Raw genomic sequence first — 52,915 nt, 5'->3', positions numbered from 1 at the left:
ACAGGTCGCAGCCCGTGTCCGCGTACTCGGTCCAGGCGGCGTCCGCACCCGGGCCCATCGCCCACAGCAGCGCCCCGGCGGCCACCACCACCAGCCCCAGCCAGAACAGCAGCGCCGATTGGTGCAGCCGGAGCATGGCCAGGACCAGGCCGCGCGACGGCGAGGTGCGCCGGGGGACGGCTGGTGTCGTCAGGGTGTCGAGGGCGGTCATACGGCGGCCTCCCGTGCGTCGAGCAGCAGCGGCGGGGCATCGGGGGCGCGCAGGTGGGCGAGGACGACCTCCTCCAGGGACGGGCGGTCGCCGTGGAGTCCGTCGCCGAGGGGGCCCGCGGGCCGGACCAGGGCGGTCAGCTGGCGGCCGGTGGTGCGGGACTCGACGACCGTGTGCGGGTCGAGGGCGTCGCCCGCCCGGCCCGTGACCAGGGTGTGCGCGGCGAGCAGTTCGTCCAGGGGCCCGGCGAGCCGGACGCGGCCCGAGCCGAGCAGCAGCAGGTGGTCGCAGGAGCCCTCCAGCTCTGCGACGACGTGCGAGGACATGACAACCGTGGTGCCGTGGTCGGCGGCGTCGGCCATGAGCGTGGCCGTCAGCTGGTGCCGGGCGAGCGGGTCGAGATCGGCCATCGGCTCGTCCAGGAGCAGCAGTTCGGGGCGCTTGCCGAGGGCCAGGGCGAGGGCGACGCGGGTGCGCTGGCCGCCGGAGAGCGCCCGGATCTTCGTGCCGGGGTCGAGGTCGCCCTCCTCGACGATCCGCTCGGCGGTGCGGGCGTCCCAGCGGCGGGGGTTGAGGTCGCGGCCCAGCCGCAGGGTCCCGGCGATGGTGAGCTGGGGGTACAGGGGCTTGTTCTGGGCGACGTAGGCGAGGCGCTCGCGGGCCGCGGCCGGGGTCGTGCCGAGCACGGTGACGGTGCCCTCGGTGGGGCGCAGCAGCCCGGCCGCCAGGGCGAGCAGGGTGGACTTGCCGGCGCCGTTGGGGCCGGTGAGGGCGCAGACGCGGCCCGTGGGGAGCCGGAAGGCGCAGCCGTCCAGGGCCGGTGCGCGGCGTCGCCCGAACCTCCTGCCCAGGCCGGCCGCCTCGATGGCGGTGTCGGTCATGCGTCCCCCTTGAAGTCTGCGAAGTGCGCGTCGAGTACGGAAGTGAAGAGGGCGGCCACGTCCTCGCGCTCCAGACCGGCCTCGCGGGCCCGGGCCGCCCAGGCGTCCAGGTCGGCGCGGAGCGGGGAGTCGGCGGGGGCGGTGCTCAGGGACTTGCGGACGAACGTGCCCAGTCCGCGGCGGGCCTCGACGAGGCCTTCGCGTTCCAGTTCCCGGTAGGCCTTGAGGACCGTGTTCGGGTTGATGGCGGTGGCCTCCACGACCTCACGGGCCGTCGGGAGCTTGTCCCCCGGCTCCAACAGGCCGAGCCGCAGGGCCTGCTTGGTCTGCTGGACGATCTGGACGTAGGTGGCCACGCCGCTGCGCCGGTCGATGCGGTACTCGACCACTGCCGCACCACCCTTTCACTAATTGAGTAGTGAAAGGGTGGTGGAAGGGGGTCCGGAAAGTCAAGCGTGCTTTCGTGAACCGTTCGGTCCGGGTCGTCCGATGAGGAGACGTGAGCGATACGAGAAGCGACGGGGAGCTGCTGCGGGCCATGGCCGCGGACGCCGACCGGGGTGCCTTCGAGGAGCTGTACCGGCGCTACGCGCCGTGGCTCCGGGCCCGGTTGCGGGGTCGGTGCGCCGATCTCGGGGTCGTCGACGACGTGGTGCAGGAGACCTTCCTCGCGGTGTGGCGGGGCGCATCCCGTTACCGGCAGGAGGACCCCTCCGCGGACGCGGCCGGGTGGCTGTGGCGCATCGGGTCGCGGCGGCTGGTGGACGCGCTGCGGGGCGACGGGGCGCGAGGGCGGCTGCGGCAGGCCCTGGCACGGCTGCGGCACCGGGACGAGGCCTCGGCGGAGGAACGCGTGCTCGCGGGGGTGGAACACGGGGACCTCGCCGGGGCCCTGGTCCGGCTGTCGCCCGAGCTGCGGGCGGTGCTGCAGGCGACCGTCATCGACGGGCTGACCACCCGTGAGGCGGCCGTGCTGCTCGGGATACCGCCCGGGACGGTCAAGACACGGGCGATGCGGGCCCGGAAGCAGTTGCGGGAGGCGTTGGCATGAGCTGGCACGTGTCCGAAGAGGATCTGCGCGCCTACGCGCGAGGGGAGTTGGACGCGCCCGCGCTCTGGTCCGCCGACGCGCATCTGACCTCCTGCGCCCGGTGCCGCGCGGGACTGGCCGGGGTCAGTGATCCGGTCGCCCTCGACGCCGGGTGGGAACGGCTCGACGCCGCGCTGGACGCGCCCCGCACCGGGGTTCTGGAGCGGCTGCTCCTGCGGCTCGGGGTGGCCGGGCACACCGCGCGGCTGCTCGCGGCGACGCCGGTGCTGCGGCGGTCCTGGCTGGGGGCCGTCGTCGCCGTGCTGCTGCTGAGCGTGGCGGCCGCGCATTCCGTGCACGGAGGGGAGTTCCCCACGCTGTTCCTGGCCCTCGCGCCGCTGCTGCCGCTGGCCGGGGTGGGGTTGTCGTACGGGCCCGCGCTGGATCCGACGTACGAGATGGCCGTCGTCGCGCCGATGCACGGGTTCCGGCTGTTGATGGTCCGGACGGTGGCCGTACTGGCGGTCGTGCTCGGACTGAACGGGCTGGCCACCCTCGCGCTGCCCGCCTACGGGCTGCGGGCGCTGGCCTGGCTGCTGCCGGGGCTGGCGCTGACCGCGACCGGACTCGCGCTGACGCCCCGTCTCGGCCCCGTGCTCGCGCCGTCCCTGGTGGGCGGGGCGTGGGTCGGGCTGCTGCTGACCGCCGACGCACTGCGGACGGGGGCGGACGGGCCGCTCGCGCCGTTCACCGTGGCCGGGCAGTGCGTGGCGGCGGCGGTCGCCGCGCTCGCCGCCGGGCTGCTCTACCTGCACCGTGACCGATTCGACCTCTTCCAAGGACGTGCCGCATGACCCCGACCGTGTCCGCCTCCGGGCTGAGCCTGCGCTACGGCGGTACCCGGGCCCTCGACGACGTGTCGCTGCGGCTGACCGCCGGCGTCACCGGGCTGCTCGGGCCCAACGGCGCCGGCAAGACCACGCTGCTGCGGGTCCTCGCCACCGCCCTGCCCGCCGACCGGGGGGCCTTCACCGTGCTCGGGCACGATCCCGGCACCGCCCGCGGCCGGCAGGAAGTGCGGCGCAGGCTGGGCTATCTGCCCCAGACCCCGGGCTTCCACCCGGACTTCACCGCCTTCGAGTTCGTCGACTACGTGGCGATCCTCAAGGAGATGACCGACCGGGCCGCCCGGCACCGCGAGGTACGGCGGGTCCTCGACGAGGTCGGCCTGACGGAGGTGCGGGGCAAGCGGATCCGCAAGCTGTCCGGGGGCATGCGGCAGCGCGTGGCTCTGGGAGCAGCCCTCGTCGGAGACCCCGGGTTCCTGGTGCTCGACGAGCCGACCGTGGGGCTCGACCCCGAACAGCGCATGCGTTTCCGGGAGTTGATCGCCGAAGCCGGGCAGGGGCGGACGGTGCTGCTGTCCACCCACCAGACCGAGGACGTGGCGATGCTCTGCCACCGCGTGCTCGTCATGGCCGCAGGCCGGGTGCGCTTCGAGGGCACCCCGGCCGAGCTGACCGCACGGGCCGCCGGACGCGTGTGGAGCAGCACCGAGCGGCACCCCGGGGCGAAGGCGGGGTGGCGCACCGGGACCGGGACCTTCCGCAACGTGGGGGACCCGCCGCCCGGCGCCGAGCTGCTCGAACCCACCCTGGAGGACGGCTACCTCCTCACGCTCGACGGTGCCGGAGCGGAGGTGGCGGCATGACCGCGCTGACGACCGAGCCGGCCGTGTCCGCAACGCGTCAGGAGCCGGGCGGGCCCTGGAAGGCCGTGTTCGCCCTGGCCCTTTTCGAGTCCCGCCGGCTGCTCACCCGGGTTCCGGTGCTGATGGCCTTCGCCGTGTACATCGGCTGGACCGTGTGGCGCGGCGGCAAGGAGGGGGACGGCTTCCCGGCCCTCCAGGACGTCGACCGGGCCACCCAGGGCGCTCCCATGCTCATCGGCCTCGCGGTCCTGCTGTCCGTCAACCACGCCGCGGTCCGCTCCCAGCGGCACGGCACGGAACAGCTCCTCACGGTGCTGGTCCTCCCGCTCTGGCGCCGTACGGTCGCGCACGCCCTGTCGGTCGTGGCCGCGGCCCTGCTCACCGCCGTCTGCGTGGCCGCGCAGTTCGGCCGGGAGGCGCTGCGGCCCGGCGCGGTCGGGCACGGCTCGGTGGGCGAACTGCTCGTCGGCCCGCTGACCGTGCTGCTGTTCGGGCTGTTCGGGCTGCTCGTGGCAGGGCTGGTGCGGTCCGCTCTCGTCGCGCCGCTGCTGGTGGTGCTCCTGCTGTTCCTGTTCGTCTTCTTCTCGGGCTTGGGCTACGAAGCGAGGTGGCTGCTGCCGGCGGTCGAGGACGCCACCCCCAACACCCTGCCGTCGGACCTGCTGGGCCGGCCCGCCGCCTGGCACGCCCTGTACCTGACCGGGCTGGCGCTGACCCTCGGCCTGCTCGCCGTGCTCCTGGCCGGCGGCCGCAGGCCGGCCGTGTTCGCCGGCGTCGCCGGGGCGCTGGCCATGACACTGACCGGCGGGGTGGCCCAGTCGGCGGGCGACTCCCCCGAGCTGCTCCGGGCGCGCGAACGCGCCACCGTCCACCCGGAACAGGTGCAGTCCTGCGTCCGGCGGGACGGCTCCACGTACTGCGCGTTCCCCGAGTGGGGCCCGCGGGTGGCGGACTGGGCCGAAGTGGTGAACCGCGTCCGGTCACTGGCCGGGGGCGACGCCCACGAGCAGGACATCGTCGTACGCCAGCGGATCGAGGCGCGCTACGGCCTCGACGGCGACTCCGCGCTGACGCCGCTGGAGCGTCCGCACCAGGTGACGGTGGGCACCCGGTGGGGCGGCAACCGCGTCCCCGAGTTCTCGGCCGCCGTGGCCGGAGTGCTGATCGCCGGCGACGAGAAGGCCGCGACCTCGATCTGCGACGGCCGCATCATCCCCCTCATGTGGCTGGCCGTGGGCTGGGAGTCCGACCCACTCGACGCGCTGCGCCGCGTCCGCCTCAACGACACCCTCACCGGCTCCGACTCCGTGCTCCAGCCCACCGACGGGCTGTACATGACCGAGGCCCACACCGAGGTGCTGCGCGCGCTGCTCGACCTGCCCCGGGGTGAGGCCGGCGCCCGCGTGAAGGACCGGTGGGACGAGCTGACGGCACCGAAGGTCACCGCGGCCCGGGCCGCCGGGCTGCTCGGTCTGCCCGCACCCGAGGGGGACGACAAGTGCTCCTGATCCGGCACCTGGTGCTCCCCGTCCACCGGACGGTGCCATGGGGCCAGGTCGGCGCGGCCGGGGCCGTGGGACTGCTGCTCGCCGCGCTGACCCGGACCGGCGAGTCGGCGGAACGGCTCTCCCTGTACCTGCTGCGGGCCGCGATCCTCGTCTTCGCGCTGGGCCTGGCCTTCCTCCTGGACGACCCGGCCCGGCACACCACGGCCACCGTGCCGACCCGGCGCCCCGTCCGTCTCGCCCTGCGCGTCGCCCTGGCCGTCCCGGCCGCGGCGGCCTGGTGGTTGGTGGCACTGCTGCTCGTGCCGCCGGACGTACGGCCCCCGGTCGCGGACCTCACACTGGAGGCCGGGGCGGCCTTCGTCCTGGCGGTCGCGGGCGGGGCGGCCGTGGTGCGCTTCAGCGAACTGACCCGGCCGGGCCGGTCGGTGGCGGCAGGGCTGCTGACGACGTCGGTGCTCGCCATGCTGTTCTGGCCCGGCCGCTGGGCCCTGTTCGTGCCGGTGGAGGACGAGCGCTGGGGGGCGGCGCACGACCGGTGGGCCGTGCTGCTGGCCGTGGCGGTGATTCTGGGCGCGCTGTGCACCGTCGAACCTCTGCGGCGGCGGGTCCGGCCCTAGGTGTGCTGTCCGGGGACGTTGGTGACGCGGCAGGCAGGCACACCGCACGGTGGGGCAGAGGACCGCATCCGGCCGAACCGGCCGACGGCACCGGCCCGACCGACAACCGCAGGTTGTACGGCTACCCTGCCCGTCGTGGACCTCAAAGCGGTACGGGCCTTCGTCGCGATCGCCGACTCCGGGCAGTTCCAGCGGGCGGCCGTGGATCTGGGCCTCACCCAGCAGGCCGTCTCCAAGCGGATCGCCGCGCTGGAGAAGGACCTCGGGGTGCGGCTCCTGGTCCGTACGCCGCGCGGGGCGGAACCCACCATCGACGGGCAGGCCTTGCTGCCACACGCCCGCGCCCTGCTCGGGGCCGAGGAGCGGGCGGTGGCCGCCGTACGGCCCGGGGGGCGGGCCCTGCGGGTCGACGTCGTCGGCCGCCGGGCCGCCCCCGGCGGGCTGGTGCAGGACTTCCACCGGGCCCACCCGGAGATCCCGCTGGACGTCGTCACCCTCTTCGACGTGGACACGGCCGTGACCGCCCTGCGCGACGGGGCCGTCGACGCCACCTTCCGTGCCGTCACCATGCCCGGACACCCGCTCCCCGACGGCATCGCCGCCCTGCCGGTCCTCGACGAGCCGATGCACCTGTGCGTCGGCCCCGGCCACGCCTTCGCCCGGGCCCCCTGGGTGACGCCGGATCAGCTCGCCGGGCACCGCATCTGGATGCCGGGCAACGCGCCCGGCACCGAGTGGCACGCCTACTACGAGGCGCTCGCCGCCGAGTTCGGACCGGCCGTCGACACCATCGGCCCCCACTTCGGTCTCGAAGCGCTCCTCGACACCATCGCCGGATCCCCGGCCCTGGCGACCTTCCTCAGCGAACGGACCCCGCACGTCTGGCCCGTGGGCCACGACCTGCGGCTCGTCCCCCTGCGCGACCCCACCCCGGTCTACCCGCACTCCCTGCTCTGGCGCGCCGACAACCCGCACCCCGGTCTGACGGCACTGCGCGACCACCTGACGGCGACGCGCCCCCGACCGCCCGAGGGCGAGCTCTGGCGGCCGTCCTGGGCGGACCCGGCGCCTACCCGAGCCGCTTCTCCAGCAGGGTGAAGGACTTGGGCGGGCCGCCCGGCTGCGGCTTGCCCTCCTTGCGGCCCACGACCCGGTAACCGGCGTCGACGTAATAGGCGTTGAGCGGTGCGTTGCCCGCCAGGCAGTCCAGCCGCACCCGGGTCCGCCCCGCCTCGGCCACACGCCGTTCCGCGGCCGACAGCAGCAGCCGGCCCGTGCCGGGCGCGGCGGCGGCCCGGTCCACCATCAGCCGGTGCACATACCCGGCGACGGGCGGCTGCGCACCCCAGGCGTCCTCGTCCTCCCACCACAACTCCCAGGCCCCGACCGGACGCCCTCCGGCCTCCGCCAGCCAGACCTCGCCCCGCGTCATGATCCGGCGGAAGTGGTCCTCGTCCAGCTCCCCCGGCCGCCACTGCCCGGTGATGCCCCGGGACAGCATCCAGCGGGCGGCGTCGTCGCGGAGGCGGACCAGGGCGGCGAGGTCGGACTCGGCGGCGGGCCGGACCCGCGGCCCGGTCGTCGACGGCACGGCTCAGGTCTCCGTCCGGTACATCAGGTCCACCTCGTGCGTGGTGAACCCCAGCCGCTCGTACACCGACACCGCCGCCTTGTTGTCGGCGTCGACGTACAGCATCGCCGTCGGCAGCCCCTGCCCCGCGAGGTGCCGCAGTCCGATCGTGGTCAGGGACTTGCCGAGCCCGCCGCCCTGCGCGCCGGGACCGACGCCGAGGACGTACACCTCGCCCAGGCCCTCCTCGGCGTGCACCTTCGTCCAGTGGAAGCCGACGAGTTCGTCGCCGCGGAAGGCCAGGAAGAAGCCCGCCGGGTCGAACCACGGCTCGGCCTTGCGGTCGTCGAGGTCGCGCTGGGTGAGGGAGCCCTGCTCGGGATGGTGGGCGAAGGCGGCGGCGTTCACCGCGAGCCAGGCCGCGTCGTCCTGGCCGGGGACGAAGGTGCGGACCGTCACGCCCTCGGGGAGCACCGGCTCGGGCGCGTCGAAGCCGGTCAACGGCCGTCGCATCTGACGCAGTTCGCGGAACAGCGTCAGCCCGAGGACCTGCGCGAGATGCCGGGCGGCGGAGTGCCCGCCGTGCGCCCACACCCGCAGCCGCTTCCCCGACGCGGCCAGCAGCGCCGAGCCGAGGGCCCGCCCGTGCCCGTGCCCGCGGTGCCCCGGGTGCACCACCAGCTCGGCGGCCGGCGGCTCCACCAGGTCCGTGTCCTCCAGCTGCGCGTAGCCGACGAGTTCCCCGCCGGCCGTGAGCAGCAGATGCGACACGCCCTCCCGCTCCCCGCCGCGCAGTTGCAACCGGCCCTGTTCGGACACCGCCTGCTGCCCGTCGGTCCGGGCCGCCTCGTCGAGCAGCCCGAGTACGGCCTCGGTCTGCTCCGCGGAGAGCGCGGCAAGGGTCTCGATCGAGCGGGGGCGGCCTGGCCTTACGGTGTCGTCGCTGGTCATGCGTACGAGGGTACGGGGCACCACCGGCAAATCGGCGGCAAAGAAGCAACCCAGATGTAACCATGAAACACCTGTCGCGCTACGCGCGTTGACTCTAGGCTGCGCCGGACGACATCACTGTCCCAGCAGACCCACAGGGGGGCGTATGCCAGCCACTTCACCGGCGCACTCGGAGCGCCGCAGACGTCGTACGAACCGTTTCGTCGCTCTCGCCGCCGGTGTCGTCACCGTCGGCGCGCTGGCCGCCGCGGGGTTGCCCGGGTCGGCGACCGCCGGGGAGGAGCACCGCGGAGGCGGGTACTGGCCCGGCCGCTACCAGGACGTCCAGCTGCTGTCCTTCAACGACCTGCACGGCAACCTGGAGCCGCCGGCCGGCTCCTCCGGCCGGGTCACCGAGACGCAGCCCGACGGGACGACGAAGACCATCGACGCGGGTGGCGCCGAGTACCTCGCCACGCACCTGCGGCAGGCCCGCAAGGGCCAGAAGTACTCCATCACCGCGGCCGGCGGCGACATGGTCGGCGCCTCCCCGCTGATCTCCGGGCTCTTCCACGACGAGCCCACCATCGAGGCGCTGAACAAGCTCGACCTCGACGTCACGTCCGTCGGCAACCACGAGTTCGACGAGGGCGCCAAGGAGCTGGCCCGCCTGCAGAACGGCGGTTGCCACCCGAAGGACGGCTGTTACACGGACGCGCAGTTCCAGGGCGCCGACTTCCCCTACCTCGCGGCCAACGTCCTCGACGAGAAGACCGAGAAGCCGATCCTCAAGCCCTACTGGGTGTGGAAGAAGAACGGCGTCAAGGTCGGCTTCATCGGCGTGACTTTGGAGGGCACCCCGAACATCGTCTCCGCCGAGGGCGTCAAGGGCCTGTCCTTCAAGGACGAGGTCGAGACGATCAACAAGTACGCCAAGGTGCTCCAGAAGCAGGGCGTGAAGTCGATCGTCGCGCTCATCCACGAGGGTGGCTTCCCGGCGTCGACGTCGTACAACTACGACTGTGACGCCCCGGGTGCGGGCGACGGCATCTCCGGCCCGATCGTCGACATCGCCAAGAACGTCACGCCGCAGGTGGACGCGCTGGTCACCGGCCACACCCACAACGCGTACGTGTGCAGCATCGCCGACCCGGCGGGCAAGCCCCGCATGGTCACCTCGGCCGCGTCCTTCGGCCGCCTCTACACGGACACCACGCTGACGTACGACCGGAAGACCGGCGACATCGCCCGTACGGCGGTGAAGTCCGCGAACCGCGTGGTCACCCGGGACGTCCCCAAGGCGCCCGACATGACCGAGCTGATCGGCAAGTGGAACACGCTGGCCGCGCCCATCGGCAACAAGCCGATCGGTTGGATCTCCGGCGACATCGGCAACACCGGCACCGAGTCCCCGCTCGGCGACCTCATCGCCGACGCGCAGCTCGCCCACGGCAAGCAGCTCGACCCGGAGACCGACCTGGCGCTGATGAACCCGGGCGGGATCCGCGCGCCGCTGACCTACGCGGCCAAGGCCGGTGAGGGCGACGGCGTCGTCACCTACGCCGAGGGCTTCACGGTCCAGCCGTTCGCCAACACAGTGAACCTGCAGAACTTCACGGGCGCGCAGCTGATCCAGGCGCTCAAGGAGCAGGTGTCCGGCCCGAACGCGGCCGCGCCGAAGATCCTCCAGGTCTCGTCCGGTCTGACGTACACGCTGGACCTCACCAAGTCCGGTGCCGACCGGGTGGTCACGGACAGCATCAAGCTGAACGGTGCGGCCATCGACCCGGCGGCCACCTACCGCGTCGCGACGAACAGCTTCCTCGCGGGCGGCGGCGACGGCTTCCCGACCCTCGGGCAGGGCACGAACGACGTGGTCGGCAGCGACGACCTGACGGCCCTGGAGCAGTACCTGACGGCCAACTCCTCGGCGTCGAACCCGATCGCGCCGCCGAAGGCGGACCGGATCACGATCGTGAAGTAAGTCGCATACCCGGGATTCGAGTTGCGGGTGGGGGAGGTGCGCATGGTCGGATGGATCGATGCGTACCCCCCACCACCTAGATGCGCATCCCCGTCCGAACCCGTACGAGGAGCTCGCCGCCCTCGATGACGGGCCTCTGGAGGAGACCCCTCTGGAGGAGTTCCTCCCCGAGGAACGCGATGCGGGCGCCGAGGACGCCTGGGCCCCGCCGGACCATCGCCGCGGCGGCAAGCGGCGTCGGAAGAATCGTTTCGCTGGCTTGCCGCTCGCAGTGAAGGCGGTCGTCGGCCTGGTCGCCCTCGCCGCGTTCGCCGCCCTCGGCGACCGCTGGGCGGTGCTCTACGCCGAGCACCGCGCCGCGGACACCCTCAAGGACCGCCTCGACCTGGCCGCCGCGCCCGAGGTGGAGATCGGCGGCTTCCCCTTCCTCACCCAACTCGCCGACAAGCGGCTCGAGTCGGTGAAGGTGACCGTCCCGGATGTCGCCGCCGACCGCGTCTCGCTGGCGAAGGTGTCGGCCACGGCCCATGACGTGACGCTCGACGCGGACGGCCTGACGTCCGTGCGCGGCGCCGACGTCCCCCGCTTCGACGGGGACGTCCTGCTGTCCTTCGGGGACCTCAACCGCGAACTCGGCGCCTCCCAGGTGACGTTCACCGGCGAGGGCCGCGACCGGGTGCGGGCGCGCGGCACCCTGCCGGTCGCTGGGCACGACCTGAAGCTGCGAGCCGAGGCCCGGATCCGGCGGCAGGGGCAGCGGGGCATCGCCACGGAGATCGGCGGCATGCGCCTGGACATCGGGGACCTGGCGACCTACCGCCCCGGCAAGCGTGCCTCGGAAGGACTGCATTTGACGCCCAAGGCCTCCGCCGGCCTGGCCCGGGAGACCCGCAAGGCCAAGGCGTTGCTGTCGGTCCCGGCCATCGTGCAGCGCATGGGCGTGCCCGAGGCGACCGTACGGCAGGCCCTCGCCGACGACGGCGAGCTCGCCGAGCTGACCGGCTCCCCGCGCTTCGTCCGTCAGGCCGAGCGCCTGAACCTCATCGACCTCGCCCTGGACAACCCGCAGGTGCTCAGGAGCCTGGGCCTCGACCCCGATCTGCTGGGGGAGTTGTCGGGCCTGACCCGTCCGGTCCTGGCCGACCGGCTCGCCCTGGCCTTCGAACTGCCGAAGCCGGAGCAGGGGAGCGTGCAGCTGGAGGACGTCCGGGTGGAGGAGGACGGCATCCGGGTACGGCTGTCGGGCTCGGGGCTGAGGGTGGGCGGTTGAGACCTCCCCGGGTGACACTTTGTGTGCATTCTGTCGTCATGGGTCGGTGCGTGACTGCGACTGCGCCCGGGCTTGGGCTTGGGCTTGGGCCTGAGACTGACTGCGACTGAGGGCGATGCGCAGCACGTCGCCCAGGGACTCCACGGCCCGGGTCAACGCGAAACGCACGGCGCGTTCACCGGCCTTGGGGTCGCGCAGGACGGCCGTGGCGCCCGCGAGGACGGTTTCGGCGGATGCGAGCTGGGCGGCCTCGACGTCGTCGGCGAGCCGGGACAGCAGGCTGTCGGGGTCGTCGGTGGACAGGTAACAGGCTTTGCCGTCGGCACCGGTCCAGGGGAGGAGCCTCATGCGTGGATCTCCAGGGCGTGGAGGTAGGGGCGGACGAGGGGGGTGTCCATGTGGAGGGGCTCTACGGGCAGGGCTCGGGGGACGTGTACCGGCGGTGGCGACGCCCGCAGGGCCGGCCCGACCGCTCGATGACGCCCTCGGGCGGGGAGGAGGAGTCGTACGAGGGTGAGCAGGAGGGATTCGCAGAGTTGGGCGAGGCGTAGGCGCACGGAAGCGTCCCTTCTCAGGGCAGGGGGAGGCTGGGTGGGGAGCGGTGATCACCGTTCGTGCCCACATCGTCACTGCATCGCCGTACTCTGCGGAAGAGGCCAGGTGTTGCCTGGAGGCTCAGGCAACGGTGAGGGGTGACGTGGGCGAAGTGGTTGACGGGGGGCGGGTGGTCCTCGGGCGGACGCTGCGGTTCCTGCGGGAGCAGGCGGGAAAGTCGCTCGGGCAGTTGGCCGACGACACGGGGTACGACAAGAGCTACCTGAGCCGTCTGGAGTCCGGGGAGCGGTTGTCCAAGCTGGCGGTCATGGAGGACTTGGACAGCTACTACGGGTGCGGTGACCTGCTGGTTCGCGAGTGGCGGGACGCGCGCAGGGAGGTCATCAAGGACAAGTACAAGGCGTTCATGGACCTTGAGGCGACGGCGCAGATCATGTGGATGTTCCAGCTGCGCGTGCCGGGTCTGCTGCAAACCGAGGACTACGCCCGAGCGGTGTTGTCAGGGTTGTCTGGCGCCCAGACAACGGCAGGCAACAGTGAGGACGTCGAGGAACAGGTGGCTGCGCGGATGGGGCGGCAGGAGCTGCTTTACCGTGAGTCGGCGCCGGACGTACGCGTCATCCTGGATGAGGTGGCTCTTCGGCGGACCGTTCCTGAAGCGAAGGTTTGGGCCGAGCAGTTGTCGCACCTCCTGGACGCGGCCGAGCTGCCGAACGTCGCAATCCAGGTCTTGCCCTTCGCGGCTGGAGTGCACGACCTGATGGACAGCCATCTCTGGCTGTTCTGGCAGCGTGCCGGTGATCCACTCGCCTGGACAGAGGGCAACGGATTCGGCGAGTTGATCACGGAGGCGCACAAGGTCCTGCGCTTCCGTTTGTCCTACGATCGCGTCAGGGACGCGGCGCTGACTCCCGTGGAGTCGACGGCGTTCATCAAGCGCCTTCTAGAGGAGTGCAGAGAATGAACCGAGCCCCTGACCTCAGCACCGCCGTGTGGCGCAAGTCGTCCTACAGCGACGGGGGCGGCACCAACTGCCTCGAGATCGCCGACAACTGCCCCGGCATCGTCCCGGTCCGTGACAGTAAACAGTCCGGCGGTCCGATACTCGTGTTCGGCGGCAGTCCCTGGGCGTCGTTCCTCACGTACGTCAAGAAGTAGCTGTCGGGGCCGCCCGCTTCCGGGCAGGGTCGCTCGCCGCCGGGATCAGGGCGAGGTGGGAGGGGTCTCCGGGGGAGGCGTCGAGGCTCCCGGGAGGCGTACCGTCGCCACCGTGCCGCCGCCCTCTGCCGGGGAGAGCGACACCTCGCCGCCCGCCTGCTGCACCGTGCGGGCCACGATCGACAGGCCCAGGCCCGAACCCGGGAGGGCTCGGGCGCTCGGGGAGCGCCAGAAGCGGTCGAAGACGTGGGGGAGTTCGTCGGCGGGGATGCCCGGGCCGTGGTCGCGGACCGTGAGGGTGCCCGAGGTGAGGCGTACGTCGATCGTGCCGCCCTCCGGGCTGAACTTCACCGCGTTGTCCAGGATGTTGACCACCGCCCGTTCCAGGGCGGAGGGTTCCGCGCGGACGAACCAGGGCTCGATGTGTGCGGTGATGGTCAGCTCCGGGCCGCGTAGCCGGGCCCGCCGCAGTGCCGACTCGACCGTGTTCTGCCAGGCGACGATCTGGGTCCGGCCCCCGTGCTGGCCCGTGTCGGGGCGGGACAGTTCCTGGAGGTCGCCGATGAGCGCGGCCAGTTCCGTCATCTGTGCCTTCACCGAAGCGAGCAGCGCCTTGCGGTCCGCCTCGGGGAGGGGCCGGCCCGTCTCCTCGCTGCGGGTGAGGAGTTCGATGTTGGTGCGCAGGGACGTGAGGGGCGTGCGTAGTTCGTGGCCCGCGTCCGCGATGAGCTGCTGTTGCAGTTCCTGGGAGCTGGCCAGTGCCGACGTCATCGAGTTGAAGGACCGGGACAGACGGGCGATCTCGTCCTCGCTGTCGTCCTCCACGGGGATGCGGATGTTCAGGTCCTCCGTGCGGGCCACGTGCTCGACGGCCTCGGTGAGCTTGTCGACGGGGCGCAGCCCGGCCCGGGCGACGGCCAGGCCGGCGGCTCCGGCGCCGATGACCCCCACGCCGGAGACCAGCAGGAGGATCAGAGCCAGCTCGTTGAGCGTGGACTGGGTTCCCTTCAGCGGCAGCGCGATGACGAGGGAGTAGTCGGCGGCGACACCCTGCGTCAGGGGCCCGTCCTTGACGACGACCGCCGTGGTCAGCACCCGCAGCTTGTTGCCGTCGTCGTCCGTGCCGTCGCGGATGTGGGCCTTGTTGGGGTCGGGGTTCCTGGCCACGGCCTTGTCGTCGCCGCCGACCTGGACCTGGGCGGTGGAGCTCGGGAAGAGGCACACCTTGCCGTCGACCCGGACCAGCTGCCCATAGCTCTTGGGCCGCGACCCCATGCCCAGGGAGTCGGACGGCGTCTGGCGGCAGCTGTCCGTCAGGCCCTGGACCTCCTCCGAACGCAGCGGCCCGACCGACGACTTCAGGTCCTCGTCGATCTCGTCGTACAGCTTCCCCTGCACGATGAACCAGCAGGTCACCGAGACCGCCGCCACGGCGAACGCCACCGCCGCCGCCACGAGCAGCGCCAGCCGGGAGCGGATCGGCAGGGAGCGGAACCGCCGTACGACCGTCCGGGGACTCACTCCGCGCCGCCCTGCCGCAACACGTAACCGACGCCCCGGACCGTGTGGACCAGGCGCGGCTCGCCGCCCGCCTCGGTCTTGCGGCGCAGGTACATCACGTAGACGTCGAGGGAGTTCGACGACGGTTCGAAGTCGAAGCCCCAGACCGCCTTGAGGATCTGCTCCCGGGTGAGGACCTGGCGCGGGTGCGCCAGGAACATCTCCAGGAGCGTGAACTCCGTCCGGGTCAGCTCCACCTGGCGCCCGCCCCGGGTGACCTCCCGCGTGGAGAGGTCCATGCGCAGGTCGGCGAAGGTGAGCGCGTCCTCGTCGGCCGGGCCGGCCGCGCCCACGGCGGCCGCGTAGGAGCTGCGGCGCAGCAGGGCGCGGATGCGGGCGAAGAGTTCGTCCAGCTCGAAGGGCTTGACCAGGTAGTCGTCGGCGCCCGCGTCGAGGCCGGTGACCCGGTCGCCGACCGTGTCGCGGGCCGTGAGCATGAGGATCGGCGTGGTGTCGCCGGTGGCCCGGATGCGGCGCGCCGCCGTCAGGCCGTCCATGCGCGGCATCTGGATGTCGAGGACCACGAGGTCGGGCCGGTAGGCCGCCGCCTTGTCCAGGGCGTCCGCGCCGTCGACGGCGACCTCGGTCCCGTACCCCTCGAACGCGAGGCTGCGCTGGAGCGCTTCGCGTACGGCCGGCTCGTCGTCGACGATCAGGATGCGCTGCGGGTCACGGTCGCCGTCTGCGGGGCTCATGGGTCGGGGTCCTCGGGGGTGAAGGGGGACGGGGGTGCTGCTGCTCTGACGCTCTCAGCGTCGCACGCCGACGGGCGGGGGCGGGTGGAATGGAACGCCGGCCCGGTGGCGGGCTCTGCCGGGAGGACGGCCTCAGTCGGTCGCCCCCGCGCGCAGCTTCGCGAGATCGGCCTTGACGGTGTTGATCGGGATCGCGAAGCCCAGGCCGACGCTGCCCGCGTCGGAGGACGAGGAGGCCTGGCTCGTCGGCGAGTACATCGCGGAGTTGATGCCGATGATGTTGCCGTTCATGTCGATGAGCGCGCCGCCGGAGTTGCCCGGGTTGAGGGACGCGTCGGTCTGCAGCGCCTTGTACGTCGTCGTGTCCGAGCCGGTGTCGCCGTTGAACTGGCGTCCGCCGAACTCGAACGGCCACTGGCCGCCCTGCCCCTGGCCCTGCCCCCACTGCTGCCGGCCCTGGTCCTGGCCCCCCTCGGTCGGGACGGTGACGTCCCGGTCGAGGGCCGAGACGATGCCGCTGGTGACCGTGCCGGACAGCCCCTCGGGGGAGCCGATCGCCACGACCTGGTCGCCGACCTGGAGCCCGGCCGAGTCGCCGAGCGTGGCCGCCTTCAGACCGGAGGCGCTCTCCAGCTTGATCAGCGCCAGGTCCTTCTTGCTGTCGGTGCCGACGACCTTCGCGGTGTACGACTTGCCGTCGCTGGTGGTCGCCTTGATCTGCGAGGCGCCGGCGATGACGTGGTTGTTGGTGACGATCTCGCCGCCGCTGGTGATGATCACGCCGGAGCCGGTGGAGGACCCGGCGTTGGAGTCGGCGCTGATCTCCACGATGCTCGGGCTGACCGCCTTGGCGACCCCGGCGACCGTGCCCTTCTGGCTGGAGGGGACCACGTTGGTGCTGGTGGAGCTGGAGGCGACGGTGTCGTTGCCGGTCAGTTCCTGGATGCCGTAGGCGGTGCCGCCGCCTATCGCCGCCGCGACGATCGCCACGGCGGCGATCAGGGCGACGGGGCCGCGGTTGCGCTTGGTCTGATGCGGAGCATGCGCCGGGGCGTACGCCGGCGGGGGCGGCCACTCGGGGTTCACCGGGGCCTGCTGCTGACCCTCGTAAGGGTTCTCGTACTCGCCACTGCGGTGGAAGCTCTCGGTCATGGGACCGAGCTTGTCGCCCGACCATGAGAGGTTCCTGAGTGCTCCCTGAGAAGCCCGACAGAACCTCGTATGCCCGATATAAGGACGCCCCGCCGCCCTGACGGCAGAGGTGCCCGCCGGGAGTTACGCGCAGCCGCAGGACTGCCGGGTGACCAGCCGCGACGGGAACACCTTCAGCCGCTCCCGCCGGGCCCCGGCGACCCGGAGCCCGTCGTCGAGGACGAGGTCGACCGCCGCCCGGGCCATCGCGGAACGGTCGGACGCGACCGTGGTCAGGGGCGGGTCCGCGAGGGCCGCCTCCTTGATGTCGTCGAAGCCGGCCACCGCCAGCTCGCCGGGGACGTCGATCCGCAGTTCGCGCGCCGCGCGCAGCAGGCCGATCGCCTGGTCGTCGGTGGAGCAGAAGATCGCCGGCGGGCGCTCGGGGCCGGAGAGGATCTTCAGGGCGGCCTGGTAGGCGTCGTAGCGGTTGTAGAGGGCCTCGAAGAGGCGGCCCTCCGTGGAGATCCCGGCGTCGTCCATCGCGCGGCGCCAGCCCTCGACGTGGTCGGAGACCGGGTCGCCGACCGCTGGCGTCTCGGCTATGCCGCCCATACAGGCGACGTACTCGTAGCCGTGCTCCAGCAGGTGCCGGACGGCGAGCTCGGCGCCGCCCAGGTCGTCGGTGGTGACGGCGACGTCGTCGATGGCCTCGGGCCGTTCGTGCAGCAGTACGACGCGGGCGTCCCAGGCCTCGATCTCGGCGGCGGCCAGGTCGTTGAGCGCGTGGCTGACGAGGATCAGGCCGGAGACCCGCATGCCCAGGAAGGCCCGCAGGTAGTGGACCTCGCGCTCGCCCACGTAGTCGGTGTTGCCGACGAGGACCATCTTCCCGCGCTCGGAGGCGGCCTGCTCGACCGCGTGCGCCATCTCCCCGAAGAAGGGCTGGCGGGCGTCCGGGATGATCAGGCCTATGAGGTCCGTGCGCCGGGAGGCCATCGCCTGGGCCACCCGGTCGGGCCGGTACCCCAGTTCCTTGATCGCGGCGAGGACACGCTCGCGCGTGGCCGGGGCGACCGGCCGGGGTCCGTTGTTGATGACATAGCTGACCACGGCAGTGGAAGTCCCTGCCAGCCGCGCCACGTCATCCCGAGTCACCTTGGCCACGCGCGGAGTCTACGCGGATATACCGGCTGTGGGCAGGGCGTAAAGGAGCTTCCGTACGATATCCCGACCGCCGTCCGGGGCACCCTGTGCGGGGAGCGATGCCCAGGTCGGCGGCGCAATACGGCTCTTTACGCCTTGGCGTGGGCGTCGGCGGCGTCCGGGGCGGTCGACTTGTCCGCGGTGTCCTGCTTTGCCTTGGCCGCCTTGGCCTTCGCCTCCTCGGCGACGCGCTCCGGCTTCTCCGGCGTAACAAATCGATAACCGACGTTCCGGACGGTGCCGATCAGCGACTCGTGCTCCGGGCCGAGCTTGGCGCGCAGCCGCCGTACGTGCACGTCGACCGTGCGCGTACCGCCGAAGTAGTCGTAGCCCCAGACCTCCTGGAGCAGCTGGGCGCGGGTGAAGACCCGCCCGGGGTGTTGCGCGAGGTACTTCAGGAGCTCGAACTCCTTGAAGGTGAGGTCGAGGACACGGCCCTTGAGTTTCGCCGAGTACGTCGCCTCGTCCACGGACAGGTCGCCGTTGCGGATCTCCATGGGGGAGTCGTCGCTGACGATCTGCTGCCGTCCCATGGCCAGCCGCAGCCGGGCCTCGACCTCGGCCGGGCCCGCGGTGTCCAGCAGGACGTCGTCGATGCCCCAGTCGGCGGTGACGGCGGCGAGGCCGCCCTCGGTGACGACCAGGACGAGGGGGCAGCCCGGTCCGGTGGAGCGCAGCAGCTGACAGAGGCTGCGGACCTGGGGCAGGTCACGGCGGCCGTCGACGAGGATGACGTCGGCGCCGGGGGTGTCGACGAGGGCGGGGCCCTCCGCGGGTGCTACACGCACGTTGTGCAGGAGCAGGCCGAGGGCGGGGAGCACCTCCGTCGACGGCTGGAGGGCGTTGGTCAGGAGCAGCAGAGAACTCATACGTCTGGTTCCTCCTCGGTCCCTGCGAGGACGTTTGTTGGCACAGCACCGCTCTGCGATCCCGAAGGCCCGTACACCTGCGGTTTCCCGCGTCGTATACAACGCTTCCGAAAGCACAAAAGGACCCGGGGGCTACGTTGCCCGAGTCCTCTGCCCAGCAGAATAGCCCACATGAGCTCTGGTCCGGCAGGTCATGTGGCGCGTTCCACCGATCGTCCGCATGCCGAGACGAGCGGGGGGAAGCCCGTGCGGGTGCCTTCGCGGGTGTTTCTGCGGACGTCGGACGGGGTGGCGATCGACGCCCTGTACGAGCCGGGAGCGGCCGTGCACGCCACCCCGGGGACATCTTCCGCTCATCCCGTGTTCGTCGTCGCCCACGGATTCACCGGTGCGGTGGACCGCCCGCACGTACGTCGGATCGCGCGGGTGTTCGCCCGCTACGGGGGTGTGGTCACCTTCTCCTTCCGCGGGCACGGGACGTCCGGCGGGCACTCCACGGTCGGCGACCGGGAGGTGCTCGACCTGGCGGCGGCGGTGGCCTGGGCGCGCGACCGCGGGCACGGGCCAGTGGTGACCGTGGGCTTCTCGATGGGCGGCTCGGTGGTGCTCCGGCACGCGGCGCTCCACCCGGGGCAGACCGACGCGGTGGTGTCCGTCAGCTCGCCGGCCCGCTGGTACTACCGGGGGACCGCGCCCATGCGGCGGCTGCACTGGCTGGTGACCCGGCCCGCGGGGCGGATCGTGGGCCGGTACGGCTTCCGTACGCGCATCCACCACCGGGACTGGAACCCGGTTCCCCTCTCGCCGGTGGAGGCGGTACGGAGGATCGCCCCGACCCCGCTGCTGATCGTGCACGGCGACGCCGACGGCTACTTCCCCGTCGATCATCCGCGGATGCTCGCCGCTGCCGCCGGTGACCAGGCCGAACTGTGGCTGGAGCCGGGCATGGGACACGCCGAGCACGCGGCGGGCGAGGAACTGCTGGCCCGGATCGGGGAGTGGGGCGTCGCCCGGGCGGGCTAGCCTGACGGGGTTCACCGTCGCATTGATTGAGGAAGCAGATGCCAAAGGTCACGGTGCGCTACTGGGCCGCCGCCAAGGCCGCGGCCGGGGTGGCCGAGGAGCCGTACGAGGCGGTCACGCTCGCCGAGGCGCTCGACGGGGCGCGCGAGCGGCACCCCGGTGAACTCGAGCGCGTCCTGCGCCGGTGCTCGTTCCTCGTGGACGGTGACCCGGTGGGCACCCGCGGACATGAGACGGTACGGCTGGCCGACGGCGGCACGGTCGAGGTGCTCCCGCCGTTCGCAGGAGGGTGAAGATGACCGACCAGCCGAACCAGCCCCACCAGCCCCACCAGCCGTACGACGGCTACGACCCGTACGGGCAGCAGCCGCAGGCGTGGCCCGGGCAGGGGCCCCAGGGGTACGAGGACCCGCACGCCGCCCAGCAGTACACGCAGCAGTGGCAGGGGCAGACCTGGGAGACGCAGAACCACCAGGCGGTGTCCGCGCAGCCGCCGGACCCGGAGACGGCGATCCTGACGCCCCAGTCGCCCCGATCACCCCGGCCGACCCGGTCGCCCCAGAACGCCGGGGCGCCGCAGCCCCCGCAGGCTCCGGCTTCACCCGGTGCCGCCGGCACCTCCGCCCCCGGCTACGGTCCCGCCACCGTCGGTGGCAACACGCGTGTCACGGACGCGCAGCGGGCCCGGGCGGAGGGGCGCTCCCCGATCATCGAGCCCGGCATGCAGCCGGCCGCCCTGACGGCGCTGCTCGGGCTGCTGCTGGCCGGTGCCGCGGTGGTCGGGACGTACGCGCTGCTCGTGCCGCTGGTCGTCCTCCAGGCCGTCACGGCGGCGGGCTGGTTCCGGCTGAACGGCATGTGGCCCGCCCGGCAGGGCATCGCGCTGGGCTTCGCGGGCGCGCTGGCCGCCGACGCGGCGCTGCTGGCCTCGGGCCGCTCCCCGTCGGCCATCCTGGGCACGCTGGGGGTGTGGGTGCTGCTGGCGCTGGTGCTGCAACTGCGCTCGCACGCCGACCCGGACGAGCGGATGTACGGGCTGATGGCGACGGTCGCCGCCTCGGCGCTGGCGATCGTGGCCGGCGGGTACCTCGCGGCCGAGACGGACGCGGTGACCGTGGGTGCGGTCGGCGTGGCGGTGGCCGTCCTGGCCCGGGCCCTGCCGCTGCCGACCCCGGCCTCGGTGGTGGCGTCCGTGCTCGCCGCGGCGGGCGCGGGCATCGCGGCCGGGTCGGCCACGGGCCTCGGCACGCCGGGGGCCCTCCTCGGGGCGGGTGCCGCCGCCTGCGCCCTGATCGGCCACCGCGTGGCGAGCTACGACTACCCCTCCCGCTTCGTCCACTTCACGGCGGGCGTCGCCCTGCCGCTGGCCGCGGCGGCCCCGGCGGTGTACGTCCTGGGCCGGGCGCTGGGGTAGCCCGCAGGCGCGGAGGACCGCAGGTGCGGAGGCCCGGATGCCCGGGCTTCCGCCCTGTCACAGGTGATCAACAATTCCGCGGTTCCCCTTCCGCTCGGCGTTACCCTCGCGCAAGGGACGGCCACCGGGTCGTCGAAGCACCGGACCGGTGGGGGACACACCGCATGCGCGCACTGCGAATACTGCTGATCTTCGTCGTGATCCTGGGTGGGCTGTTCGTGATCGCCGACCGCATCGCGGTGAACTTCGCCGAGGACGAGGCCGCCGACCGGCTGAAGACGACGGAGAACCTGTCGTCCACCCCCGACGTGTCGATCAAGGGCTTTCCGTTCCTCACCCAGGTCGCCGGCGGCTCCCTGGACGACGTCGAGGTCGGCATCAAGGACTACGAGGCCGCCGCGGGCGACGCCGGCCGGAAGATCCGCATCGACGACCTCCAGGCCGACATGAAGGGCGTCGAGTTCTCCGGCGACTACAGCTCCGCCACCGCCACCAGCGCGACCGGCACCGCGACCATCGCCTACGACGAGTTGCTGAAGACGGCGAAGTCCGAACCCACGCAGGTCGCCCCGGGCGTCACCGCCAACGTCGTGGGCCTGTCCGACGGCGGCAACGGCAAGATCAAGGTCACCGTCGAGGCCACGGTCCTCGGCACCAAGCTCCCCGAGCCGGTCTCCGTGCTCAGCTCGGTGAAGGTGGAGAACGGCACCGTGCGTGTGCACGCCGACGGCCTGCCCAGGTTCGGCGGCGTCGACATCGCCGAGAACCGCGTACGGGCGATCACCGACTTCCAGCAGAAGATCGACGGTCTGCCCGGCGGCATCGAGCTGGACACGGTCCAGGCCGCTCCGGACGGCGTCGAGATCACGGTGAAGGGTTCCGACGTCCGGCTGGCCGGGTAGGCAGGAGCACGGCGGGTCGAAGATCTCCGGCGACGGCCGTCCGGCTGCGGCTCGCCGGTGACGGTTCTCCCGTGGCGGCCCTTCCGTGGCCGCCCGGCCGGGGCTGTCCTACCAGCGCTGTCCGGTGGGCGAGACGGTGATGTCCGCAGCGTAGATGTGGCGGTGCACGCAATCGGCCGGAGGGTGTGCGGTGACCGGCCCGGCAGCCTCTCTATCCCATATGGCGGATTGTCGCGTCTCAGTATGCGACACACCGGTGACACGCCTGCCAAACCGTCCCTACGATCGACCGTATGAAGCGACAGGCGGACCTCACGAAGCGGCGGGCAGTAGACCTGTGCCGCGTCGCCGCCATGCTCTGTCGCACCTTCTGAGCGATCGCGTCGGCAGTCGCGCCGGCGCGCGCATCCCCGCAGCCCCGCATCACGGGCACTCGTGCGCCGCCCTGCCTCAAGGGCGCGCCCTGCAGACCTCGCACGCCCCGCCGTAACTGCCCCGGAGGAGAAGAAGCATGAGCCGCAACGACGTCCTGGTTGACGCCGACTGGCTCCAGGAGCACCTGGACGACCCGACCATCGCCATCGTCGAGGTGGACGAGGACACGTCCGCCTACGAGAAGAACCACATCCGCAACGCCATCCGGATCGACTGGACGCAGGACCTCCAGGACCCGGTCCGCCGTGACTTCGTCGACCAGGAGGGCTTCGAGAAGCTCCTGTCCGACAAGGGCATCGGCAACGACCACACCGTGGTCCTCTACGGCGGCAACAACAACTGGTTCGCCTCGTACGCCTACTGGTACTTCAAGCTGTACGGCCACGAGAGCGTCAAGCTCCTCGACGGCGGCCGCAAGAAGTGGGAGCTCGACGCCCGCGAGCTGGTCGGCGGTGACGAGGTGCCCGAGCGCCCGAAGACGGACTACAAGGCCAAGGCCCAGGACACCTCCATCCGTGCCTTCCGCGACGACGTCGTCGCCGCCATCGGCTCGCAGAACCTCGTCGACGTGCGGTCGCCCGACGAGTTCTCCGGCAAGCTGCTCGCCCCGGCCCACCTGCCGCAGGAGCAGTCCCAGCGCCCCGGCCACGTGCCGAGCGCCCGCAACATCCCGTGGTCCAAGAACGCCAACGACGACGGCACCTTCAAGTCGGACGAGGAGCTCAAGGCCCTCTACGAGGAGGAGAGCGTCGACCTGGCGAAGGACACCATCGCCTACTGCCGCATCGGTGAGCGCTCCGCGCTCACCTGGTTCGTGCTGCACGAGCTCCTCGGCGTGCAGAACGTCAAGAACTACGACGGCTCCTGGACCGAGTACGGCTCCCTCGTGGGCGTGCCGATCGAGCTCGGCGCCAACAAGTAAGCAACCCCCACCGACCTTTCCAGACTTCAGGAGTACGACATGTGCGGTGCGAAGGCCGGCGGCCCCGACGCCTCGACGATCAAGCCCGGTGAGACCACCATCCAGGGTCAGGTGACCAAGGACGGCGAGCCCGTGGTGGGCTACGTCCGTCTGCTGGACTCGACCGGCGAGTTCACGGCCGAGGTGCCGACCTCGGCGACCGGACAGTTCCGCTTCTACGCGGCCGAGGGCACCTGGACCGTCCGTGCCCTCGTGCCCGGCGCCACCGCCGACCGCACGGTCGTCGCCCAGCAGGGCGGCCTGGCGGAGGTCGCGATCGCCGTCTGACGGCGACCGGATGGCGAAGGGCCGCACCCCTCGGGTTGGACACCTGGGGTGCGGCCCTTCGGCCTGCCCGGACCTACGCTGGACGTATGTACGCACGGCGGCGTCACACGTACTTCGCGATGATGGGCCTCTGCATCGGCCTCTTCGTGCTGGCCTGGGGTGTCGTGCGGCTGTGGTCCGTTCCCGTCGCCGTCGGTATGTGCGTGGTCGCCATGGTCATCCCGCCCGTGGCGGCCATGGTCGCGAACCGGCGCGGCCCCGAGGACCGGTGGTGGGACGACCCCTCCGGGGACCCCCAGTCCGACGAGTGGTGGGACGAGCTGGACGGCAAGAAGCGCCCGCACTGAACGGCGTCTTCCCGCCCGCCCGGGGTATCCCGGCCCCATGAGACTGACAGCGGCGGTGCTGGACGCCCCGGACGCCCGGGAGCTCGCGGACTTCTACCTGCGGCTGCTGCCGGGCTGGGAGGTCCGGCCGGGCGAGGACGGCCCCGACTGGGTGCACATCCGGCCCCCGGACGGCGGCACGGGGCTGTCCTTCCAGACCGAGCCCGCGTACGGGCCGCCCGTCTGGCCGAGCGGTCCGGGCCGGCAGCAGATGATGATCCACCTCGACCTAGAGGTCGACGACCTGGAGCGGGAGACCGCCCGGGCCGTCGCCGAGGGCGCTCGGCTCGCGCCGTTCCAGCCGCAGGACCACGTCCGGGTGCTGCTGGACCCGGCAGGGCACCCGTTCTGCCTGTACACGGAGTCTCAGTAGACGAGCGCCTGCGTCTCGTCCGCCGTCGCCTCCTGGACGAAGACCTGCGCGCCCGCGATGCGCACGCCCTTGATGACGTCCTGCTCCGTGATGTCGCGGCGGGCCGCGCACTGCGTGCACAGGGTGACCCGGCCGCCCGCGAGGAGGGAGTCCAGCAGGTCGGGCAGGGGAGCCGCGTGCGGCAGCTCGAACTCGGCGGCCCGGCCCGGCAGGGCGAACCAGGCGGACTCGCCGGTCAGCCACAGGGAGACGTCGACGCCGCTGGCGACGGCCACCGCCGCCACCGTGAACGCCTGGGAGCACCGCTCGGGGGCGTCGGCCCCCGCCGTCACCTTGATCACCAGCTTCTTCGCCATAGCCGGAAGCCTAGTCCGGAATCGAAGTGCCGAAGGGGCCCGCGTAAGCTGGCCTCCGGCCCTGTGCACCCATTCGCACCCCGCTCAAGGAGCACCTCGTGGAGATCTTCTTCGAAATCCTGTTGGTCCTGGTCGCCGTCGGCGTCCTCGCCTTCGCCGGACTGACCGTGAAGAAGCTGTACCAGGGCCAGCGCTGACCCACGTCTAGGAAGTTCCCATGATCGAGATCCCGTCCGACCTCCACAAGGACCTCGTCCCGCTCGCCTTCCTGCTCGGCAACTGGGCGGGCGCCGGCGTGCACGACTTCCCCGGCTCCGAGAAGTGCAACTTCGGGCAGGAGGTCACCTTCACCCACGACGGCCGGGACTTCCTGGAGTACCAGTCCCACAGCTGGGTCCTGGACAAGGACGGCAACAAGGTCCGCCCCCTGGAGTCCGAGCACGGCTACTGGCGGATCGACGCCGACCGCAAGGTCGAGGTGACGATGACCCGCGACGACGGCGTCATCGAGATCTGGTACGGCGAGCTGGCCGACAAGAAGCCGCAGATCGACCTCGTCACGGACGCGGTGGCCCGCACGGCCGCCTCGCAGCCCTACACCGGCGGCAAGCGCCTGTACGGCTACGTCAAGAGCGACCTGATGTGGGTCGGCGAGAAGCAGACCCCCGAGGTCGAGCTGCGCCCCTACATGTCCGCCCACCTGAAGAAGGTCGTCACCCCGGAGGAGGTCGAGCGCTGGGCCAAGGCCCTGCCCGACGACATGCCGGACGACGGCATCGCCTTCTTCAAGTAGTCCTAGACTCTTGGGTGTGGTGAGCACCGACTGGAAGAGCGATCTGCGGCAGCGCGGCTACCGGCTGACCCCGCAGCGGCAACTCGTGCTCGAAGCCGTGGACACCCTTGAGCACGCGACCCCCGACGACATCCTCGTGGAAGTGAGGAAGACGGCGTCGGGGGTCAACATTTCGACGGTGTACCGGACGCTGGAGCTCCTGGAGGAGCTCGGTCTGGTCAGTCACGCGCATCTGGGGCACGGGGCGCCGACCTACCACCTCGCGGACCGGCACCACCACATCCACCTGGTGTGCCGGGACTGCCAGAACGTGATCGAGGCGGACGTCTCGGTGGCCGCCGAGTTCACGGCCAAGCTGCGCGAGACCTTCGGCTTCGACACCGACCTGAAGCACTTCGCGATCTTCGGCCGGTGCGAGGACTGCACGCTCAAGGCTTCAACTACCGAGTCGTAGGCTTACCTGTATGAAGAGCCCCCTGCTGACCCTGCCCGGCGCCGTCCCCGCCGAGGGCGTGGACGAAGGTGTCGCCGCCCACTACGGCGACCTGTTCCGTGAGCAGCGTGCCCTGGCCGACGGCACCGGATTCGTGGACCTCTCGCACCGCGGGGTCGTCGCCGTCACCGGCGAGGACCGGCTGGCCTGGCTGCACCTGCTGCTCACCCAGCACGTCAGCGACCTCCCGGCGGGCCGGGCGACCGAGGCGCTGATCCTCTCCGCGAACGGCCACATCGAGCACGCCCTGTACCTGGTCGACGACGGCGCGACGGTCTGGGCCCATGTGGAGCCGGGCACCCAGGAGGCGCTGGTCGCGTACCTGGAGTCGATGAAGTTCTTCTACAAGGTCGAGGTCGCCGACCGGACGGCGGACATCGCCGTCGTGCACCTCCCGGCCGGCTCCATCGCCGAGGTGCCGGACGGCGTCGTCGTACGGGAGACGCCGCACGGCCGGGACCTGTTCCTGCCGCGCGCCGATCTGGAGGCGTACGCCGGGCAGGCCGGGCCGCCCGCCGGGCTCCTCGCCTACGAGGCGCTGCGCGTGGAGCAGCACCGGCCCCGGCTCGGCTTCGAGACCGACCACCGCACCATCCCGCACGAGCTGGGCTGGATCGGCTCGGCGGTGCACCTGCAGAAGGGCTGCTACCGGGGGCAGGAGACGGTCGCCCGGGTGCAGAACCTGGGCAAGCCGCCGCGCCGGCTGGTCTTCCTGCACCTCGACGGCAGCGAGGTCCATCTGCCCGCGGCCGGGACGGAGCTCCGGCTCGCCGAGGACGGCCCCGACGGCCGCAAGATCGGCTTCATCACCACGTCCGCCCGTCACCACGAGCTGGGCCCGGTCGCCCTGGCCCTGGTGAAGCGGAACGTGGCGGTGGACGCCCCGCTGGTGGCCGGCGACACCGCCGCGGCCCAGGAAGTCGTCGTCGAGCCGTAGGACCTGTAGATCTTTCGGGTCAGATTTCGATCTGCACCGTGAACGGGCCGTCGTTCGTCAGGGATACCCTCATCGCCGCGCCGAAGCGGCCCGTGGCCACCGTCGCGCCCAGGGAGCGCAACTGGGCGACGACCTCGTCGACGAGGGGCTCGGCCACGTCGCCGGGGGCGGCGGCGTTCCAGGTGGGGCGGCGGCCCTTGCGGGCGTCGCCGTAGAGGGTGAACTGGCTGATCACCAGGAGCGGTGCGTCGATGTCGCTGCACGACTTCTCGTCGTGCAGCATGCGGATCGACCAGAGCTTGCGGGCCAGCTGGGCCGCCTTCTCCTTGGTGTCGTCGTGGGTGACGCCGACGAGGACGCACAGCCCCTCGCCCTCGATCGCACCCACGGTCTCGCCGTCCACGACGACGCTCGCGCCGTCCACCCTCTGCACCACTGCTCGCATACGTCCATCATGCAGGGCGGTGACATCCACGCCTCGTGCGGTCGGCGGATGGCCCGAAAGGGTGGTTTGCACGGACGCCAACAGCCCCTGCACGGCCGTATTTTGCCGCTATACCGCCCAACTGGGGTCTATCGGGGGCACTCGTTGCCATAGCGGCCACTTGGGGTGGCACGATGCTTGCACACACCGGTCGAGGGGACGGTCGAGGCACATGAGCACATCAAGCACCGGGCAGCAGCAGGCGGCTGTCCGGTCGACGTACACGGGGATGGGTGCGTCCACGGGGAGGGGCACGTCGGAGTACCACCGGCCGCCCACACAGCGCACGGACAGCCCGCGGCTGCCCTCGGACCGCTCCGCGCCCGAACTGCCCGCGCTGAGCCTGCCCGAGCTGCGCACGCTGCGCCGCGAGGCCCAGCGCGACGAGGCGGACCTCAGCTACCTGCGGCGGCTGCTCCAGGGGCGGATCGACATCCTGCGCGCGGAGGTCGCCCGGCGCACCCCGGCAGGAGATGCCTCCGCCACCGCGCCGGAGGAGGGGTCGGTGGTGGAGCGGCTGGCGGAGATCCTGCGGGACGACCCGGCCCGGCACCGCTCCTCGGCCCGTCACGTCACGCTGAGCACCCCCCAGGGCGAGGAGTACCGGCGGCTGGCCGCCGAGATGCTCGCCGAGGTCGAGCTGTCCGACCTCGACGCGCGCACGGACCTGGAGCTGAACACGGCGATGGGGCGGCTGGAGCGCCACGAGCAGCAGGTGTCCCGGCGCCGCCGGCGGCTCCAGCGCACCGCCGACGAGTGCAGCTCAGAGATCGCCCGCCGCTACCGCGAAGGGGAGGCCCACGTCGACGACCTGCTGGTGTGAGGCGCTCGGGGCCCGGGGAGGGCCGGCGGCACGATATTCGGACGACACCGGCCGGCCCTCCGCCTAGCGTGAATCCATGACCTCCGTGCCCCGCGCCGACGACATCGAGATACGTCCGATCGCCGAAGCCGAGTTCGCCGACTGGCTGCGCGCCGTGAACACCGGCTTCCTGCGGGCGCCGGCCCCCTCCGAGGAGGAGATCGAGGGCCGGCGGCGCGGGCGGTTCATCGAGGGTCGCTACCTCGGAGCCTTCGACCAGGGCAGGTGTGTGGCGACCTTCCGCTCCTTCGACCAGGAGCTCACGGCCGTGGGCGGCGCCGTCGTCCCGGCCGACGCCGTCTCGGGCGTCACCGTCACCGCCACCCACCGCCGCCGCGGACTGCTCAGCCGCATGATGGCGCGGGACCTGGCGGCCGCCAAGGACCGCGGGGACGTCGTCGCGACGCTGATCGCCGCGGAGTACCCGATCTACGGCCGGTACGGCTTCGGGCCGGCGACCTCGATGGCGGAGTGGACCGTCGACGTGCCGCGCACGGGCCTGGACGCCCGGTGGGCGGGCCCGGCGGACGGCGGGCGGATCGACCTGGTGGACGGCGAGGACGTCCGCAAGCTCGGCCCCGAGCTGCACGAGCGGCTGCGCCGCGGCCAGCCCGGCGCCATCGACCGCGACGCCTTCTGGTGGAAGGCCAACACCGGGGCCCTGCGCTGGGACCCGACGTGGAAGCAGCCCTTCTTCGCCGTGTACCGCTCGGCGTCCGGTGAGGTCGAGGGCATGGCCGCGTACGAGGTGGACGACAACTGGGGCGACGCCAAGCAGCCGTTGAACACGGCGACCGTGACATGGCTGATCGGCACGACACCGGCCGCGGAACGGGCACTGTGGGAGTACCTGTGCTCCATCGACTGGGTGGTGCGCGTGAAGAGCGGCTGGCGGGCACCCGACGACCTGCTCCCGCACCTCCTCCCCGACCCCAGGGCGGCCCGCATCACCACGCTCGCCGACTGGCTGTGGGTGCGTGTCCTGGACGTCGAGCGGGCGCTCGAGGCGCGGACGTACGAGGGTCAGGGGGCGCTGGTGCTGGAGGTCGCCGGCGTGGACGGACTGACCGGCGGGCGCTACCGGCTGGAGGCGTCGCCCGAGGGGGCGTCCTGCACGCCCACCACGCGGAGCGCGGAACTCGCAATGGGGCTGGGCGAGTTGGCGGCGCTGTGGCTCGGGGACGAGTCGGCGGTGCGGCTGGCGGCGCTGGGGCGGGTGCGGGAGGAGCGAGTGGGCGCCGCCCGAAAGGCCGACGCCCTGCTGCGTACGTCCAGGCGGCCTTGGTGCCCGGACATGTTCTGAGCCGCTCCCTCCTGCCGGGGTGCCGGCGGTGGCCGCTGGTGTGCTGTGGCCCGCATCCGTAGCGAGCTGTTCAGTTGTGGGTGCCGTGCGGCCGTGCCGGCCGGGCGGGACTCCCGGCTCCCCTCCGGAAGGGAGTCCTCTGGCGGGTGGCCAACCTCCTTGAAGGGGTGACCATGTTCCCCAAGTTGGCTACCAACTTCACAGTGCTTATCTCCGCAGGGAAGCGGCTCATAACCATCTTCCGCTGAACTGCCTAAAGATGGCGGGAAGTTGTACTGTGCCGGTGTGGACCCGGAAGCGGACCCGGAAGACGACTCCGTCCGAGGACGGAAGAGGTCAGGGCGGCCACGGAGAACCCATCACGAGGTGGCCGAGGAGCTGCGTGCCCGGATCAGGTCGGGGGCGCTGCGCCCGGGTGAGCGCATGCCCACCCAGGCCCAGCTGGCACACGAGTTCCAGGTCGAGCGCGGTGCCGTGCGGCAGGCGCTGCGGATCCTTCAGTCGGAGCGGTTGCTCACCAATGTGTCCAAGGGCAGCCCGGCGACCGTCGCGTCCGACCCCGTCGGTGCGCTGACCGGCCCACAAGCGCTGCCGCGGCCCACGACGGTGGCCCTCGCGCCGCGGATCGCCCGGGCGTTCGCGGCGGAGCACGTCGAGATCGACGCCGTGTGCCTGACGTCCGTCTCCCTCACGCTCGCCATCGGTGAGCCGCTGCGGCAGATCCATGCCGGGCGGCTGAAACCGGCCAAGGTCGACGTCCGGGTACTGCTGCCGAGCCGGGACATCGACCTGGCCTTCCCGGTGCCGGTCGAGGGGCGCGGCGACGACTGGGTGCACGAGCGGTGGCTGGCGATGCGCAACGCCCAGGGGCAGGTCCTGCAGCACAACCTGCTGGCTCTGCGTGCCACGCACGGCATCGACGTGCACGTCACGTTCCGGGCGCTGCCCTTCACCCCGCCGGTGAAGCTGTACCTGCTCAACGGCACGGAGGCGCTGTTCGCGTACTACACGCTGACGCGCCGGGAGGCCGAGACCGACCGCGAGCAGCCGGCGCTGTACGACGCCCAGGGCACCCGGTCCATGCTGTTCGCCTTCCGGCAGGGCGCGGGGCTGCGGGACACGACGTTCGTGGAGCAGTCGCACCTGTGGTTCAACGCACTGTGGGAGACGATCAGTTCGGAGCTGGTGCTCACGGGCTGACGTCTCCCACGGGTCGTTCCGGGGTGGTGCGGTGGCTCATCGGGCGGGCCCCGTCATGAGCAGCGCGAGCACGACCGCTCCGGCCGAGCTGACGGCCGGGCTCTTGGCCTTGACGCCCACGGTGAGAAGGATCAGGCCGACGATGCCGGCCGGACCGTACTTCCACTGGACGAGCTGTTCGAAGGCGACGACGAAGGCGGCGGAGAGGAGAGCGAGGGCGGGCATCGGTGTTCCCCCTTCGGAAGTCCGGAAGCAAAACTTCCGCCAACTCCGAGAAGTTGGCAACCAACTCTGATTAGGTTGTCCCCACTTGGCCCCTAGTCATAAACAACTTTCAAACAACTCCCGCCAGATAAATCAGAGTTGTAGCGTTTGGTCGTGACCCAGGAGAGTGTGGCGGAGAACGTGGCAGTCAACGGCAGCAGAAGGTCATCGCCCCAGGAGATCGCCGACAGCCTGCGGGAACGCATCCGAGCCGGTGAGCTCAAGCCGGGGGACCGCCTGCCCACCCAGGCGGAACTCGCGGAGGAGTTCGGCGTGGAGCGCGGCACGGTCCGCCAGGCCCTGCGGGTCCTCCAGGAGGACGGTCTCCTCACCAACGTCAGCAAGGGCAGCCCCCCGCGCATCGCGGCCCCCGCCCCCGCCCGCGGCGAGCCCCAGCCGACCATGGTGGGCCTGGCCCCGCGCCTGGTGGAGGCGTTCTCGGCACGCGCGGTGCGCGCCGACGTCGTCTGCCACACCGCCGAGACGCTGATGGTCGCCCTCGGCGAGCCGCTGCGCCTGATCCACGAGGGCCGCATCCGCCCCGAGTCGATCGACGTCCGCATCCTGGTCCCGTCCCGCGACATCGAGCTCGCCTTCCCGGTCCCGGTCGAGTCCCACGGCGAGGACGACTCCGTCCACCAGCGCTGGCTGGCCATGCGCAACGCCCAGGGCCAGGTCCTGCAACACAACCTGCTCGCCCTGCGCTCCACCCACGGCATGGACGTCCGGGTCCGCTTCCGGGCGCTGCCGTTCACCCCGCCGGTGAAGCTGTACCTCCTCAACGGCGAGGAGGCGCTGATGGGTTACTACATGCTGACCAGGCGCGAGGAGGAGTGGGGGAGCAGGACCCTGGACATGTACGACGTCCTGGGCTCCAAGTCCCTGCTGTTCTCCTTCGCCCGGCGGGCCGGCCGGCGGGACGCGGCGTTCGTGGAGGAATCCCAGAAGTGGTTCGACGCCCTCTGGGAAACCATCACGACCGACCTGACACTCTCCTCGTGACTCCTGATACGGCGCAGACTGGTGCGGTGACAATCGAGACCGAGAACGATCCGTACGGACTCCGCGATCTGACCGGACGCGCGCGCGTCGTGCTCTGGGACTTCGACGGGCCCATCTGCCGCCTGTTCGCCGGGCATTCGGCGGAGCAGGTGGCGAGCGGCCTGGTCTCCTGGCTGGAGAGCCGGGGCCTGCACGGCCTGCTCACCGAGACCGAGCGGGAGTCCCTGGACCCGCACGTGGTGCTGCGCGCCGTGGACCGCCGTCATCCGGGCAGCGACCTCGTCGCCGAGCTGGAGGAACGTCTCACCCAGGAGGAGCTGCGGGCCGCGTCCTCGGCCTGGCCGACCGCCTACGCCGACCCGTTGATCCGCACCTGGACCGCCGTGGGCTCGCGCCTGGCCATCACCACGAACAACTCGCCCCGGGTGGTCCGCAAATACCTCGCGGGGCGCGGCCTCGCCGACTGCTTCGCCCCCCACATCTACGGCCGGACCCAGGAACTGCACCATCTGAAGCCGCATCCGCACTGCCTGAACCGGGCGCTCAACGCGATGGGGGTGGCGCCGGGCGATGCCCTGATGATCGGCGACACACCGTCCGACCGCGAGGCGGCCGAGGGTGCCGGGGTGCCTTTCCTGGGATACGCCCGCAACGAAAGAAAGGCCAAGCTCCTGAAGAAGGCCGGGGCCGACGTGGTCCTGGACTCCCTGGAACCCCTGCTACGGCTGCTGCGCTTGCGACGGCCCTAGGGACGACGATCCGGACTCGGCCGGCAGCGTCTTCGTGGACACCATGTGCAAGTGGTACGGCTCCGTGTGGGACCTGTTGTCCGAGGGGCCCGAGTAGCGGAAAAGGTGCTGAGAAGACAGCAGGGGGCCGGGGGGCTGCCGGGTGTAGCATTCCCGCACCGTGCAGCGATTGAGTCACACGCTCGTCCTCGTTCGTATGGGAAGGGGCCGACCGGCCGCCATCGAACAAGCTCGCGCACGCTCATACGGATGAGTGGCACACCACCCGTGATGGCGCACTCCGCCGTGCGCGGCACCCACCGCGAACCTACCGTTTGCCCTACCATCCCCCCTTCTCGCACTTCCGGAGCGGCCCGTGGGCGCACCCTCTCCTTCCCGTCCGCTTATCGGGGAGCGCGCCTCGCACGACGCCACCTGCCGGGCCTTCGTGCAACGGGCCGCCGAGCTGGGTGTGGCGACCAGCGGCCACCACAACCGGAACTACGTCCTTCCGCTCACGGAGGGCATGGCCCGCCTGGTCGGGCGTGAGCCGGGGACGTCGGTGACGGTCCGGATCCGGCGTCCGGACGCGCTGCCCGTCGTCATCCGGACGTGGCAGGACGAGGCGGAGATCCTCGGCGCCGTCCGGGCGGTCCTGCCGCACGCACCGGAATGTCTGGTCAAGGGCGAGGAGTTCGCCGTCCACAGCTTTGTGGAGGGCGTTCCGCTCTCCAGCGTCTGCGCCGACGGCAAGCCCGTCGACACCCTGCTGATCCAGGCTCTGGCCGGGCTGCTCGCCCAGATGGCACACGTACGGCGGGGCGCGCTGCCCACCCTGCCGTCCGTCTGGCCCCGCAACGACACGGACAGCCAGGGCTTCCTCCAGACGCTGGTCCATCTGGCCGACCGGCAGATCAGACGGCCCAACTGGACTGCCTTCGGTGGGCTCTTCGCGGCGCTCGGCATCCCGGAGGACGCGCTCACCGGGCTGGCCGGGCGGGTGCCCGCGATGTCCCGGCGGCCGTACAGCCTGCTCCACGCCGACCTGCACCGCGACAACGTGATCGTGTCGTACGCGAGCGACCCGCCCCTGATCTGCGTCGACTGGGAGCTCGCCACGTACGGCGACCCGCTGCACGACCTCGCGACGCACCTCGTGCGGATGCGCTACCCGGCGCACCAGTGGGCCGAAGTGGTCGACGCCTGGGGCGAGGCCATGCAGCAGGTCCGCCCCGCCGCGGTCAGCGGCCTGGCGCGGGACCTGCGGCACTATCTGGCGTTCGAGCGGGCGCAGTCCGTCTTCCCGGACGTGATGAGGGCCGCCCGGTCGCTGGAGGAATCGTTCACCCAGACGAGTCTGGACGAGGCGACGGCCGAGGTGCGCCGGGCCCTGGAGGCGGCGGCGGAACCGCTGCGGCTCGTCGGTGTGCCGCGGGAGGGCGAGATCCGGCGTGCCCTGTTCCGGTGGCTGGTGTCGCGCATGAACGGGGACATCAGCGGCCGGGCGTGGATCGCGGAGGCGTTCGAGTGGCGCCCCGACCGGCGGGTTCCCGAGCGCCCCGACTTCCCGTCCACCGCGGTCCGGGAGGCCCTGCTGGCGGAGGGGGCCGCGCCCGCGGGCCGGGTGTTCAAGGGCACCGCGCACCTGAACACCGTGGTGGCGGTGCCGGGCTTCGACTCGCCGGTGGTCGTACGGCGCAAGCTGCCCGACGTGTGCCGCCGGGAGCGCGGCTTCCTCAGCGAGCACGCCGTGCTGCGTGCGATCGAGGAGTCGTCGGTCGGGGTGGCGGCGCCGCGGGTGCTCGCCCTGGGCGAGACCTACCAGAGCGACACCATCGCCCTGCACACCTACGTGGGCTCGCGGGACGTCGACCGGCCCCCCAACCACCCCGTGCACGGTCTGCTGCCGCACGAGGCGGACGGCCTGGTGGACCAGCTGTGCGCGCTGACGCGGGTCAGGTACGAGCAGGTCGACCCGACCGCCGGCGAGGGCGCGTTCCACCACTGGCTGCGGGACCAGCTGGTCTCCCTGGTGCGGGACCTGCCGAAGGCCTCGCAGCAGCTGGCGCGGCACCTCGGGCTGCCCGACCCGGACCGGCTGCGGCTGATCCTCTCCCGGCACGAGGTGAGCGACCGCGAGCCCGCGCTCCTGCACGGCGACCTGAACCCCTGGAACCTCGTACGCCGCGACGACCGGCTGGCCCTGACCATCATCGACTGGGAGATGGCCGTCGTCGGCGACCCCCTGTACGACCTCGTCCGGAACATGCACCTCACGCCGACCCGGCCGGAGATCAGGGAGCGCATGTTCCGCCGCTGGGAACGCCTGCTGCCCGCCGAGTACACCCGCGACTGGCGCAAGGACTGGCGGGTGTACCGCCGGCTGGAGATCGTGCGCTCCGCCTACGTCGACCTGGACCGCATCGTGACGGGCGCCAGTCTGGACGCCCCCAACGTCCGGCGGGCGGTGGACTCCTACGCGGTGACGCTGGCCGTCGCCACGGGCTCGCTCGGCCTCCCGGTGCGCTCCACGGCGAACCCGTACCTCGCCCGCGCCCTGGCCTGACCCCGCCGCTGCGTAGGCTCCCCGGTATGACCAACCCGGGCCTGCGTGAGCGCAAGAAGCAGCGGATGTACGAGACCGTGTCGGACATCGCCGTGCGGCTCTTCCTGGAGAAGGGGTTCGACGCGGTGTCCGTCGCGGAGATCGCGGCGGCGGCCGACATCTCGAAGCCGACGCTGTTCCGGTACTTCCCGGCCAAGGAGGACCTGGTCCTGTACCGGATCGCCGACCACGAGGGGGAGGCGGCCCGGGTGGTGGCGGAGGCCGGGACGGCGCCCGTGGAGGCGCTGCGGCGGCACTTCGTGGAGGGACTGGAGCGGGGGGACCCGGTGACCGGGCTCAACGACCATCCCGAGGTGCTGGCCTTCCACGCCCTGCTCTACGGGACGCCCTCGCTGGTGGCTCGGGCGCACGCGCATCAGGAGCGGTCGGAGGCCGCGCTCGCCGAGGTGCTCGGAGGGGACCTGGACGCCAGGCTGGCCGCCGGGCAGATCATGGCCGTGCTGCGGGTGCTGGCGCTGGAGAACTGGCGGCGGATCGCCGCGGGGGAGCGGGCGGCCGACGTGCGGCAGGACGCGGTGGCGGCAGCGGAGCGGGCGTTCGGCCGGCTCGCGGCCGCACTGCCCCCCGGCCTCCCCGGCAACCTTGATGAAACTCGGTAATTTATTTAACTCGGTTAGATTTTCGGCGTACGCTCGGTGCCATGACCTCCACCGAGCCTTCCCTCCAGCACGCCCTCGACAAGGAACGCGCCCACCACGAGCGCTGCCGGACCGCTCTCGCCGCGATGGTGGAGGGCGCCGGTGAACAGGTCGTCACCGGCGAGGACGTGTCCGCGTCCGGGGCCGACGCCGAAGTCCTCGGACACCGGCTGCGCAGCCGGGCCAAGGCACTGCGGGAACTGCCCGAGGGGCCGCTGTTCTTCGGCGCCCTGGAGAGCGGGGAGGGGCCGTTGCACATCGGGCGGCTGCGGATCTCCGAGCACCCGGCCCGACCGCCCCTCGTCGTCGACTGGCGTGCGCCCGTCTCGCGCGCCTTCTACCAGGCCTCGGCGCGCGACCCGCAGGGCGTCGCCGTGCGGCGGCGGTTCGGCTGGGCGCCCGGCAGCCGGGGCGAGTCACGGGACCTCACCGGCCTGGAGGACGAGCACCTGGAGCAGGGGGAGGCCCGCGACAGCGAGATCGTCGCCCGGGAGATCGAACGGCCCCGGGTCGGGCCCATGCGGGACATCGCCGCGACGATCCAGCCCGAGCAGGACGACCTCGTACGGGAGGACCTGGCGGTGTCGGTGTGCGTGCAGGGCGCGCCGGGCACCGGCAAGACCGCCGTCGGGCTGCACCGGGCCGCCTATCTGCTCTACACGCACCCGCGGCGCATCCGGCGCGGTGGTCTGCTGATCCTCGGACCCCACCGCACCTTCCTGTCGTACATCGCCGAGGTGCTGCCGGCCCTGGGCGAGACGGGGGTGCGGCAGTCGACCCTGGGCGAGGAGATCGCCCGCTGCTCCGTCCGGGGGGCCGACGACGGGCCGGCCGCCCTCGTGAAGCACGACGCCCGGATGGCCGAGGTGCTCCGGCGGGCGCTGTACGCGCGGGTGCACGCCGACGGCGGCGGCGCGTCGCTCACCGTGCCGGACGGGTCGTACCGGTGGCGGGTCCCGGCGGGGGAGCTGGCGGAGATCGTGGCACGGGTGCGGGAGGAGGAACCGCCCTACGGGGTCGGGCGGGAGCGGGTGCGGGCACGGATCGTGCGGTGTCTGCGCGAGCAGGCCGAGCGGCGGGCCGGGCCGCCCCCGAACGCCTGGGTGCGGCGGATCGAGCGGGCCCGGCCGGTGTCGGCGTACGTCGACGCCGTGTGGCCGCGGGTACGGCCCGAGGAGGTGGTGGCCGGCCTGCTCGGCGACGAGGAGGCGCTGGCCGCGGCGGCCGAGGGGCTCCTCGACGGCGGTGAGCAGCGGGCGCTGCTCTGGCGGCGGCCGCCCAGGTCCTGGAAGTCGGCGCGCTGGTCGGCCGCCGATCTCGTGCTGCTCGACGAGGTGGCGGGGCTGATCGAGCACCCGGAGGGGTACGGGCACGTCGTCGTCGACGAGGCGCAGGACCTGTCCCCGATGGAGTGCCGGGCGATCGCCCGCCGGGCCCGCTTCGGTTCCCTGACGGTGCTCGGTGATCTGGCGCAGGGGACGACACCGTGGGCGGCGCGGTCCTGGCGCACGGTCCTCGCGCACCTGGGGAAACCTGACGCGGCCGTGGTCGCCCTGACCACCGGGTTCCGGGTGCCGCAGGCCGTCGTCGGGCTCGCCAACCGGTTGCTGGAGCGCCTTGACGTGGACGTGTCCGCGAGCCGTTCGCTGCGCGCCGACGGTGAGTTGAGGCTGCGGGAGACGACCGAGGACGGCGTGCCCGGCGCGGTCGTGGCGGCCGTACGGGACGCGCTGGGCCGGGAGGGATCGGTGGGGGTCGTCGCGGCCGACGCGGACGTCCCCCGGCTGCGGGCCGCACTGGACGCGGCCGGGATCGGGGCGGCGGGCCCGGACGAACTCGGCGCGCGGGTCGCCCTGGTGCCCGCGAGTGTGGTCAAGGGCCTGGAGTACGACCAGGTCGTGGCCGTCGAGCCGGCCGCGATCGCCGAGGCCGAGGAACGGGGGCTGCACCGGCTGTACGTGGTGCTGACCCGGGCGGTCTCCCGGCTCGAGGTGGTGCGGGGGAGGCCAATGCCCTTCTAGGGAACGGGGGTTAGGGTCCGTGTCATGACTGACGTCGACGCGTTCACGGACATCCCCACGACCACCCTGGCCGATCTGCTGGGCCGCGGGCAGGTCATGGACATCGGGATCCGGCCCCTGTGGGGTCCCGTTCCGCGGGTGGCCGGACCGGCCTTCACCGTCGACTGCCCGCCCGGCGACAACCTGATGCTGCACGCCGCGATCCACCAGGCCGGCCCCGGCTCGGTCGTCGTCGTGGAGTCCGGCGACCTGGACTACGCCCTGGCCGGCGGCAACGTGTGCGCCGTCGCGCAGCGCCGGGGCATCGCCGCGTTCGTCGCCGACGGGCTGATCCGCGACCTCGGCGAGGTCCGGGACCTGCGCTTCCCGGTGTTCGCACGCGGTGTCATCCCCATCCCGGGCACCAAGTCGGCCGCCCGGCCGCTGAACGAGCGGGTGCGCTGCGGCGGGGTCGCGGTCGACGCGGGTGACACGGTCGTCGCCGACGCGGAAGGCGTGGTGGTCGTCCCCGCGGCCCGCCGCGCGGAGGTCCTGGCGGCGGCCCGGGCCAAGCTGGCCAAGGAGGCCGACGAGACCCTGGACGCCTGGGAGTCGGCCCATCGCACCCGTATCGACCGGATCCTGGCGGACCAGGGCTTCGACGGCTGACCGGCCGGCCGGTCGCTACCCCGCGGCGAAGGGCCCTCCGTTCGTGAAGGCCCGGGCGTGGAAGCGGTCGCCGATGTGGCGGTGGGTGGCCGCGTCCGGGTGGACGTGGTCGGGCAGGGGGAGGGCGGCGGCGTCCTGCGCGCCGTAGAGGTCGAGGCCGTCGAGGTAGTGCAGGTTCGGGTCGTCGGCGGCACGCTGTCCGACGATGCGGGACAGCTCCTCGCGGATCACGGTGAGGGTGAGCTTGCCGGTGGGCGTCTCCGCCGGGTCACCCATGGCGCAGAAGACCAGGCGGCCCTTGCGGATCTCGTCCGCGTCGGGGGCGGTGGGGCCCGGCGTGTCCTCGTGGATGGCGCAGTGGATGGGGGACACGAGCAGCAGCGGGGTGTCCGGGTGTCCCTCGCGGATCGTGTCGAGGAAGCCGTGCACGGCGGGGCCGAAGGTGCGCAGCCGCATCGCGTCCTGGTTGACGATGTTGATGCCCATCTTCACGCTGATCAGGTCGGCCGGGGTGTCCCGCATGGCGCGTGCGGTGAACGGGTCGAGCATCGCGCTGCCGCCCAGACCGAGGTTGATCAGCTCCACACCGCCGCGCGCGGCGGCGATCGCCGGCCAGATGGCCGTGGGGCTCGCGGCGTCCGAGCCGTGGCTGATCGAGCTGCCGTGGTGCAGCCACACCCGGCGTCCCCGGTCCGGGACCGGCTCCACGGGGGCGTCCGTGCGCAGGGCGATCAGCTCGGTGGTCTCGTTGTGCGGGAGCCAGATCTCGACGTCCTTCTCCTCGGCCGGCAGACCCGTGAAGCGGACGGTGCCGACCGGGCCCGGCGTGAGCTCGCTCTCCCAGGTGACCAGGTCGACGGTGAGGACGTTGCCGCCGGTCCCGGTGGCCTGTCCGGCCGGGCGGCCGTCGACGAGCAGGTCGTACAGGCCGTCCGGGCGGGACGGGAAACCGGTGTAGTCGCGCTTGGTGCGCAGCGTGTCCAGCTCGACGGCGGTCGCGGCGGTGCGGAACGCCAGCCGTACGCCGGAGGGCTGGGCCTCGGCCATCGCCAGCTGCGGGTTGGTGTTCTGCGCGCGGGCCCGGGCGGGCAGGCGGTGGGGGAGCAGGCCGCGCTCGGTGCGCTCCACGTCGAGGGCGCCGCGCAGCAGGTCCGCCGTGACGGGCGTGGTGATCCAGTCGTGCTCGGTGTGCATGGGTGTCAGCCTCGGGGATCGGTGGGGGCCGCGGGCCAGTTCCGCAGCAGCGTGTCGAGGGCGTCGAGGATCCGGGCCCAGGTCTCCTCGGTGTCCGGAGCGCTGTGACTGAAACCGCCGCCGAGCTCCAGGCTGACGTAGCCGTGGAAGACGCTGCCGAGCAGCCGGACCGCGTGGGTCTGGTCCGGCTCCGTCAGGTCGTAGCCGCGCAGCAGGGCCCGGGTCATCTGCGCGTGCCGGACACCGGCGCTCGCGGCCGCCGTCTGCGGATCGAGTCGCAGCTGGGCGGCGGCGTAGCGGCCGGGGTGTTCCCGGGCGTAGTCGCGGTACACGTTCGCCAGGGCGGACAGGGCGTCCTTGCCGGCCCGTCCGGCCAGGGCGTCGGCGGCCCGGTCGGCGAGTTCGGTGAGGGCGAGCAGGGCGATCCTCGTCTTCAGGTCCTGGGAGTTCCGCACGTGCGAGTACAGACTCGCGACCTTGACGTCGAACCGGCGGGCCAGTGCGGAGACGGTGACCTGCTCGAAGCCGACCTCGTCGGCGAGTTCGGCGCCGGCTTCGGTCAGCCGCTGGGGTGTCAGTCCTGCACGTGCCACGAGGCTCCTCCCTTGTGCCTGAAGGAAGTGTGCATTTGCCTAAAGCCTTTAGGCAAATCTCTGTGCTTGTTTGCCGCGACGGGTCCTCCCCCAGGGCTTGAGGACGGAGATCGCCGTCATGAACACATAGGCGGACAGCGACACGACCGGTCCGAACAGCACGTCACCGGCGTCCGGCAGCGGCCCGCCCGCGGCGACGGAGGCGACCGCCGCGTGCACCGCGGGGCGCAGGGCGAAGACGGTGGCGGTGGTGGTGGCGAGGGTCAGCCAGAACTTCGTGTACACCCACCGGTACCGGGCCAGGCCCCACACTGTGCCCAGCGACAGCACCAGGCCGCTGAGGAGCGTGAGCAGGGCGACGGGAAGGAGCAGCCAGTCCGCGAAGAGTTGCATGGCCCGGACTGAGGCCGCCACGGTGACGTCGGAGCCGGTGGTGGCCGCGGTGGTCCCGAGCGCGAGCAGCCCGAGCGTGAGCCCGAGCCAGCAGGCGGAGGCGGTGACGTGCACGACGAGAACGGCCCGGCGGGCGGCCCGCCCGAGCCTCCGGGGCGGGCCCGGCTGCGACTTCTGCCTCGTATCCATGTCCATGCGCGACACCCTGCCGGGCCGGGGCCGCGCGGTCGTCTCCCGGCGGGAGCAGACCGGCGTACCGACGTCGGAGTACGGACCGGTGTCACCGCCGTCGTCTAGCGTCGCGGCATGACGGAGCCTTCCCATCTCACCGCGATCCGCGAGTCCTACGACACCGTCGCGGCCGCCTACGTCCGGCTCGTCCCGGAGCCCGCCGGGCTGGACCCGGTGTCCCGCGCGATCCTGGCCGCCTTCGCCGAACTGGCGGCTCCCCTCGGGCCGGTGGCCGACCTCGGCTGCGGCCCCGGCAAGGTGACGGCACATCTGGCAGCCCTGGGTGTACCGGTGTTCGGCGTGGACGTGTCGCCGAGGATGGTCGAACTGGCCCGGGCGGCGTACCCGGAACTCCGCTTCACCGTCGGCTCGATGACCGCACTGGAGATCGACAGCGGCGAACTCGGCGGCATCCTGGCGTACTACTCCACCCACCACACCCCGCCGCAGTGGCTGCCGAGCGTCTTCGCCGAGTTCCACCGCACCCTCGCACCCGGGGGCCGGCTGATGCTGGCGGGCCACGTGGGCGACGGCGAGCACCTGCACCCGACACGGGCGTACGGCGACCATCCGGTGTCCTACGAGTCCCATCTGCTGCCACCGGACCACATCGCCGAACTCCTCGAACGGGCCGGGCTGGTGATCACGACACGGGTGGTGCAGGAACCGGAGGGCGGGTCGAAGCGCCCGGCGGGCACGTTCCTGGCGTACAAGCCGCGGTAGCGGGACGGCTGGAGCGGGCAGGGGGCCCTCAGTCGTTCGGTGCGGCTTCTTTGGGGGGGGAGTCCGCCCATCAGCCCAACCCGGCCCGCGGGCTTGCCGGTTCGGCAACGTCGATCGCGTCGGGTGGCCGCCCCGCCGCATGATCGACGGGTACCCGCCGGCGCCCGCGAACCGAGGAGAAGCCGCCCATGCGATCCGAGCCGACCGCCGCACTCCGCCACCGCATCGTCGAGGCCCCGGCCGGGCGTCTGCACCTGGTCGAGCAGGGCCGCGGCCCGCTGATCCTGCTGCTGCACGGCTTCCCCGAGTCCTGGTACTCCTGGCGTCATCAGCTCCCGGCCCTCGCCGCGGCCGGGTACCGGGCGGTGGCGATGGACGTACGCGGCTACGGCCGCTCCTCCAGACCCGCCGCGACCGAGGCCTATCGGATGCTCCACCTCGTGGAGGACAACGTCGCCGTCGTGCGCGGCCTCGGGGAGGAAAGCGCGGTGGTCGTCGGCCACGACTGGGGCTCCAACATCGCCGCCGCCTCCGCCCTGCTCCACCCCGGGGTCTTCCGCGCGGTCGGCTTGCTGAGCGTCCCGTACGCGCCGCCCGGCGGCCCCCGCCCCACCGACGTCTTCGGCCGGATCGGCGGCCCGGAACAGGAGTTCTACGTCTCCTACTTCCAGCAGCCCGGCCGCGCCGAGGCGGAGATCGAGCCCGATGTCCGGGGCTGGCTCGCGGGCTTCTACGCGGCCCTGTCCGCCGACACCATGCCGGCCGAGGGCGAACCCGACCCGCACTTCCTCGCCCCGGGCGGTCGGATGCGCGACCGCTTCCCCACCGGCCCGCTCCCGGCCTGGCTGAGCGAGGAGGACCTCGACGTCTACGCCGGGGAGTTCGAGCGCACCGGCCTGACCGGAGCCCTCAACCGCTACCGCACCATGGACCGCGACTGGGAAGACCTCGCCCCCTACCGCGGAGCCCCGATCACACAGCCCGCCGTGTTCATCGGCGGCGCACTGGACGCCTCCACCACCTGGATGGCCGACGCCATCGAAGCCCACCGCACCACCCTCCCCGCCCTGTCCGCCTCCCACGTCCTGGACGGCTGCGGCCACTGGATCCAGCAGGAACGCCCCGAGGAGGTCAACAGCCTCCTGACCGAATGGCTCGCCACCCTCCAGGACTGAACGGAGCGGGCTGGGCCACCGACACCTCTGACAGCCGGAGCAATTGAACTGGAGGGCGTGCGCGCCGCGCTGGACAGGCCGGGCAAGGAGTTCGTCTTCGTCGCACGACGTCCCTAGGGGCGCCGCCAGGGCCGAGCGGTGGGACGTGGACGCAGGTCCGAGGGCGGGGCAGGAGGCCGGCGGCGTGGTGTGACGCACTTTTGCAAGCGGGTGCTTGCAATAGTTAGCGTGGTGTTGCACTGTGGAGGCATGGCCTCGCTCAACGTCGGCAATCTCGGTGACTACCTGCGCGAGCAGCGGCGCACTGCGCAGCTGTCGTTGCGGCAGCTCGCCGACGCCGCCGGGGTGTCCAATCCGTATCTGAGCCAGATCGAGCGCGGGCTGCGCAAGCCGAGCGCGGAGGTGCTGCAGCAGGTCGCCAAGGCGCTGCGGATCTCCGCCGAGACGCTGTACGTCCGGGCCGGCATCCTCGACGCCGAGCGGGACCGGGACGAGGTGGAGACGCGTGCCGTCCTCCTCGCGGACCCGACGCTGAACGAGCGGCAGAAGCAGGTGCTGCTGCAGATCTACGAGTCCTTCCGCAAGGAGAACGGATTCGGGGACGGGGACAACGACGGCTCGGACGGCGCGGGCGTCGTCGGTGTCGTCACCGCGGACGGTGCGGTGAGCGTCGACGGGGACGCTCCCGGCACCGCGATACCCCCGGCCGGCCCGGCCGACGGCGGCCCGTCCGCCCGGCGCCGCAGCCGCACGAGCGTGGAACAGAGCGACAGCACGAACGACGGCGGTACGACCGCCACCCGCCGCACCCGCAAGGGCAGCGGCCGCAGCGAGACCGATCCGCAGCAGACGGCCGGCTAGCCGGACCAGGGCATGGGCCGCCCGCCGCGGATCACACAACCCTCAGCCGAACCCTCGAGCGAAACAGAATCCGGGAGGACCATCACCATGGCCATCACCGACGACCTGCGCAAGACCTTCAGCGACCCGACGCCGCTCTACTTCGCCGCAGGCACCGCCGACCTCGCCCTTCAGCAGGCCAAGAAGGTGCCGGCCCTGGTGGAGCAGCTGCGCTCCGAAGCCCCCGCGCGGTTCGAGGCCGTCCGCAACACCGACACCAAGGCCGTCCAGGAGAAGGCCTCCGCCCGGGCCAAGGAGGCCTCCGCCCGCGTCAAGGAGACCCAGGAGACCCTGCAGACCAAGGTCACGCAGTTCATCGGCTCCATCGACGTCGACCTCAAGAAGCTCGGCAGCACGATCGACGCGGACCTGAAGAAGATCGGCGAGAGCGCCCAGGACTTCGCGCTGCGCGGCGTCGGCGTGGCCGCCGAGTACGCCGTCAAGGCCCGTGAGACCTACGAGAAGGTCGCCGAGCACGGCGAGCAGGCCGTGCGGACCTGGCGCGGCGAGGCCGCCGACAGCATCGAGGACGTCGCCGAGGGCGTCGAGGAGCTGGCGGTGGCCGTCGAGCCGAAGCCGAAGCCGCAGCCGGTCGCGGTCACGGAGGAGCCGGCGAAGCCCGCCGCCCAGGCGAAGAAGGCCCCGGCCGCCAAGAAGGCCCCGGCGCCCAAGCCCACCACCGCCAAGAAGACCACCCCGCCCGCGAAGTAGGACGGCGGAGCGGCCACACGGGCCGGGCACCCTGGGGGTGCCCGGCCCGTTGTACGGGTACGGTGACCGCGTAGGACGAGCCGAGTCAGGTGGTGGACGTTGTGCTGATGCAGGGCTTCGCAGGGTTTATGTGGCTTCTGAGCATGGCCCTGATCGTTTTCAGCGCTTTCGCGCTGCTCGACGCGGCCGTGCGCCGGGAGGACGCCTACCGCGCGGCCGACAAGAAGACCAAGCCCTTCTGGCTGATCATCCTCGGGATCGCCTTCGTGGTGAACCTGCTCTTCCCGATCCTGTCGTTCCTGCCGATCATCGGCCTCATCGCGACGATCGTGTACATGGTCGACGTACGGCCCGCGATCCGGGCGCTCCCGGGCGGCGGCCGCAGCCGGCGCGGCTCCAGCAGTGACGGCCCTTACGGCCCCTGGAACGGCGGCCGGTAAGGGCTCTCGGAGCAGGAGGGCCGGGTTACGGCACCCGGTCCCGTACGGCCGGGAGGCTACGGCACTCGGTCCCGCACGGCCGGGAGGCTACGGCACCCGGTCCAGCAGCAGCACCGCCACGTCGTCCGTCAGCTCGCCACCGTTGAGGTCGCGCACCTCGTTCACCGCCGCCCGCAGCAGCTGCTCGCCGCGCAGGCCCTCGGCGAGCTGGCGGCGGATCATCTCCGTCATGCCGTCCTGCCCGAGCCGCTCCCGGCCCCGGCCGATGTGGCCCTCGATCAGACCGTCGGTGTAGAGCATCAGGCTCCACTCGGCGCCCAGCTCCACCTGCATGCGCGGCCAGCGGGCGCCGGGCAGCAGCCCGAGGGCCGGGCCGTTGTTGTCGTAGGGCAGCAGGCGGGCCGGTTTGCCCGGGCGGGCCAGCAGCGGTGACGGGTGACCGGCCAGGCACAGCCCGGCCCGGCGGCCGTCGGGCGCGATGTCCACCGTGCACAGGGTCGCGAAGATCTCGTCGTCGGCCCGCTCGTGCTCCAGCACCTGCTGGAGCGTGCCCAGCAGCTGGTCGCCGCACAGGCCCGCCAGGGTCAGCGCCCGCCACGCGATCCGCAGCTCCACCCCGAGCGCGGCCTCGTCCGGGCCGTGCCCGCAGACGTCGCCGATCATGGCGTGCACCGTGCCGTCCGGCGTGCGCACCACGTCGTAGAAGTCACCGCCGAGCAGCGCGCGCGAGCGGCCCGGGCGGTACCGGGCGGCGAAACGCAGCGATGAGCCCTCCAGCAGCGGTGTCGGCAGCAGACCGCGCTCCAGGCGGCGGTTCTCCTGCGCGCGCAGCCGGCCCTCGGCGAGCCTGCGCTCGGCCGACTCGGACCGCTTGCGCTCCACCGCGTAGCGGATCGCGCGGCTCAGCAGCCTGCTGTCCAGCTCGTCGCGGAAGAGGTAGTCCTGGGCGCCCACCCGCACCGCCTCGGCGCCGCGCTCGGCGTCACCGGACGCGGTCAGCGCCAGGACGGCGTGCCGGGGAGCGAGCTCCAGCACGTGCCGGAGCACGGCGAGCTCGTCCGCCGAGTCGCTGTGGCCCGGCGCGGGCAGCGCCAGGTCCAGCAGGATGCAGTGGACGTCGTCGGTCAGCAGCCGGCCGGCCTCCGTGAGGTTGCGGGCCGTGCGGACGCGGATCGGCTTGCCTGCCTGGTCGAGCATGTCCGGCACGATCGGCGAACCGGCCGGGTCGTCCTCGATCAGCAGCAGCGTCAGATTGGTGTGGGCGGTGTTGTTCTCCACCTTGTCCGTGGTGTTCCCGGCGGTGTCCGGCGTGCGGCCCGCGGGCGAGACGTCCTTCGCGGACTCCTCGGCCGAGCCGCCGCGCGGGGACGCGGCCTGCGCCTGACCACTCTCCGCGGCCGGGATCGCTCTCTGCCGCGGTATGGGTACGGGCATCGTCTTGGGTTCCTTCCCTCCCCCCGAGGGCACGGTGGGGCGAGGGACCTCGACCCACCGAGCGGGACCATAGCGGGTGTCGGCGCCGCAGTGGAATGGTGTGAGCCACGCCGCTGCGTCACCGGACGGCGTCATATGCCGCGATATGCCCCTCAGTTGGACAGCTCGGAGATGCTGCGGGGATGACGAACGTCACGTCAGCGCACGGCTCCCGCGCGAAAAGGGGTGCGGTGGGTCACGTGGGCCAGGTCACCGCGGGCGTCCGATATCCGGTGCGCCGTGGTCCTGCCGGCGTCTGCGCTCAGCGCATCGGGGTCGGAGCCGGCGTCCGCGCCGAGTGGCACGGAGTCCCGTGCCTCGTCCGGCGGACGTCCGCGCTCAGTTGGCGCCGGCGCCCGCGTCCGGCCGTACCACCCCGAGGATGGGCATCGTGCCGGCGCCGGCGATGGTCACGGTCCGTCCGGGGCGCGGCGCGTGCACGATCGCTCCGTCCCCGATGTACATGGCGACATGGCTGGCGTCTGCGAAGTAGATGATGAGGTCACCGGGGCGCATGTCCTGGATGTCGATGTGCCGCAGCCGCTTCCACTGCTCCTGCGAGGTGCGGGGGATGCCGCGCCCGGCGGATATCCAGGCCTGTGACGTCAGCCCCGAGCAGTCGTACGTCCTCGGCCCCTCGGCGCCCCACTGGTACGGCTTGCCGATCTGGGCCGTGGCGTACTTCACGGCCTTCTTGCCCTGCGCGGAGGCCTTGCCGTCGATCTCCTCCAGGATGCCGGAGTCGAGCCAGGCGGTCTGCGCCTTGTCCGCCGCTTCCTTCTCCAGCTCGGCGAGGCGCTCCTGCTCCTCCTTCTGCAGCTCGGACTCGAGCTTCTCCGCCTGCGCGATCTGCTTCTCGATCTTCTTCTGTGCGGCGGCCTTGGCCTTGCGGCCCGCCTCCAGCTTCTTCAGCTGCGCGGAGGCGTCCTTGGCGTACTGCTCCAAGTCCTCCTGGGTGCGGGTCAGTTCCCCGAGGAGGCCCTTGGTCGCGTGGTGGCCCTCGCGGACGCGGCCCGCGCCGTCGAGGAAGTCCTGCGGGTCGTCGCTCAGCACCAGGTGGGCCTCGGGCGGCAGTCCACCGCCGCGGTACTGGGCGGCGGCCGCGGCGCCCGCGCGGTCCTTGAGTTTCCTGAGCTCGTCCTGGCCCTTGACGATCTTCTTGGCCAGCGCGACGACTTCGGCGGACTGCTTGTCCGCCTTCTCGTCGGCGGCGTTGTACTCGTCGGTGGCGCGGCCGGCGGCGCGGTAGAGCCGGTCGAGCTTCTTGCGGACGGCCTCGAGGTCCTTGGCGGGTGCGACCGCGCCGGGGGTGGGGGAGGGCGTGGGGTTCGCGAACGCCGTGCCCGGTGCCGCCAGCACCGTGACCGCGCAGACCACGGCCACCGCCGTCGCGATCAGGCCACGCTTGCCCGTACCCATACCTCGGCCCCCAACTGATTAACCGTCAGTAACTTGCGGCTCGCCTGGGGATGCTGCCATGTCGGCCCGGAAAGCGACAGGGGGAGTACTTCCCGCCGCCCCCACGCCGGTATGCCCCCGGTGTGACGATCTCCCGGTCTGTGTGACGAACGACTCAAAGAGATCGTTCCAACGGCCCCTGTCCGGGCGGGAGGAATCATACGCCCGGGGCCAAAGCCGCCCAGCGCACCGTCACTTCGCCCTGTCGCCACCGCGCGGGCCCGTCCGACACCGGCCAGTCGGCCGCCAGGTCCCGTACCGCGCGGATCCAGCGTTGCCGGGCGCCGTAGGAGGCATAGGGGGCGGCGGCGGCCCAGGCGCGGTCGAAGTCGCGCAGGAAGGCGTGCACCGGCTCGCCCGGGACGTTGCGGTGGATGAGTGCCTTCGGCAGGCGTTCCGCCAGGTCGGAAGGGCGCTCCAGGGAGCCCAGCCGGGTGGCGAAGGTGACCGTGCGCGGTCCCTCCGGGCCGAGCGCGACCCACACGTGCCGGCGTCCGATCTCGTCGCAGGTCCCCTCGACCAGCAGTCCGCCGCGCGACCCGGCCGCCGGGTCCGCCGGTGCGAGGCGTGCGCACAGGCGCTGCCACACGGCCGCGACCTCGGCCTCGTCGTATTGCCGCAGCACGTTGGCCGCGCGGACGAGCAGGGGGCGCTGCGGGATCGGGATCTCGAAGCCGCCGTGCCGGAAGGCGAGCCCCGGCCGCTCGTAGGGCAGCGCCGCCGCGACCCGGGCCGGTTCGATCTCGACGCCCACCACGCGCGTGCGGGGGGCGACCGTGCGCAGGCGCTGGAGCAGCTCGACGGCCGTCCAGGGGGCGGCGCCGTATCCGAGGTCGACCGCGACCGGGTCGGCGGCGCGGCGCAGCTCGGCGCCGTGCGTGGCCGCGATCCAGCGGTCCATGCGGCGCAGCCGGTTGGGGTTGGTCGTGCCGCGCGTCACCGTGCCGAAGGGGCGGGTGGTCGCGCGGGGTGTCATGCGTACGAGGTTAAGCGGCCGCCGGCGCTGTCAGGGCGCGAGGTGCCGCCGACCAGTAGGCGGGGCGCCAGGAGGAGAGGGCCGCTACGCCCCGCCCCCGCTCCCGTACGTCCCGAACCGCGGCGCCCCCGACGACTCGAAGACGTGTACCGACAGGCCGCCCGGCGTCGTCCGGTGGTCGGTCAGCCGCAGGGCCGTGGGGGCACCGCCGTCCGGGAAGAGCCGCCGCCCCTGGCCGACCACGACCGGCGCGATCGCCAGCCGTAGCGTGTCGACCAGCCCGGCGGCCAGCAGGGACTGGGCGAGGCGGGCGCTGCCGTGGACCTGGAGCTCGCGGCCGGGCTGCCGCTTCAGCTCGGCGACCTGGGCGGGTACGTCGCCGGACAGGATCGTGGTCGGGTTCCATCCGGCCTCGGTCAGGGTGTGGGAGGCGACGTACTTCGGCAGGCTGTTCATGATCCCGGCGAGCGGATGGCCGGTCATCGCGGGCCAGTCCCGGGCGAAGCCCGTGTACGTCCGGCGGCCGAGCAGCAGTGCGTCCGCCTGCCCGAGCCAGCTGCCGACCAGCCGCTCGAACTCCTCGTCCAGATGCGGTACGAACCAGCCGCCCCGCTCGAAGCCGCCACTGGTGTCCTCGTCCGGGGCGCCCGGCCCCTGGGAGACACCGTCGAGCGACAGGAACTCCTGCACCACCAGCTTCATCACGCACCACGCTCTTCCCGCTCGCCACGTCACCTCACGTCTCTCGGACATGGTTGGGGTGCGCAAACCCGTCGGCGCGGCGACCCGCCGGGGATGCGCGCGCACGACCCTGCGCATCCCGGCCGGGGCCGCCGTACAGCTCGTCGCCGCCGTCGCCGTGCAGGACGTCGTCGCCCCGGCCGCCGTACAGCTCGTCGTGTCCGCCCCGGGGGAGTCGTCGACGGGAGTTCACCTGATGTTCGCGCTCCTGAAGGCGACGGACCCGCCCTCTCCATGTCTCGAACGGTTGAGCGATCAGCGGTAATGATTCGGTAAAACTCCCGAATCGGGAAATGGAGCACCTCCCTCCGGCGTTGCACCCCGTCGGAGGGCACCGTGCGCCCTGCGGAGGCATGCCCGGAGCGAGGAGGAACGCCACGTGAGCCAGTACATCGGCAGGCTCGGCAGGCGCTCCGCGTCGTCGCCGGCCCGCCTGCGGCTGCACCGCAGGCCCCGCCGCGTCGCCATGCTCTCCGTGCACACCTCGCCGCTCCACCAGCCCGGCACCGGCGACGCGGGCGGCATGAACGTCTACATCGTGGAACTGGCCCAGCGCCTCGCCGCACACGGCGTGGAGGTCGAGATCTTCACGCGCGCGACCGCCGCCGCGCTCTCGCCGACCGTCGAACTGGGCCCCGGCGTCCTCGTCCGGCACGTCGACGCCGGCCCCTACGAGGGCCTCAACAAGGAGGACCTCCCCGCCCAGCTGTGCGCCTTCACCCACGGCGTGATGCAGGCCTGGGCCCATCATCGCCCCGGCCACTACGACCTGGTCCACTCGCACTACTGGCTCTCCGGACACGTCGGCTGGCTCGCCGCCCAGCGCTGGGGCGTCCCCCTGGTGCACGCCATGCACACCATGGCCAAGGTCAAGAACGCCAACCTGGCCGACGGCGACACCCCCGAACCGGCCGCCCGCGTCATCGGCGAGACCCAGATCGTCGCCGCCGCCGACCGCCTCATCGCCAACACCACCGAAGAGGCCGACGAACTGGTGCGGCACTACACGGCCGAGCCCGACAAGGTCGCCGTCGTCCACCCCGGCGTGAACCTCAGCCGCTTCTCGCCCGCCGACGGCCGCGCCGCCGCCCGGGCCCGCCTCGGCCTGCCCCAGGACGCGCTGATCCCACTGTTCGCCGGCCGCATCCAGCCCCTGAAGGCCCCGGACGTCCTGCTGCGCGCCGTCGCCGTCCTCCTCGACCAGCGCCCCGAACTGCGTTCGCGCATCCTCGTGCCCGTCGTCGGCGGCCCCTCCGGCACCGGCCTCGCCAAGCCCGAGGGCCTTCAGAAGCTGGCCGCGCGCCTGGGCATCGCCGACGTCGTACGGTTCCGCCCGCCGGTCGGCCAGGAACAGCTGGCGGACTGGTTCCGCGCCGCCTCCGTTCTGGTCATGCCCTCCTACAGCGAGTCCTTCGGCCTGGTCGCCATAGAGGCGCAGGCGGCCGGCACCCCGGTCCTCGCGGCCTCGGTCGGCGGCCTGCCGGTCGCCGTGCGCGACGGGCACACCGGCTTCCTCGTCCGCGGCCACGACCCGGCCGACTACGCGCGCGTGCTGCGCGACTTCGCCGACGACCCGCACCTCGCGCCCCGGCTGGGCGACCAGGCCGCCCGCCACGCCCAGTCCTTCGGCTGGGACACGGCCGCCGCCGCCACGACGGACGTCTACACGGCCGCGATGCAGGCCCACCGGCGTCGCGTACGCTCGCTGCATGGGTGAAACCGATCAGGAACAGCGAGCGGCGCAGGTCATCGAGGGAGTGCTCAAGGACGCCGACCTGGAGTGGGAGAGCCCCGAACGCGGCACCTACGTCGCCCAGCTCCCGGGCACCCGCAAGCTCAAGACGACGATCTCCCTGATCGTCGGCCGGCACTCCCTGTCGCTCAACGCCTTCGTCATCCGCCACCCCGACGAGAACGAACAGGGCGTCCACCGCTGGCTCCTGGAGCGCAACCTCAAGCTCTACGGCGTGAGTTACGCCGTCGACCAGCACGGCGACGTCTACGTCACCGGCCGCCTCTCCCTGCCCTCCGTCACGCCCGACGAGCTGGACCGTCTGCTCGGCCAGGTCCTGGAGGCCTCCGACGGCGCCTTCAACACCCTGCTGGAGCTGGGCTTCGCCTCGGCGATCCGCAAGGAGTACGCGTGGCGAATCTCCCGGGGGGAGTCGACCCGCAACCTGGACGCGTTCGCCCACCTCACCCGGCGCCCGGAGCGCTAACCCGCCTTGTACCGCCCCGGCGGCACCCCCACGAGCCTGCGGAAGTGCCGGGTGAGATGTGACTGGTCGTAGAAGCCGGCCGCCACCGCCACCTCGCCCGGTGGGTGCCCCTCCAGGAGCAGCCGCCGGGCGCGCCCCACGCGCAGGGACGTCAGGTACTGGTGCGGGGCGATGCCGTAGGCCGCGGTGAACGCCCGGACGAGATGGGCGGGATGGGCGCCGAGCAGCCCGGCGGCCTCGCGCAGGACGACACCCTCGACGACCCGCTCGTCCAGCACCTCGCGCAGCCGCCGGGCGAGCACGGGATCGGCCGGCCGAGCGGCGGCGGACTCGCCCCGCAGATGCCCGCGCAACCGCTCCCCGACGAACAACAGCCTGCTCTCCGCCTCCAGTTCCTCGCCCGGCCGCCCCAGCGCGCCGTGCAACCGGCCCACCCGCCGGCGCAGCAGCGGATCGCGCAGATCGGGCCGGTCCACGGCCGCCCCGATGAACTCGTCGCCCAGGTACGTCCCGTCCAGGTACAGCACCCGCTTGCGGAACCCCTCGGCGCTGACGGGTGAGCCGTTGTGCGGCACGTGCGGCGGCAGCAGCGTCACGGTGTCCTGCGGGGTGCCGTGCTCGTGCCGGTCGAGGTCGTACCGCACGGCCCCGGTGTCGACGATCAG

The 52,915-nt window shown here is 72.3% G+C and carries 62 protein-coding genes (2 of these 62 cut by a window edge); 40 read left to right on the top strand and 22 right to left on the bottom strand.

What is annotated here, in order from left to right:
* The 3 genes in view from ACFZDI_RS27105 to ACFZDI_RS27095 are tightly spaced (each overlapping or abutting the next) and all read right to left on the bottom strand, a layout consistent with a single transcriptional unit that may run on beyond the window.
* Window positions 1–211, bottom strand: the 5' end (the start) of a protein-coding gene (locus ACFZDI_RS27105; protein ID WP_391253849.1) for an ABC transporter permease. 797 nt of this gene lie to the left of the window's left edge; 211 of the gene's 1,008 nt are visible here — the first part of the coding sequence; its start codon is at window positions 209–211; its stop codon lies off the left edge, out of view.
* On the bottom strand, window positions 208–1,092 hold the full coding sequence (locus ACFZDI_RS27100; RefSeq protein ID WP_391253847.1) for an ATP-binding cassette domain-containing protein: 885 nt from the start codon (window positions 1,090–1,092) through the stop codon (window positions 208–210). The genes ACFZDI_RS27105 and ACFZDI_RS27100 overlap by 4 nt, the downstream gene beginning before the upstream one ends.
* Window positions 1,089–1,481: a GntR family transcriptional regulator gene (locus ACFZDI_RS27095; RefSeq protein WP_234845540.1), complete on the bottom strand. Its 393-nt coding sequence runs from the start codon at window positions 1,479–1,481 to the stop codon at window positions 1,089–1,091. The genes ACFZDI_RS27100 and ACFZDI_RS27095 overlap by 4 nt, the downstream gene beginning before the upstream one ends.
* 110 nt (window positions 1,482–1,591) lie before the next feature.
* On the opposite strand from ACFZDI_RS27095, the gene ACFZDI_RS27090 reads away from it, so the two are divergent.
* From ACFZDI_RS27090 to ACFZDI_RS27065, 6 genes are all read left to right on the top strand, one after another.
* Entirely contained in the window at window positions 1,592–2,143 is a 552-nt protein-coding gene (locus tag ACFZDI_RS27090) for an RNA polymerase sigma factor (RefSeq protein ID WP_234845541.1), read from the top strand.
* Window positions 2,140–2,976: a zf-HC2 domain-containing protein gene (locus tag ACFZDI_RS27085; RefSeq protein ID WP_234845542.1), complete on the top strand. Its 837-nt coding sequence runs from the start codon at window positions 2,140–2,142 to the stop codon at window positions 2,974–2,976. Before ACFZDI_RS27090 ends, ACFZDI_RS27085 begins: the two co-directional genes overlap by 4 nt.
* On the top strand, window positions 2,973–3,833 hold the full coding sequence (locus ACFZDI_RS27080; protein WP_234845543.1) for an ABC transporter ATP-binding protein: 861 nt from the start codon (window positions 2,973–2,975) through the stop codon (window positions 3,831–3,833). The genes ACFZDI_RS27085 and ACFZDI_RS27080 overlap by 4 nt, the downstream gene beginning before the upstream one ends.
* Window positions 3,830–5,341, top strand: a complete 1,512-nt coding sequence (locus tag ACFZDI_RS27075; protein ID WP_391253845.1) for an ABC transporter permease — start codon at window positions 3,830–3,832, stop codon at window positions 5,339–5,341. Before ACFZDI_RS27080 ends, ACFZDI_RS27075 begins: the two co-directional genes overlap by 4 nt.
* On the top strand, window positions 5,332–5,958 hold the full coding sequence (locus ACFZDI_RS27070) for an ABC transporter (RefSeq protein WP_391253843.1): 627 nt from the start codon (window positions 5,332–5,334) through the stop codon (window positions 5,956–5,958). Before ACFZDI_RS27075 ends, ACFZDI_RS27070 begins: the two co-directional genes overlap by 10 nt.
* 135 nt (window positions 5,959–6,093) lie before the next feature.
* Window positions 6,094–7,056 carry a LysR family transcriptional regulator gene (locus ACFZDI_RS27065; RefSeq protein WP_234845546.1) on the top strand — a complete coding sequence of 321 codons (963 nt, stop codon included), beginning with the start codon at window positions 6,094–6,096 and terminating at the stop codon, window positions 7,054–7,056.
* On the opposite strand, the gene ACFZDI_RS27060 is transcribed toward ACFZDI_RS27065, so the two are convergent.
* Window positions 7,028–7,549, bottom strand: a complete 522-nt coding sequence (locus ACFZDI_RS27060) for a GNAT family N-acetyltransferase (protein ID WP_234845547.1) — start codon at window positions 7,547–7,549, stop codon at window positions 7,028–7,030. The two genes, ACFZDI_RS27065 and ACFZDI_RS27060, sit on opposite strands and share 29 nt — an antisense overlap.
* 3 nt (window positions 7,550–7,552) lie before the next feature.
* Window positions 7,553–8,479, bottom strand: coding sequence for a mycothiol synthase (gene mshD, locus ACFZDI_RS27055; protein ID WP_234845548.1), 927 nt, complete (start codon window positions 8,477–8,479; stop codon window positions 7,553–7,555).
* Window positions 8,480–8,624: 145 nt separating this feature from the next.
* On the opposite strand from mshD, the gene ACFZDI_RS27050 reads away from it, so the two are divergent.
* Together ACFZDI_RS27050 and ACFZDI_RS27045 are read left to right on the top strand one after the other, a co-directional pair.
* Entirely contained in the window at window positions 8,625–10,442 is a 1,818-nt protein-coding gene (locus ACFZDI_RS27050; RefSeq protein ID WP_391253841.1) for a 5'-nucleotidase C-terminal domain-containing protein, read from the top strand.
* Window positions 10,443–10,500: 58 nt separating this feature from the next.
* Window positions 10,501–11,712, top strand: a complete 1,212-nt coding sequence (locus tag ACFZDI_RS27045; RefSeq protein WP_391253839.1) for an LmeA family phospholipid-binding protein — start codon at window positions 10,501–10,503, stop codon at window positions 11,710–11,712.
* 36 nt (window positions 11,713–11,748) lie between these two features.
* Here the strand turns inward: ACFZDI_RS27045 and ACFZDI_RS27040 are convergent, their stop codons facing one another.
* Window positions 11,749–12,060, bottom strand: a complete 312-nt coding sequence (locus ACFZDI_RS27040) for a hypothetical protein (protein ID WP_391253837.1) — start codon at window positions 12,058–12,060, stop codon at window positions 11,749–11,751.
* Window positions 12,061–12,062: 2 nt separating this feature from the next.
* Between ACFZDI_RS27040 and ACFZDI_RS27035 the strand changes: the two genes are divergently transcribed.
* The 3 genes from ACFZDI_RS27035 to ACFZDI_RS27025 all read left to right on the top strand — a co-directional run bounded on the left by ACFZDI_RS27035 (window position 12,063) and on the right by ACFZDI_RS27025 (window position 13,425).
* Window positions 12,063–12,263, top strand: coding sequence for a hypothetical protein (locus tag ACFZDI_RS27035; RefSeq protein WP_391253835.1), 201 nt, complete (start codon window positions 12,063–12,065; stop codon window positions 12,261–12,263).
* A 146-nt stretch (window positions 12,264–12,409) separates the two neighbouring features.
* Entirely contained in the window at window positions 12,410–13,231 is an 822-nt protein-coding gene (locus ACFZDI_RS27030; RefSeq protein WP_391253833.1) for a Scr1 family TA system antitoxin-like transcriptional regulator, read from the top strand.
* Window positions 13,228–13,425 (top strand): DUF397 domain-containing protein, encoded by a 198-nt coding sequence (locus tag ACFZDI_RS27025; RefSeq protein ID WP_391253832.1) that lies wholly within the window; start codon window positions 13,228–13,230, stop codon window positions 13,423–13,425. The genes ACFZDI_RS27030 and ACFZDI_RS27025 overlap by 4 nt, the downstream gene beginning before the upstream one ends.
* Window positions 13,426–13,470: 45 nt before the next feature.
* On the opposite strand, the gene ACFZDI_RS27020 is transcribed toward ACFZDI_RS27025, so the two are convergent.
* The 5 genes from ACFZDI_RS27020 to ACFZDI_RS27000 all read right to left on the bottom strand — a co-directional run bounded on the left by ACFZDI_RS27020 (window position 13,471) and on the right by ACFZDI_RS27000 (window position 18,886).
* Window positions 13,471–14,946 (bottom strand): cell wall metabolism sensor histidine kinase WalK, encoded by a 1,476-nt coding sequence (locus ACFZDI_RS27020; RefSeq protein ID WP_234845554.1) that lies wholly within the window; start codon window positions 14,944–14,946, stop codon window positions 13,471–13,473.
* The gene (locus ACFZDI_RS27015; protein WP_234845555.1) at window positions 14,943–15,680 is read right to left on the bottom strand and encodes a response regulator transcription factor; all 738 of its coding nucleotides are present in this window, start codon (window positions 15,678–15,680) and stop codon (window positions 14,943–14,945) included. Before ACFZDI_RS27015 ends, ACFZDI_RS27020 begins: the two co-directional genes overlap by 4 nt.
* A gap of 132 nt (window positions 15,681–15,812) precedes the next feature.
* Entirely contained in the window at window positions 15,813–16,832 is a 1,020-nt protein-coding gene (locus tag ACFZDI_RS27010) for a S1C family serine protease (RefSeq protein WP_234845556.1), read from the bottom strand.
* A 123-nt stretch (window positions 16,833–16,955) separates the two neighbouring features.
* Window positions 16,956–17,978, bottom strand: a complete 1,023-nt coding sequence (locus ACFZDI_RS27005; protein WP_234845557.1) for a LacI family DNA-binding transcriptional regulator — start codon at window positions 17,976–17,978, stop codon at window positions 16,956–16,958.
* A gap of 128 nt (window positions 17,979–18,106) precedes the next feature.
* A complete protein-coding gene (locus tag ACFZDI_RS27000) occupies window positions 18,107–18,886 on the bottom strand; it encodes a response regulator transcription factor (RefSeq protein WP_234845558.1) in 780 nt (259 codons plus the stop codon).
* Window positions 18,887–19,057: 171 nt separating this feature from the next.
* On the opposite strand from ACFZDI_RS27000, the gene ACFZDI_RS26995 reads away from it, so the two are divergent.
* The 9 genes from ACFZDI_RS26995 to ACFZDI_RS26955 all read left to right on the top strand — a co-directional run bounded on the left by ACFZDI_RS26995 (window position 19,058) and on the right by ACFZDI_RS26955 (window position 24,668).
* Window positions 19,058–19,909, top strand: coding sequence for an alpha/beta fold hydrolase (locus ACFZDI_RS26995; protein ID WP_391253829.1), 852 nt, complete (start codon window positions 19,058–19,060; stop codon window positions 19,907–19,909).
* Between the two features lie 38 nt (window positions 19,910–19,947).
* Window positions 19,948–20,202: a MoaD/ThiS family protein gene (locus tag ACFZDI_RS26990; protein ID WP_391253828.1), complete on the top strand. Its 255-nt coding sequence runs from the start codon at window positions 19,948–19,950 to the stop codon at window positions 20,200–20,202.
* A gap of 2 nt (window positions 20,203–20,204) precedes the next feature.
* Complete coding sequence (locus ACFZDI_RS26985; RefSeq protein WP_391253826.1) at window positions 20,205–21,323, top strand: hypothetical protein; 1,119 nt, start codon at window positions 20,205–20,207, stop codon at window positions 21,321–21,323.
* Between the two features lie 164 nt (window positions 21,324–21,487).
* Window positions 21,488–22,225, top strand: coding sequence for an LmeA family phospholipid-binding protein (locus tag ACFZDI_RS26980; RefSeq protein ID WP_391253824.1), 738 nt, complete (start codon window positions 21,488–21,490; stop codon window positions 22,223–22,225).
* A 293-nt stretch (window positions 22,226–22,518) separates the two neighbouring features.
* Window positions 22,519–22,599 carry a putative leader peptide gene (locus tag ACFZDI_RS26975; RefSeq protein ID WP_350310325.1) on the top strand — a complete coding sequence of 27 codons (81 nt, stop codon included), beginning with the start codon at window positions 22,519–22,521 and terminating at the stop codon, window positions 22,597–22,599.
* 137 nt (window positions 22,600–22,736) lie between these two features.
* The gene (locus ACFZDI_RS26970; protein ID WP_234845562.1) at window positions 22,737–23,582 is read left to right on the top strand and encodes a sulfurtransferase; all 846 of its coding nucleotides are present in this window, start codon (window positions 22,737–22,739) and stop codon (window positions 23,580–23,582) included.
* A gap of 39 nt (window positions 23,583–23,621) precedes the next feature.
* Entirely contained in the window at window positions 23,622–23,909 is a 288-nt protein-coding gene (locus ACFZDI_RS26965; protein WP_003991226.1) for a DUF1416 domain-containing protein, read from the top strand.
* An 86-nt stretch (window positions 23,910–23,995) separates the two neighbouring features.
* Entirely contained in the window at window positions 23,996–24,256 is a 261-nt protein-coding gene (locus tag ACFZDI_RS26960; protein WP_104787603.1) for a DUF3099 domain-containing protein, read from the top strand.
* 37 nt (window positions 24,257–24,293) lie between these two features.
* On the top strand, window positions 24,294–24,668 hold the full coding sequence (locus ACFZDI_RS26955) for a VOC family protein (RefSeq protein ID WP_234845563.1): 375 nt from the start codon (window positions 24,294–24,296) through the stop codon (window positions 24,666–24,668).
* Here the strand turns inward: ACFZDI_RS26955 and ACFZDI_RS26950 are convergent.
* Window positions 24,662–25,024, bottom strand: a complete 363-nt coding sequence (locus ACFZDI_RS26950; RefSeq protein WP_104787598.1) for a DsrE family protein — start codon at window positions 25,022–25,024, stop codon at window positions 24,662–24,664. The two genes, ACFZDI_RS26955 and ACFZDI_RS26950, sit on opposite strands and share 7 nt — an antisense overlap.
* Window positions 25,025–25,241: 217 nt before the next feature.
* On the opposite strand from ACFZDI_RS26950, the gene ACFZDI_RS26945 reads away from it, so the two are divergent.
* Genes ACFZDI_RS26945 through ACFZDI_RS26935 form a run of 3 tightly spaced genes read left to right on the top strand, consistent with a single transcriptional unit; the run spans window position 25,242 to window position 27,247 of the window.
* Window positions 25,242–25,817: an FABP family protein gene (locus ACFZDI_RS26945; protein ID WP_234845565.1), complete on the top strand. Its 576-nt coding sequence runs from the start codon at window positions 25,242–25,244 to the stop codon at window positions 25,815–25,817.
* Window positions 25,818–25,833: 16 nt separating this feature from the next.
* Window positions 25,834–26,271, top strand: coding sequence for a Fur family transcriptional regulator (locus tag ACFZDI_RS26940; protein WP_030849015.1), 438 nt, complete (start codon window positions 25,834–25,836; stop codon window positions 26,269–26,271).
* Window positions 26,272–26,281: 10 nt separating this feature from the next.
* Window positions 26,282–27,247: a folate-binding protein YgfZ gene (locus tag ACFZDI_RS26935; protein WP_234845566.1), complete on the top strand. Its 966-nt coding sequence runs from the start codon at window positions 26,282–26,284 to the stop codon at window positions 27,245–27,247.
* Between the two features lie 19 nt (window positions 27,248–27,266).
* On the opposite strand, the gene dtd is transcribed toward ACFZDI_RS26935, so the two are convergent.
* Window positions 27,267–27,692 (bottom strand): D-aminoacyl-tRNA deacylase, encoded by a 426-nt coding sequence (gene dtd / locus ACFZDI_RS26930; protein WP_234845567.1) that lies wholly within the window; start codon window positions 27,690–27,692, stop codon window positions 27,267–27,269.
* Window positions 27,693–27,903: 211 nt separating this feature from the next.
* On the opposite strand from dtd, the gene ACFZDI_RS26925 reads away from it, so the two are divergent.
* From ACFZDI_RS26925 to ACFZDI_RS26915, 3 genes are all read left to right on the top strand, one after another.
* Window positions 27,904–28,554, top strand: coding sequence for an aerial mycelium formation protein (locus ACFZDI_RS26925; RefSeq protein ID WP_372486544.1), 651 nt, complete (start codon window positions 27,904–27,906; stop codon window positions 28,552–28,554).
* A 76-nt stretch (window positions 28,555–28,630) separates the two neighbouring features.
* Window positions 28,631–29,896 (top strand): GNAT family N-acetyltransferase, encoded by a 1,266-nt coding sequence (locus ACFZDI_RS26920; RefSeq protein WP_391253821.1) that lies wholly within the window; start codon window positions 28,631–28,633, stop codon window positions 29,894–29,896.
* Window positions 29,897–30,166: 270 nt separating this feature from the next.
* Window positions 30,167–31,096: a winged helix-turn-helix domain-containing protein gene (locus ACFZDI_RS26915; RefSeq protein WP_268838716.1), complete on the top strand. Its 930-nt coding sequence runs from the start codon at window positions 30,167–30,169 to the stop codon at window positions 31,094–31,096.
* 36 nt (window positions 31,097–31,132) lie between these two features.
* Here the strand turns inward: ACFZDI_RS26915 and ACFZDI_RS26910 are convergent, their stop codons facing one another.
* Complete coding sequence (locus ACFZDI_RS26910) at window positions 31,133–31,321, bottom strand: hypothetical protein (protein ID WP_031143363.1); 189 nt, start codon at window positions 31,319–31,321, stop codon at window positions 31,133–31,135.
* A gap of 147 nt (window positions 31,322–31,468) precedes the next feature.
* Here ACFZDI_RS26910 and ACFZDI_RS26905 point away from each other — a divergent pair, with 147 nt between their 5' ends.
* From ACFZDI_RS26905 to ACFZDI_RS26880, 6 genes are all read left to right on the top strand, one after another.
* On the top strand, window positions 31,469–32,362 hold the full coding sequence (locus ACFZDI_RS26905; protein ID WP_234845570.1) for a winged helix-turn-helix domain-containing protein: 894 nt from the start codon (window positions 31,469–31,471) through the stop codon (window positions 32,360–32,362).
* 26 nt (window positions 32,363–32,388) lie between these two features.
* Window positions 32,389–33,111 carry an HAD family hydrolase gene (locus ACFZDI_RS26900; protein ID WP_234845571.1) on the top strand — a complete coding sequence of 241 codons (723 nt, stop codon included), beginning with the start codon at window positions 32,389–32,391 and terminating at the stop codon, window positions 33,109–33,111.
* 355 nt (window positions 33,112–33,466) lie between these two features.
* Window positions 33,467–35,656, top strand: coding sequence for a phosphotransferase (locus ACFZDI_RS26895; protein WP_391253818.1), 2,190 nt, complete (start codon window positions 33,467–33,469; stop codon window positions 35,654–35,656).
* 26 nt (window positions 35,657–35,682) lie between these two features.
* The gene (locus tag ACFZDI_RS26890; RefSeq protein WP_391253816.1) at window positions 35,683–36,315 is read left to right on the top strand and encodes a TetR family transcriptional regulator; all 633 of its coding nucleotides are present in this window, start codon (window positions 35,683–35,685) and stop codon (window positions 36,313–36,315) included.
* 41 nt (window positions 36,316–36,356) lie between these two features.
* Window positions 36,357–38,375, top strand: a complete 2,019-nt coding sequence (locus tag ACFZDI_RS26885) for a HelD family protein (protein ID WP_391253814.1) — start codon at window positions 36,357–36,359, stop codon at window positions 38,373–38,375.
* 24 nt (window positions 38,376–38,399) lie between these two features.
* Window positions 38,400–39,023, top strand: a complete 624-nt coding sequence (locus ACFZDI_RS26880) for an RraA family protein (RefSeq protein WP_391253812.1) — start codon at window positions 38,400–38,402, stop codon at window positions 39,021–39,023.
* 15 nt (window positions 39,024–39,038) lie between these two features.
* Here the strand turns inward: ACFZDI_RS26880 and ACFZDI_RS26875 are convergent, their stop codons facing one another.
* From ACFZDI_RS26875 to ACFZDI_RS26865, 3 genes are read right to left on the bottom strand one after another with little or no spacing between them, the layout of a single operon-like run.
* Window positions 39,039–40,217 (bottom strand): GDSL-type esterase/lipase family protein, encoded by a 1,179-nt coding sequence (locus tag ACFZDI_RS26875; RefSeq protein ID WP_391253810.1) that lies wholly within the window; start codon window positions 40,215–40,217, stop codon window positions 39,039–39,041.
* Between the two features lie 5 nt (window positions 40,218–40,222).
* Entirely contained in the window at window positions 40,223–40,810 is a 588-nt protein-coding gene (locus tag ACFZDI_RS26870) for a WHG domain-containing protein (protein WP_361116474.1), read from the bottom strand.
* Window positions 40,811–40,858: 48 nt separating this feature from the next.
* On the bottom strand, window positions 40,859–41,398 hold the full coding sequence (locus ACFZDI_RS26865) for a DUF2269 domain-containing protein (RefSeq protein ID WP_391253808.1): 540 nt from the start codon (window positions 41,396–41,398) through the stop codon (window positions 40,859–40,861).
* Between the two features lie 111 nt (window positions 41,399–41,509).
* On the opposite strand from ACFZDI_RS26865, the gene ACFZDI_RS26860 reads away from it, so the two are divergent.
* The 5 genes from ACFZDI_RS26860 (at window position 41,510) to ACFZDI_RS26840 (ending at window position 45,383) form a co-directional block, all read left to right on the top strand.
* Window positions 41,510–42,157: a methyltransferase domain-containing protein gene (locus ACFZDI_RS26860; RefSeq protein ID WP_391253806.1), complete on the top strand. Its 648-nt coding sequence runs from the start codon at window positions 41,510–41,512 to the stop codon at window positions 42,155–42,157.
* Window positions 42,158–42,345: 188 nt separating this feature from the next.
* Window positions 42,346–43,332: an alpha/beta fold hydrolase gene (locus ACFZDI_RS26855; protein WP_391253804.1), complete on the top strand. Its 987-nt coding sequence runs from the start codon at window positions 42,346–42,348 to the stop codon at window positions 43,330–43,332.
* Between the two features lie 249 nt (window positions 43,333–43,581).
* A complete protein-coding gene (locus ACFZDI_RS26850) occupies window positions 43,582–44,193 on the top strand; it encodes a helix-turn-helix domain-containing protein (protein ID WP_391253802.1) in 612 nt (203 codons plus the stop codon).
* An 87-nt stretch (window positions 44,194–44,280) separates the two neighbouring features.
* On the top strand, window positions 44,281–44,943 hold the full coding sequence (locus tag ACFZDI_RS26845) for a hypothetical protein (RefSeq protein WP_234845581.1): 663 nt from the start codon (window positions 44,281–44,283) through the stop codon (window positions 44,941–44,943).
* 107 nt (window positions 44,944–45,050) lie between these two features.
* Window positions 45,051–45,383: a DUF2516 family protein gene (locus ACFZDI_RS26840; RefSeq protein WP_234845598.1), complete on the top strand. Its 333-nt coding sequence runs from the start codon at window positions 45,051–45,053 to the stop codon at window positions 45,381–45,383.
* Window positions 45,384–45,470: 87 nt separating this feature from the next.
* Here the strand turns inward: ACFZDI_RS26840 and ACFZDI_RS26835 are convergent, their stop codons facing one another.
* The 4 genes from ACFZDI_RS26835 to ACFZDI_RS26820 all read right to left on the bottom strand — a co-directional run bounded on the left by ACFZDI_RS26835 (window position 45,471) and on the right by ACFZDI_RS26820 (window position 49,992).
* A complete protein-coding gene (locus ACFZDI_RS26835; RefSeq protein ID WP_234845582.1) occupies window positions 45,471–46,817 on the bottom strand; it encodes a PP2C family protein-serine/threonine phosphatase in 1,347 nt (448 codons plus the stop codon).
* 378 nt (window positions 46,818–47,195) lie between these two features.
* Window positions 47,196–48,275, bottom strand: a complete 1,080-nt coding sequence (locus ACFZDI_RS26830; protein WP_391253800.1) for an NlpC/P60 family protein — start codon at window positions 48,273–48,275, stop codon at window positions 47,196–47,198.
* 196 nt (window positions 48,276–48,471) lie between these two features.
* Window positions 48,472–49,290: a class I SAM-dependent methyltransferase gene (locus tag ACFZDI_RS26825; protein WP_234845584.1), complete on the bottom strand. Its 819-nt coding sequence runs from the start codon at window positions 49,288–49,290 to the stop codon at window positions 48,472–48,474.
* Window positions 49,291–49,374: 84 nt separating this feature from the next.
* A complete protein-coding gene (locus ACFZDI_RS26820; protein WP_391253906.1) occupies window positions 49,375–49,992 on the bottom strand; it encodes a dihydrofolate reductase family protein in 618 nt (205 codons plus the stop codon).
* Between the two features lie 58 nt (window positions 49,993–50,050).
* Here ACFZDI_RS26820 and ACFZDI_RS26815 point away from each other — a divergent pair, with 58 nt between their 5' ends.
* The 3 genes from ACFZDI_RS26815 (at window position 50,051) to ACFZDI_RS26805 (ending at window position 52,250) form a co-directional block, all read left to right on the top strand.
* The gene (locus tag ACFZDI_RS26815) at window positions 50,051–50,296 is read left to right on the top strand and encodes a hypothetical protein (protein WP_391253798.1); all 246 of its coding nucleotides are present in this window, start codon (window positions 50,051–50,053) and stop codon (window positions 50,294–50,296) included.
* A gap of 114 nt (window positions 50,297–50,410) precedes the next feature.
* A complete protein-coding gene (gene mshA, locus ACFZDI_RS26810; protein WP_391253796.1) occupies window positions 50,411–51,748 on the top strand; it encodes a D-inositol-3-phosphate glycosyltransferase in 1,338 nt (445 codons plus the stop codon).
* Complete coding sequence (locus tag ACFZDI_RS26805; RefSeq protein WP_234845587.1) at window positions 51,741–52,250, top strand: YbjN domain-containing protein; 510 nt, start codon at window positions 51,741–51,743, stop codon at window positions 52,248–52,250. The genes mshA and ACFZDI_RS26805 overlap by 8 nt, the downstream gene beginning before the upstream one ends.
* Here the strand turns inward: ACFZDI_RS26805 and ACFZDI_RS26800 are convergent.
* On the bottom strand, window positions 52,247–52,915 hold the 3' portion of the coding sequence (locus ACFZDI_RS26800) for an AraC family transcriptional regulator (protein ID WP_234845588.1). 138 nt of this gene lie beyond the right edge of the window; 669 of the gene's 807 nt are visible here — the last part of the coding sequence; its start codon lies off the right edge, out of view — the gene reads right to left on this strand; the stop codon is at window positions 52,247–52,249. The genes ACFZDI_RS26805 and ACFZDI_RS26800 overlap by 4 nt on opposite strands.

It is taken from the genome of Streptomyces sp. NPDC007907 (genome assembly GCF_042959365.1).
GTDB lineage: Bacteria > Actinomycetota > Actinomycetes > Streptomycetales > Streptomycetaceae > Streptomyces > Streptomyces indiaensis.
The sequence above is the reverse complement of the archived record's forward strand: the minus strand, read 5'-3'. Positions and strand labels throughout refer to the sequence as shown.

Excerpts from the sequence above, each read along its gene's own strand:
- mshD (WP_234845548.1), bottom strand. The coding sequence starts at position 8,479 with ATGACCAGCGACGACACCGTAAGGCCAGGCCGCCCCCGCTCGATCGAG.
- ACFZDI_RS26950 (WP_104787598.1), bottom strand. The coding sequence starts at position 25,024 with ATGGCGAAGAAGCTGGTGATCAAGGTGACGGCGGGGGCCGACGCCCCC.
- ACFZDI_RS26935 (WP_234845566.1), top strand. The coding sequence starts at position 26,282 with ATGAAGAGCCCCCTGCTGACCCTGCCCGGCGCCGTCCCCGCCGAGGGC.
- ACFZDI_RS26890 (WP_391253816.1), top strand. The coding sequence starts at position 35,683 with ATGACCAACCCGGGCCTGCGTGAGCGCAAGAAGCAGCGGATGTACGAG.
- ACFZDI_RS26875 (WP_391253810.1), bottom strand. The coding sequence starts at position 40,217 with ATGCACACCGAGCACGACTGGATCACCACGCCCGTCACGGCGGACCTG.
- ACFZDI_RS26910 (WP_031143363.1), bottom strand. The coding sequence starts at position 31,321 with ATGCCCGCCCTCGCTCTCCTCTCCGCCGCCTTCGTCGTCGCCTTCGAA.
- ACFZDI_RS27045 (WP_391253839.1), top strand. The coding sequence starts at position 10,501 with ATGCGTACCCCCCACCACCTAGATGCGCATCCCCGTCCGAACCCGTAC.
- ACFZDI_RS27010 (WP_234845556.1), bottom strand. The coding sequence starts at position 16,832 with ATGACCGAGAGCTTCCACCGCAGTGGCGAGTACGAGAACCCTTACGAG.
- ACFZDI_RS26955 (WP_234845563.1), top strand. The coding sequence starts at position 24,294 with ATGAGACTGACAGCGGCGGTGCTGGACGCCCCGGACGCCCGGGAGCTC.
- ACFZDI_RS26805 (WP_234845587.1), top strand. The coding sequence starts at position 51,741 with ATGGGTGAAACCGATCAGGAACAGCGAGCGGCGCAGGTCATCGAGGGA.
- ACFZDI_RS27050 (WP_391253841.1), top strand. The coding sequence starts at position 8,625 with ATGCCAGCCACTTCACCGGCGCACTCGGAGCGCCGCAGACGTCGTACG.
- ACFZDI_RS26960 (WP_104787603.1), top strand. The coding sequence starts at position 23,996 with ATGTACGCACGGCGGCGTCACACGTACTTCGCGATGATGGGCCTCTGC.
- ACFZDI_RS27040 (WP_391253837.1), bottom strand. The coding sequence starts at position 12,060 with ATGAGGCTCCTCCCCTGGACCGGTGCCGACGGCAAAGCCTGTTACCTG.
- ACFZDI_RS26975 (WP_350310325.1), top strand. The coding sequence starts at position 22,519 with ATGAAGCGACAGGCGGACCTCACGAAGCGGCGGGCAGTAGACCTGTGC.
- ACFZDI_RS26885 (WP_391253814.1), top strand. The coding sequence starts at position 36,357 with ATGACCTCCACCGAGCCTTCCCTCCAGCACGCCCTCGACAAGGAACGC.
- ACFZDI_RS26880 (WP_391253812.1), top strand. The coding sequence starts at position 38,400 with ATGACTGACGTCGACGCGTTCACGGACATCCCCACGACCACCCTGGCC.
- ACFZDI_RS27085 (WP_234845542.1), top strand. The coding sequence starts at position 2,140 with ATGAGCTGGCACGTGTCCGAAGAGGATCTGCGCGCCTACGCGCGAGGG.
- ACFZDI_RS26825 (WP_234845584.1), bottom strand. The coding sequence starts at position 49,290 with ATGACACCCCGCGCGACCACCCGCCCCTTCGGCACGGTGACGCGCGGC.
- ACFZDI_RS26990 (WP_391253828.1), top strand. The coding sequence starts at position 19,948 with ATGCCAAAGGTCACGGTGCGCTACTGGGCCGCCGCCAAGGCCGCGGCC.
- ACFZDI_RS26840 (WP_234845598.1), top strand. The coding sequence starts at position 45,051 with ATGCAGGGCTTCGCAGGGTTTATGTGGCTTCTGAGCATGGCCCTGATC.
- ACFZDI_RS26945 (WP_234845565.1), top strand. The coding sequence starts at position 25,242 with ATGATCGAGATCCCGTCCGACCTCCACAAGGACCTCGTCCCGCTCGCC.
- ACFZDI_RS26920 (WP_391253821.1), top strand. The coding sequence starts at position 28,631 with ATGACCTCCGTGCCCCGCGCCGACGACATCGAGATACGTCCGATCGCC.
- ACFZDI_RS26965 (WP_003991226.1), top strand. The coding sequence starts at position 23,622 with ATGTGCGGTGCGAAGGCCGGCGGCCCCGACGCCTCGACGATCAAGCCC.
- ACFZDI_RS26835 (WP_234845582.1), bottom strand. The coding sequence starts at position 46,817 with ATGCCCGTACCCATACCGCGGCAGAGAGCGATCCCGGCCGCGGAGAGT.
- ACFZDI_RS26925 (WP_372486544.1), top strand. The coding sequence starts at position 27,904 with ATGAGCACATCAAGCACCGGGCAGCAGCAGGCGGCTGTCCGGTCGACG.
- ACFZDI_RS27015 (WP_234845555.1), bottom strand. The coding sequence starts at position 15,680 with ATGAGCCCCGCAGACGGCGACCGTGACCCGCAGCGCATCCTGATCGTC.
- ACFZDI_RS26830 (WP_391253800.1), bottom strand. The coding sequence starts at position 48,275 with ATGGGTACGGGCAAGCGTGGCCTGATCGCGACGGCGGTGGCCGTGGTC.
- ACFZDI_RS26980 (WP_391253824.1), top strand. The coding sequence starts at position 21,488 with ATGCGCGCACTGCGAATACTGCTGATCTTCGTCGTGATCCTGGGTGGG.
- ACFZDI_RS27080 (WP_234845543.1), top strand. The coding sequence starts at position 2,973 with ATGACCCCGACCGTGTCCGCCTCCGGGCTGAGCCTGCGCTACGGCGGT.
- ACFZDI_RS26985 (WP_391253826.1), top strand. The coding sequence starts at position 20,205 with ATGACCGACCAGCCGAACCAGCCCCACCAGCCCCACCAGCCGTACGAC.
- ACFZDI_RS26820 (WP_391253906.1), bottom strand. The coding sequence starts at position 49,992 with ATGAAGCTGGTGGTGCAGGAGTTCCTGTCGCTCGACGGTGTCTCCCAG.
- ACFZDI_RS26855 (WP_391253804.1), top strand. The coding sequence starts at position 42,346 with ATGCGATCCGAGCCGACCGCCGCACTCCGCCACCGCATCGTCGAGGCC.
- ACFZDI_RS26865 (WP_391253808.1), bottom strand. The coding sequence starts at position 41,398 with ATGGACATGGATACGAGGCAGAAGTCGCAGCCGGGCCCGCCCCGGAGG.
- ACFZDI_RS26850 (WP_391253802.1), top strand. The coding sequence starts at position 43,582 with ATGGCCTCGCTCAACGTCGGCAATCTCGGTGACTACCTGCGCGAGCAG.
- dtd (WP_234845567.1), bottom strand. The coding sequence starts at position 27,692 with ATGCGAGCAGTGGTGCAGAGGGTGGACGGCGCGAGCGTCGTCGTGGAC.
- ACFZDI_RS26845 (WP_234845581.1), top strand. The coding sequence starts at position 44,281 with ATGGCCATCACCGACGACCTGCGCAAGACCTTCAGCGACCCGACGCCG.
- ACFZDI_RS26995 (WP_391253829.1), top strand. The coding sequence starts at position 19,058 with ATGAGCTCTGGTCCGGCAGGTCATGTGGCGCGTTCCACCGATCGTCCG.
- ACFZDI_RS26970 (WP_234845562.1), top strand. The coding sequence starts at position 22,737 with ATGAGCCGCAACGACGTCCTGGTTGACGCCGACTGGCTCCAGGAGCAC.
- ACFZDI_RS27025 (WP_391253832.1), top strand. The coding sequence starts at position 13,228 with ATGAACCGAGCCCCTGACCTCAGCACCGCCGTGTGGCGCAAGTCGTCC.
- ACFZDI_RS27075 (WP_391253845.1), top strand. The coding sequence starts at position 3,830 with ATGACCGCGCTGACGACCGAGCCGGCCGTGTCCGCAACGCGTCAGGAG.
- ACFZDI_RS26860 (WP_391253806.1), top strand. The coding sequence starts at position 41,510 with ATGACGGAGCCTTCCCATCTCACCGCGATCCGCGAGTCCTACGACACC.
- ACFZDI_RS27000 (WP_234845558.1), bottom strand. The coding sequence starts at position 18,886 with ATGAGTTCTCTGCTGCTCCTGACCAACGCCCTCCAGCCGTCGACGGAG.
- ACFZDI_RS27100 (WP_391253847.1), bottom strand. The coding sequence starts at position 1,092 with ATGACCGACACCGCCATCGAGGCGGCCGGCCTGGGCAGGAGGTTCGGG.